Source organism: Zobellia sp. OII3 (assembly GCF_002211465.1).
Taxonomy (GTDB): domain Bacteria; phylum Bacteroidota; class Bacteroidia; order Flavobacteriales; family Flavobacteriaceae; genus Zobellia; species Zobellia galactanivorans.
Genome location: NZ_MWRZ01000012.1, coordinates 1 through 57671, shown reverse-complemented (window position 1 = coordinate 57671; position 57671 = coordinate 1). Strand labels below are relative to the sequence as shown.

45 protein-coding genes and 1 pseudogene (1 of these 46 running past the window's edge) are annotated in these 57671 nt (G+C 38.4%); 29 read left to right on the top strand and 17 right to left on the bottom strand.

The features are described from left to right. Both B4Q04_RS20255 and B4Q04_RS20250 read right to left on the bottom strand, forming a co-directional pair. Positions 1–11, bottom strand: partial view of a single-stranded DNA-binding protein gene (locus B4Q04_RS20255; RefSeq protein WP_088697891.1) — the 5' end (the start) only. Its footprint begins 325 nt before the window's first position; only the first 11 of its 336 coding nucleotides appear in the window; the start codon lies at positions 9–11; the stop codon falls past the left edge of the window. 781 nt (positions 12–792) lie between these two features. Beyond that, positions 793–1458, bottom strand: coding sequence for a response regulator (locus B4Q04_RS20250; RefSeq protein ID WP_088697890.1), 666 nt, complete (start codon positions 1456–1458; stop codon positions 793–795). A 374-nt stretch (positions 1459–1832) separates the two neighbouring features. Between B4Q04_RS20250 and B4Q04_RS20245 the strand changes: the two genes are divergently transcribed. The 4 genes from B4Q04_RS20245 to B4Q04_RS20230 are packed head-to-tail and all read left to right on the top strand — an operon-like array spanning position 1833 to position 10646. Next, positions 1833–2876 carry a malectin domain-containing carbohydrate-binding protein gene (locus tag B4Q04_RS20245; RefSeq protein WP_088697889.1) on the top strand — a complete coding sequence of 348 codons (1044 nt, stop codon included), beginning with the start codon at positions 1833–1835 and terminating at the stop codon, positions 2874–2876. 15 nt (positions 2877–2891) lie between these two features. Continuing rightward, positions 2892–6512, top strand: a complete 3621-nt coding sequence (locus tag B4Q04_RS20240; RefSeq protein ID WP_088697888.1) for an RHS repeat domain-containing protein — start codon at positions 2892–2894, stop codon at positions 6510–6512. Between the two features lie 2 nt (positions 6513–6514). Further along, entirely contained in the window at positions 6515–10432 is a 3918-nt protein-coding gene (locus tag B4Q04_RS20235; protein ID WP_088697887.1) for a DUF6443 domain-containing protein, read from the top strand. A 4-nt stretch (positions 10433–10436) separates the two neighbouring features. Further along, the gene (locus B4Q04_RS20230) at positions 10437–10646 is read left to right on the top strand and encodes a hypothetical protein (protein WP_088697886.1); all 210 of its coding nucleotides are present in this window, start codon (positions 10437–10439) and stop codon (positions 10644–10646) included. A gap of 185 nt (positions 10647–10831) precedes the next feature. Here the strand turns inward: B4Q04_RS20230 and B4Q04_RS20225 are convergent. The 5 genes from B4Q04_RS20225 to B4Q04_RS20205 form a co-directional block, all read right to left on the bottom strand. After that, positions 10832–12012 (bottom strand): IS3 family transposase gene (locus B4Q04_RS20225; protein ID WP_088697885.1). Its coding sequence is split into 2 segments (ribosomal slippage): positions 10832–11754 and positions 11754–12012, totalling 1182 coding nucleotides; the frame shifts between segments, so codons are not numbered across the junction. An 88-nt stretch (positions 12013–12100) separates the two neighbouring features. Beyond that, positions 12101–12538 carry a hypothetical protein gene (locus B4Q04_RS20220; RefSeq protein WP_123772408.1) on the bottom strand — a complete coding sequence of 146 codons (438 nt, stop codon included), beginning with the start codon at positions 12536–12538 and terminating at the stop codon, positions 12101–12103. Positions 12539–12602: 64 nt separating this feature from the next. Beyond that, a complete protein-coding gene (locus B4Q04_RS20215; RefSeq protein ID WP_088697883.1) occupies positions 12603–13808 on the bottom strand; it encodes a hypothetical protein in 1206 nt (401 codons plus the stop codon). Beyond that, entirely contained in the window at positions 13808–16012 is a 2205-nt protein-coding gene (locus tag B4Q04_RS20210) for a type II secretion system protein GspD (RefSeq protein WP_236631061.1), read from the bottom strand. The genes B4Q04_RS20215 and B4Q04_RS20210 overlap by 1 nt, the downstream gene beginning before the upstream one ends. A 45-nt stretch (positions 16013–16057) precedes the next feature. Then, positions 16058–17470, bottom strand: coding sequence for a GspE/PulE family protein (locus B4Q04_RS20205; protein WP_088697882.1), 1413 nt, complete (start codon positions 17468–17470; stop codon positions 16058–16060). Positions 17471–17512: 42 nt separating this feature from the next. On the opposite strand from B4Q04_RS20205, the gene B4Q04_RS22765 reads away from it, so the two are divergent. Next, entirely contained in the window at positions 17513–17674 is a 162-nt protein-coding gene (locus B4Q04_RS22765) for a hypothetical protein (RefSeq protein ID WP_161496093.1), read from the top strand. A gap of 277 nt (positions 17675–17951) precedes the next feature. Here the strand turns inward: B4Q04_RS22765 and B4Q04_RS20195 are convergent, their stop codons facing one another. Next, positions 17952–18368, bottom strand: coding sequence for a type IV pilin-like G/H family protein (locus B4Q04_RS20195; protein ID WP_088697880.1), 417 nt, complete (start codon positions 18366–18368; stop codon positions 17952–17954). 824 nt (positions 18369–19192) lie between these two features. Here B4Q04_RS20195 and B4Q04_RS20190 point away from each other — a divergent pair. From B4Q04_RS20190 to B4Q04_RS20160, 7 genes are all read left to right on the top strand, one after another. Next, complete coding sequence (locus tag B4Q04_RS20190; RefSeq protein ID WP_088697879.1) at positions 19193–20203, top strand: malectin domain-containing carbohydrate-binding protein; 1011 nt, start codon at positions 19193–19195, stop codon at positions 20201–20203. A gap of 28 nt (positions 20204–20231) precedes the next feature. Next, complete coding sequence (locus B4Q04_RS20185) at positions 20232–20765, top strand: OmpH family outer membrane protein (RefSeq protein ID WP_088697878.1); 534 nt, start codon at positions 20232–20234, stop codon at positions 20763–20765. Beyond that, entirely contained in the window at positions 20752–21381 is a 630-nt protein-coding gene (locus B4Q04_RS20180; RefSeq protein WP_088697877.1) for a hypothetical protein, read from the top strand. Before B4Q04_RS20185 ends, B4Q04_RS20180 begins: the two co-directional genes overlap by 14 nt. A 6-nt stretch (positions 21382–21387) precedes the next feature. Further along, positions 21388–21993 carry a hypothetical protein gene (locus B4Q04_RS20175; protein ID WP_088697876.1) on the top strand — a complete coding sequence of 202 codons (606 nt, stop codon included), beginning with the start codon at positions 21388–21390 and terminating at the stop codon, positions 21991–21993. Positions 21994–22002: 9 nt separating this feature from the next. Continuing rightward, positions 22003–27342 carry a hypothetical protein gene (locus B4Q04_RS20170; RefSeq protein WP_088697875.1) on the top strand — a complete coding sequence of 1780 codons (5340 nt, stop codon included), beginning with the start codon at positions 22003–22005 and terminating at the stop codon, positions 27340–27342. A gap of 71 nt (positions 27343–27413) precedes the next feature. After that, entirely contained in the window at positions 27414–32045 is a 4632-nt protein-coding gene (locus B4Q04_RS20165) for an RHS repeat-associated core domain-containing protein (RefSeq protein ID WP_088697874.1), read from the top strand. 8 nt (positions 32046–32053) lie between these two features. Continuing rightward, positions 32054–32545, top strand: coding sequence for a hypothetical protein (locus tag B4Q04_RS20160; RefSeq protein ID WP_088697873.1), 492 nt, complete (start codon positions 32054–32056; stop codon positions 32543–32545). A 16-nt stretch (positions 32546–32561) separates the two neighbouring features. On the opposite strand, the gene B4Q04_RS20155 is transcribed toward B4Q04_RS20160, so the two are convergent. After that, positions 32562–32891, bottom strand: coding sequence for a helix-turn-helix domain-containing protein (locus tag B4Q04_RS20155; protein WP_088697872.1), 330 nt, complete (start codon positions 32889–32891; stop codon positions 32562–32564). Between the two features lie 143 nt (positions 32892–33034). Between B4Q04_RS20155 and B4Q04_RS20150 the strand changes: the two genes are divergently transcribed. From B4Q04_RS20150 to B4Q04_RS20140, 3 genes are read left to right on the top strand one after another with little or no spacing between them, the layout of a single operon-like run. After that, positions 33035–34648 (top strand): hypothetical protein, encoded by a 1614-nt coding sequence (locus B4Q04_RS20150; RefSeq protein WP_088697871.1) that lies wholly within the window; start codon positions 33035–33037, stop codon positions 34646–34648. Between the two features lie 39 nt (positions 34649–34687). Next, positions 34688–35641, top strand: a complete 954-nt coding sequence (locus tag B4Q04_RS20145; protein WP_088697870.1) for a tyrosine-type recombinase/integrase — start codon at positions 34688–34690, stop codon at positions 35639–35641. After that, entirely contained in the window at positions 35634–36620 is a 987-nt protein-coding gene (locus tag B4Q04_RS20140) for a tyrosine-type recombinase/integrase (protein ID WP_088697869.1), read from the top strand. The genes B4Q04_RS20145 and B4Q04_RS20140 overlap by 8 nt, the downstream gene beginning before the upstream one ends. A gap of 672 nt (positions 36621–37292) precedes the next feature. On the opposite strand, the gene B4Q04_RS20130 is transcribed toward B4Q04_RS20140, so the two are convergent. After that, a complete protein-coding gene (locus B4Q04_RS20130) occupies positions 37293–37514 on the bottom strand; it encodes a hypothetical protein (protein ID WP_088697867.1) in 222 nt (73 codons plus the stop codon). Between the two features lie 46 nt (positions 37515–37560). Here B4Q04_RS20130 and B4Q04_RS20125 point away from each other — a divergent pair, with 46 nt between their 5' ends. Both B4Q04_RS20125 and B4Q04_RS20120 read left to right on the top strand, forming a co-directional pair. Continuing rightward, on the top strand, positions 37561–38424 hold the full coding sequence (locus B4Q04_RS20125) for an RHS repeat-associated core domain-containing protein (protein WP_201723427.1): 864 nt from the start codon (positions 37561–37563) through the stop codon (positions 38422–38424). A 4-nt stretch (positions 38425–38428) separates the two neighbouring features. After that, positions 38429–38752, top strand: coding sequence for a hypothetical protein (locus B4Q04_RS20120; protein ID WP_088697865.1), 324 nt, complete (start codon positions 38429–38431; stop codon positions 38750–38752). Between the two features lie 187 nt (positions 38753–38939). Here the strand turns inward: B4Q04_RS20120 and B4Q04_RS20115 are convergent. After that, positions 38940–40098 (bottom strand): annotated as a pseudogene (locus B4Q04_RS20115) (IS3 family transposase). Positions 40099–40982: 884 nt separating this feature from the next. Continuing rightward, positions 40983–41063 (bottom strand): ATP-binding protein, encoded by an 81-nt coding sequence (locus B4Q04_RS22530; RefSeq protein WP_410543979.1) that lies wholly within the window; start codon positions 41061–41063, stop codon positions 40983–40985. A gap of 171 nt (positions 41064–41234) precedes the next feature. On the opposite strand from B4Q04_RS22530, the gene B4Q04_RS20110 reads away from it, so the two are divergent. From B4Q04_RS20110 to B4Q04_RS20080, 7 genes are read left to right on the top strand one after another with little or no spacing between them, the layout of a single operon-like run. Next, positions 41235–41954 (top strand): hypothetical protein, encoded by a 720-nt coding sequence (locus B4Q04_RS20110; RefSeq protein ID WP_123772407.1) that lies wholly within the window; start codon positions 41235–41237, stop codon positions 41952–41954. Between the two features lie 29 nt (positions 41955–41983). Continuing rightward, positions 41984–42343: a hypothetical protein gene (locus tag B4Q04_RS20105; protein ID WP_123772406.1), complete on the top strand. Its 360-nt coding sequence runs from the start codon at positions 41984–41986 to the stop codon at positions 42341–42343. 48 nt (positions 42344–42391) lie between these two features. Then, positions 42392–42832, top strand: a complete 441-nt coding sequence (locus B4Q04_RS20100; protein WP_123772405.1) for a hypothetical protein — start codon at positions 42392–42394, stop codon at positions 42830–42832. Next, positions 42829–44094, top strand: coding sequence for a hypothetical protein (locus B4Q04_RS20095; protein WP_088697861.1), 1266 nt, complete (start codon positions 42829–42831; stop codon positions 44092–44094). The genes B4Q04_RS20100 and B4Q04_RS20095 overlap by 4 nt, the downstream gene beginning before the upstream one ends. Then, positions 44082–44417, top strand: coding sequence for a hypothetical protein (locus tag B4Q04_RS20090; RefSeq protein ID WP_088697860.1), 336 nt, complete (start codon positions 44082–44084; stop codon positions 44415–44417). Before B4Q04_RS20095 ends, B4Q04_RS20090 begins: the two co-directional genes overlap by 13 nt. Continuing rightward, on the top strand, positions 44407–44877 hold the full coding sequence (locus tag B4Q04_RS20085; protein ID WP_088697859.1) for a type II secretion system protein J: 471 nt from the start codon (positions 44407–44409) through the stop codon (positions 44875–44877). The genes B4Q04_RS20090 and B4Q04_RS20085 overlap by 11 nt, the downstream gene beginning before the upstream one ends. Positions 44878–44879: 2 nt before the next feature. Further along, positions 44880–46013, top strand: a complete 1134-nt coding sequence (locus B4Q04_RS20080) for a type II secretion system F family protein (protein ID WP_088697858.1) — start codon at positions 44880–44882, stop codon at positions 46011–46013. Between the two features lie 920 nt (positions 46014–46933). Here B4Q04_RS20080 and B4Q04_RS20070 read toward each other — a convergent pair. Continuing rightward, positions 46934–47143 (bottom strand): hypothetical protein, encoded by a 210-nt coding sequence (locus B4Q04_RS20070; RefSeq protein WP_123772404.1) that lies wholly within the window; start codon positions 47141–47143, stop codon positions 46934–46936. 254 nt (positions 47144–47397) lie between these two features. On the opposite strand from B4Q04_RS20070, the gene B4Q04_RS20065 reads away from it, so the two are divergent. The 4 genes from B4Q04_RS20065 to B4Q04_RS20050 all read left to right on the top strand — a co-directional run bounded on the left by B4Q04_RS20065 (position 47398) and on the right by B4Q04_RS20050 (position 51616). Next, on the top strand, positions 47398–48510 hold the full coding sequence (locus B4Q04_RS20065; RefSeq protein WP_013994519.1) for a tyrosine-type recombinase/integrase: 1113 nt from the start codon (positions 47398–47400) through the stop codon (positions 48508–48510). A gap of 214 nt (positions 48511–48724) precedes the next feature. Continuing rightward, positions 48725–49693: an ABC-three component system protein gene (locus B4Q04_RS20060; RefSeq protein WP_088697855.1), complete on the top strand. Its 969-nt coding sequence runs from the start codon at positions 48725–48727 to the stop codon at positions 49691–49693. Beyond that, positions 49680–49904: an ABC-three component system middle component 6 gene (locus B4Q04_RS20055; protein WP_088697854.1), complete on the top strand. Its 225-nt coding sequence runs from the start codon at positions 49680–49682 to the stop codon at positions 49902–49904. Before B4Q04_RS20060 ends, B4Q04_RS20055 begins: the two co-directional genes overlap by 14 nt. Continuing rightward, entirely contained in the window at positions 49895–51616 is a 1722-nt protein-coding gene (locus B4Q04_RS20050) for a DUF2326 domain-containing protein (RefSeq protein ID WP_088697853.1), read from the top strand. The genes B4Q04_RS20055 and B4Q04_RS20050 overlap by 10 nt, the downstream gene beginning before the upstream one ends. A gap of 280 nt (positions 51617–51896) precedes the next feature. On the opposite strand, the gene B4Q04_RS20045 is transcribed toward B4Q04_RS20050, so the two are convergent. Together B4Q04_RS20045 and B4Q04_RS20040 are read right to left on the bottom strand one after the other, a co-directional pair. Then, entirely contained in the window at positions 51897–53039 is a 1143-nt protein-coding gene (locus B4Q04_RS20045) for an IS91 family transposase (protein ID WP_088697852.1), read from the bottom strand. Beyond that, positions 53039–53902: a tyrosine-type recombinase/integrase gene (locus B4Q04_RS20040; RefSeq protein WP_236631060.1), complete on the bottom strand. Its 864-nt coding sequence runs from the start codon at positions 53900–53902 to the stop codon at positions 53039–53041. The genes B4Q04_RS20045 and B4Q04_RS20040 overlap by 1 nt, the downstream gene beginning before the upstream one ends. Positions 53903–54238: 336 nt before the next feature. Here B4Q04_RS20040 and B4Q04_RS20035 point away from each other — a divergent pair, with 336 nt between their 5' ends. After that, positions 54239–54958 (top strand): hypothetical protein, encoded by a 720-nt coding sequence (locus B4Q04_RS20035; RefSeq protein WP_088697851.1) that lies wholly within the window; start codon positions 54239–54241, stop codon positions 54956–54958. 278 nt (positions 54959–55236) lie between these two features. On the opposite strand, the gene B4Q04_RS20030 is transcribed toward B4Q04_RS20035, so the two are convergent. Both B4Q04_RS20030 and B4Q04_RS20025 read right to left on the bottom strand, forming a co-directional pair. Continuing rightward, positions 55237–56379 carry an IS91 family transposase gene (locus B4Q04_RS20030; protein WP_088697850.1) on the bottom strand — a complete coding sequence of 381 codons (1143 nt, stop codon included), beginning with the start codon at positions 56377–56379 and terminating at the stop codon, positions 55237–55239. Next, the gene (locus tag B4Q04_RS20025) at positions 56379–57242 is read right to left on the bottom strand and encodes a tyrosine-type recombinase/integrase (RefSeq protein WP_236631060.1); all 864 of its coding nucleotides are present in this window, start codon (positions 57240–57242) and stop codon (positions 56379–56381) included. The genes B4Q04_RS20030 and B4Q04_RS20025 overlap by 1 nt, the downstream gene beginning before the upstream one ends. Positions 57243–57671: the final 429 nt, after the last annotated feature.

The window sequence follows — 57671 nt, the reverse complement described above, 5'->3', positions numbered from 1 at the left end:
ATAGTACTCATAATAGATGATTTAAATGGTTCATATTTCCCTTTTTGGTTTCAGCTGAATTCAATTTTAAGGGGTGTTTGTTTGCTTTCTTCTGTGCACCGCACAATGGAGGGAGTGGGTTTTGTCCAGATTTTCAGGGTACAAATCGGGAGTGTCTGCAACGTAGTAAAACCGCTGGGTTTTCAAGGAGGTAGATACCCGATCTGTACCCTGAAACTTGTATAGTCTTGACAAATTCCATTAGGGCATTAGCCATTCTTTCGGGCCTATTCGTGATTTGAGCGTACCGGCAGTTAAGCGAAAGGAGGGGATGGGACCGTATTAGAATGGCTTATGGCATACCTGTTTTTCGCCGTCCCGAAAAACAAGACAGGCTCCCTCCATTATAAACCCCTTAAAATGTGCTAGTCGAAAATCCTGTTTTTAAGAATTCCCAAGTACGGACTCAAGAAGGATGCACTGGGAATTTTGTTAAGAAAACAGAATTTTGGACTTTCCGGTGAGGAGCGGACTTGATCCGTGTCTTTTGGCTTATGAACGAAGTGTTGCTTTCCAGCGCAGTGGGAAGGAAGAGGGGAGTAGGGAGCCCAAAGACAAGGGGCGGGTCCAAGACTGGTGTAGTGAAGCTTATTGCCCGAAATGTAGTATTTACGGAGTGCAGGGTGATGTGCTGAATGGGACAAAAGGTTAAGAGATACAATTAAAGAGGCAACTTATCAACTTTTGCATGTAATGTTAGAATCATTGCCACGCATTTAGTATTTTTTATGAAATGTCTATTTGTTTATTATATCAAATAAATCCTTTATTTCTGGCACTTTCCAATAATTCCATATTCCCACCATTGGGTACTCCCAGTAGTGACTTTAACTCTCTTTTCCTACGTTCAATGGAAGCAATCGAAAGTGGTATATGTTTTGGTAAATCTTTTGTTTTAAGTCCTTTAGAGAGGTATTGCAATATTTTCTTACTCCAGGTATCTATATGAATATCTTTAAAATTGGTATTACTTAATAACTTATTAATTATATTACTGTAATATGTTCGTCCGATTAAAACATTTGATACGGCTGTTACTAGAGTTCTCTCATCAATTTCAGATTTGATCAATAAACCTTCGGGCTTGAGGCTGTAAAAAATATTGGTAATACGGTGTGTGTCGTTCAATGCTGTGTGTACAATGATTTTAGTTTTGGGGAATTTTCGTCTTATAAGACACCCTAGATCTTCACCATCATGGATTCCTTTCGATTTAGCAGCTGGTAAATTAATATCGAGTAATAATAAATCGGCGAAGTTTTCATTGTTCTTCTCCATAAGTTCTAGTACTTCTTCACAATTACTAGCTCCTTGCATTGAAAGTGATAATTCATTGCTCAATGTTTCAAGGGATAGTTTATATCCTCTTACAACCATCGGGTGGTCATCAACTATAATAATGGATACAGGTAGGTTCATTTGAGTTGAGTGTTTGTACTTAACGATAGGAAAGGAAAATTGTTATATAAAGAGGTTTTTGTGTAAATAAAAAAATAGGGAATCTTAATTTTTTACTCACAAAAGCGTCTAAAAACTATTTAATTATCAATTAAATAAGAAAAAGCCTACAAAATGATGGTTTTCCCATCAAGTTTGAGTCATAAGGAGTCATATCCTTAAAGTAGTTAGTTATCGGTAGAAGTAGCCCTTTTAACGAAAATGGTTTACTAATTCACTACGGTTTAGGTGGTTCATCGATAATCATTTGCTAAAAAAGCATAATCAAACGTTCTTTTTACTCTGAAAATCAAAAGTGGTTCTGGTCCAGAGCTTCAAATTTAATATCTCTAAAAATGAAAAAATTAGGCATTTACTTATTTTTTACTTTCTTGCTGTTTTCAAATATTTCCCTTGCCCAGCAAGAAACACTTATAAAAAGAATCAATTGTGGCGGCAGTTCGGTAACAGCCGATGACGGGCTAGACTATGATGCTGATATTTCAAGTGATGACATTTCTTTTACATCCAATTCCACTACTATAGACTTTGACTATGTCGGACCGGAGCTAAACGAGCCATATAGGTCATTCCGATTAATGAGTCGTAATACAGCAAGTGAGTTCGACTATACATTTAGCAATCTTCAGAACGGAGAGTACAAGGTGGTATTACATTTTGCAGAACCTTATCATGGAGTTGCAAACAGCAATTGGAATACTCGGCGTTTTGATATTGATGTCAATAGTGGAGAATTTACAGTCGATAATTTTAATATTATGACTGCCGCGGCCTTACCTAGCAGCGACCCCATGGATGGGGCTAAGAAAATATACAAAATGGTTGCTGATAGCTTAACTGTTGCGAATGGTTCTCTAGTAATCAAATTTACCCAAGTTGCAAACGATCCTATTGTTAATGCCATTGAGCTTTTTAAGCTAGAAAACATAGATAGTGGAACAACTTCAAATTGGACTAAATCAGGTTCTAATATTTTCTATACTCTAGGTAACGTGGGTATCGGCACTGGTGCGATAACAGGGTACAGACTTGCCGTGGACGGTCCGGTCAGGGCGCGTGAAGTTCGTGTTGATACGGACAATTGGCCAGACTATGTATTTCAAAAAGAGTATACCCTACCTACTTTAGATGAGGTTGAAAAACATATTGAAGAAAAGGGACACTTGCCCAATATCCCATCTGCAAATGATGTTGAGACCAATGGAATTGAAGTTGGGGAGATGAACAGGTTGTTGCTGGAAAAGGTAGAGGAATTGACACTATATATTCTAAATCAAGATAAGCAGTTGAAATTACAGAAACAAATATCAGTAAATCAATACGATGAGTTCAGAAAATTAGAAAAACGTGTTTTAGCATTAGAAGCAAGTTTACATTAATTAGATAATATAAACATGAAAAATATAATAGTAGCGTTTATCATTGGGCTATTTTCAGTCCTATCAAGTAATGCTCAACCAGAGGCTCCTTCTGTACAATTTGCTGCCACACCCACAGTAGCGGAATTGGCAAGATACGCAGATACACCCATTAGCCATTATTCAGGCGTACCAAATATTAATTTACCATTGTATACTGTTGATACAGGAGATTATCAACTACCTATAAGTTTAAGTTATCATGCAGGGGGGATAAAGGTTAGTCAGGAAGCTAGTTGGGTAGGCTTAGGCTGGAGTCTTAATGCAGGGGGGGCAATTACTCGACAAATTCGAGGTGAAAATGATATTTACACAGATAACGGAGTGCGAAATTATTTAAACAGCTATGGCGATTATGATAAAATTCATAGTATAGGCTTTTATACTTGTAATGAAGACTTATACGATGCTTCTTGGCCTCAGGGACATTTTCCGGATGTTCCACCCTCATCAGGACTAAAAAGTTGTGGTTTTTTGCCTCCACAAGTAGGGGAGTGGGAGTTATTGTACCTTGATAAAGTATTTAATCTTAATGCCTATTGGTATCAGGACGAGTTTTATGAGCACCCCAGGGGGTTCGATAGACCTATTAAATTATCGGATACAGAACCAGATTTATTCATGTATAATTTTGGTGGGTATTCTGGCAAATTTATTGCACAATCAAAAGGAGAAAACACCCAAAATCTACTTGGTTATGGCCGTCTTTTGGATAACGTAGAAAACCTAAAAATAGAGTTGTTTAAAAATGGAAATTCTCATCCTTATTTCAGGGCAGTAACCCCCAATGGAGTAATCTATGAATTTAATAATGTAGATGAATCCAATACAGCTTATGATCTTGGTCTGAACAAAAATGTAATAGACAGTTGGTTGCTTACAAAAATTATCACTCCAAATAAAAAGGAAATCAGTTTTGAGTATTATAAAGATGAGGAATATATATTTGGACATGCTAGACCAAAGGAGACTATTGATTATTGGTATAGTCCAGTGCCGAATGGTTCAACCCCTTCTAAATGGATAGAATTTGGAGAATCTAGGTTTTCACTCGATTTGTCTACTCCAGGAGATTGTCAATTTGCATTAGGAAAAAAAGAAATTTCAAATGCAGTTGTTAGTACACAGCGGCATTTAATCAAGAGTATTACATGGGATGGAGGACGTGTTGTTTTTAATTCAGCAAATAGAGATGATTATGGTACCGGATATTCCAAGAGATTATCCAGTATTGAAATATTGGATAACGATTTATCCTTGGTTAAAAAGATAAATTTAACGCAAGGTTATTTCAACGCCGATGCAGATGCTTCTATGCTTGAAAAGCGACAATATAAACGTTTGAAATTAGTGGAACTACAGGAAATCAATGTTAAAGATATTCAAAAAAGTATTCCTTCTTATAAATTTAGATACTACTACGATAAACGGTTACCTTCCAAATTGTCCAACTCTTATGATCACTGGGGGTATTATAATGGAAAACTTAATAGATCTTCAACAATACCTGAAGTATATACTTTTGACAATGAGAAAAAAAGTTCTTATTCAGGTGCAGATAGAAGAGCTAATCTAGAGTATGCCATACTAGGAACACTTAAAGAGATTGAATATCCTACAGGTGGTATTGTAGAATACAAATATGATCTTAATAAATTCAATTCTGGAGCAGGGTTAAGTCAATATGAAAAAAAGGAAGCCAGATTGTCTATACATCACTATAAAGAATATGCTAACCCCTTTACCCCTTATATAGACACATTTGTAGCAATTCCAAATTATGAAGAATTTAGTATTAGTGAAAGTCAAGAAATGGAATCTTTAAGCTTAATGTTTGATATAAGTAAGGATTTTTACGACCGTATATATTTTTTGCAACGTAATTTCTCGATAGATTTATATAGGCTAGACGGTAATCAACAAAGTGAGGTTTTAATACAACAATTTAAATTACCAATACCTGCTAATGTTGCTTATTGGCCAGAGCAAGAATTATTTAGACATTTTGAAGAAGAATTCGATATGTCTCTACCTGTTGGTAATTATAGAATACGATTTAATATACCTTATGAATACCAAAATATCAATAATCATTATTTATCTGGAGGAATTTCATACAAATATACTGATAAATCTAAAATATCTGCTCTAGGTTACAATGCTGGAGGGCTAAGAATAAAAGAAATTATTTCGCCTAAAAATACTAGGAGATTTTTTTATAATAAAACGATTTCAGTAGATGGGGAAGAACAAAAAACATCTTCCGGAAAATTATTAAGTATACCAAGGTATTATAATAATATATCAATGGGAGATGGAACTGGATGTGCCGCTGGACGTAGCCTTCTCAGGTTTCAAACTGACAGTTACGTACCCGTTAGCGGAGGAATACAAGGAAATATTGTAGGATATTCTTCTGTAGAAGAAGAATTTATTGATGTAGAAAACGGTAATAGTTTCAGAAATGTTTACAATTATGAGTTAGATCAAAATACACCAACACAAGTATATGCCCCTGTATTTCCAAGTTCTTTAAATGGTAAATTAAAATCGGTTGAAAAATACGATTCCAAAGAAAATTTAGTAGAAACAACTATTAATACATATGGTAATTATATTATAGATAAGGTCCAGGGCTTACAAGTTTACGACGCTATGACTATATCCGATCCCAATAATTATCATTTAAACAACAGATATCTAATTCCTTTGGATATTACCATATTACAACAACAAGAACATCGGGTATACGGTTCTTCTAGGTACAATGAAACCGCAATCGTCAATATTTCTAATTATGGATATAACAATCATGAAAATATAGATACTTCTCAACAAGGAAATTTCGATTATTTACAATTAACGAGTCACAGGTTACCTATTAGGGTTGAAAAACTAATTGAGGAAGGAAAAAAAATAATCACCAAAAATTTTTTCCCTGAAGAAATGTTAAAATATGAAACCAATTCTATGTCACACGAACAAATTGGTTTACTGAACGAGTTGATAAGTCGCAATATGATTAGTACACCAGTACAAACAATGATTTATCATGTAAGTGATAATGAGGAAAAGTTAATATCATCAACAAGGCTGGAATTTCAAGAATTAGATAGCGGGATTATTGTCCCAAAGTTTTATAAAATCGCTGTGGCTAACGAAGATTTTAGAACCATTAAAGAATACATTGATTACGACAGTAAAGGCAATATTCTAGAAACTAAAGACTTTGAAAAAGGTATTACCAATTCATACATATGGGCGTACAATAGCACGTATCCTGTTGCAATGGTTTCTAATGCAAGTTTCCAGGCCTTGGCTCAGGCTTTAGGGGTAACACCGTCTAAACTTAGAAATTTTGAGACTTCAGGGTTACAACTAAGTGATTTAAACAACTTGAGAACAGCACCTATATTGAGTGAAGCTCTAGTACAGACCTATACATATAATGAACTTATTGGCATAGAAACTATGACCGACGAGAGAGGTAGAACAACTACTTATCATTATGATGGATTGAATAGACTTTCTCATATAACAAATGATGAAGGAAAATTGGTGTCAAAAAACAAATATTATTATAAAAATCAACAATAATTATGAAGCATTTGTATTTACTATTATTTGTGCTTATGGTGCACTCTCTGGGTGCGCAAGTAGATATTATTGGTGATAGGTATATAACTAATAATACAACAACTAGCTATACAATAGAAAGATCGAGTTTTACCGATATAGCCAATATTCGTTGGGAAGTTTTTGAAGGAGGAACCATTACCAACTATCAATTTGATAATCAAAATAACCCAGTTGGGATTACAGTTCTATGGGATGAGAGTCTAGGAGCACAGCCTCCGGTAAAATATGGTATTATATCTGTTTCTATACAGACAGATTTAAATTCGCCCCCTACTGATACTAAAGTCGCTTACGTAAGTTTTGGTATTAATCCAGATTTGGTTTTCCCTATTTTGCATGACAATCAGAACTACACGAAACAAACGGTTTATAATACGGATTTAGGAGAGAGTGGAAATAAAACTAATAATATTACCTATTATGATGGTATCGGCAGACCAATACAAAATATTGCCCTTCAAGCAGGAGGGAATTGGGAAAATGTAGTAACACCAATACTTTATGATGGTCTAGGTAGACAGGTGAAAAAATACTTGCCTTACGCAATACATTCTAGTTCAAATGTTAGGGTCAATGGAATTGAAGAAGTTCATAATTTTTATAATACAGATAAATATGGTTATACGGAAAATCCATACCAAGAATTTGTATTCGAAAATTCGGGACTAAACAGAGTTTTAGAACAAGGGGCTCCTGGTAGAGATTGGCGTATTAAAAAAAAGATACATCCCTATGAGCAAGCTCCAAGCAACCATAGTATTAAGTACGAGTATACAAATAATAAGCCAAATGATAATGTTCGTTTGTTCGAAGTAAGCTTTACCAATAATAGTAGAACTGCACCAAATTTGAATAATAATGGTTTTTATACAGAAGAAGTCCTACATAAGACAATAACAAAAGATGAAAATTGGAAGGAAGGTAAAGATCACACTATAGAAGAATTTAAAAATAAACAAGGGCAAGTAGTTCTAAAAAGAAGATATAACGAAGAAGAAGCTCATGATACTTATTATGTTTATGATTATCTAGGTAACTTAACGTATGTAATTCCTCCTAAAGTAACCACGGAAAATGTAAGTGCCGCTGAACTCAAAGAATTATGCTACCAATATATATATGACCATCGTAACCGTTTGGTGCAAAAACAGTTGCCCGGTAAGGACAAGGAATATATCGTTTATAATAAATTGGATCAACCTGTGCTGACCCAAGATGCCAACCAACGAGAAAATAACGAATGGTTGTTTACAAAGTACGATGCTTTTGGCCGGGTAGTATATACTGGTATTTATACAGATGCAATCAATACGGATAGGGGACCCGTGCAAGCAGATTTAGATAAATATTATACAGATAACGCAAATGCCTTACTATATGAAAAACGAGATAATGCAAATACGGCAAACCATCAGTATACAAATACAAGCTACCCTACAACTAACATAGAAGTTTTTACGGTAAACTATTATGATAGTTACGGATTTTCTTTTGCAGCAAGTACCAACCCGGGAACAGTATTTCAAAAAGAAATATCGGCTCAAACTAAAGGTTTGGCAACCGGAAGTAAAATTAAAGTTTTAACAACGGACTCATGGATCAACACAATTACTTATTACGATAAAAAGGCCAGACCCATCTATACGTATAGTAATAATGAATATCTAGAGACTATTGATATTGTTGAATCCCAGCTAGACTTTGTAGGAAAGCCAAAAAAGATTAAAACCACACATATTCGGGATGGTAATAGCATTGTTTCGATAGACAATTTTAGCTACGATCAAGTAGGGAGGTTGTTAGCCCAAACCCAGTGTCTAGGAGACAATACAATGGGGGATAGCTGTCCGGAGGACAATAGCATTATGGATATTATTGTATGGGACAATCAAGGGAATATTACTGAAGACCAAGAAGCCAGCGAAAGTATTACGGTGAGAAACACGGTAATTTTACCAGGCTCCAACGGTAGTACGTTACTCCGTGTGGTAAGCGGTAGCGTTCAGGAATTGATAGCTTATAACAGCTATGATGAACTAGGGCAATTGGCAAACAAGAAGGTAGGGGGTGCACCAGAAAGCGCTTATACCAATACTCCTGGACTACAAGAAGTGAACTACAAATATAACGTAAGAGGATGGTTAACAAACATCAATGATATTTCTGATGCTACTCCAGATAAATTATTTAACTTTAAAATCGGATATACCGATGGGGATATGCCCCTGTATAACGGTAATATTTCTAATACGCAATGGCGCACCGATAATTTGGACAATACTCTAAAGACATATCAATACAACTACGACCCCCTCAACAGGATCATAAGCGCTACGGACGATACGGGAAATTATAACTTATCTAACGTAACATATGATAAGAACGGAAATATCCTTACCCTTGATAGAACAGGTCATACCAATACCGGTGCAACCACCTTCGGGAATATGGACGACCTTTCCTATGCTTATGAAGGAAATAAATTATTGAAGGTAACCGATGGCATAAGCGGTACTGCTGGGCAAGGTGGATTCAGGGACGGCACTAATACCAATGACGACTTCGAATATGATGATAGCGGTAGCTTGATAGTCGACCGAAATAAAGGTATAACGGACATCGAATACAATCATATGAGCCTACCTACAAAGGTTACGATAAACGGGTCTGGTGGTACTGGCACAATCGATTACGTTTATGATGCGACAGGCATGAAACAACGAAAAATCGTAAGCACGGGAACTACAACCGACTATGCCGGCAACTACGTCTATGAGAACGGTGATCTACAGATGTTTAGCCACGATGAAGGATATGCAATGCCGAAGGACGTAGACGACTATTCACAGGGCTTTGAATACGTGTACAATTATGTCGACCACTTGGGGAACGTCAGGTTGAGCTATACCGATGCCGACGGGAACGGTTCGATAGACCCCGCCAACGAGATCGTCGAGGAGAACAACTTTTACCCCTTTGGATTGAAACACAAGGGCTACAACGAAGTGGTATCGCCGCTCGGGAATTCCACGGCCAAGAAGTTCAAGTACCAAGGGCAGGAGCTCAACAACAGCCTCGGTTACGATATGTACGAGTTCGAACTGAGGCACTACGATCCTGCGATCGGTAGGTTCGTTACGACCGATCCGTACGAACAATTTGATTCTCCATATGTTGCAATGGGAAATAATCCAGTAGTTTCTTTTGATCCCGATGGTGGGTATTGTTACGATGCCAATGGTAATCAGATAGCTTGCCCAACCGATGCCGGAGACTTCTACGATGATTATAATGAAAGTGAAACAAGCCACATTACGATTTTGGACGAAGTTGAAGTCGACAATAGCGGGAGTGAAACGCAGACTGCATCAATATCAGAGATAGAAAGCTTCTCACCCATTGGTAGGTTAAGAGGAACAGAAAAGATGGTCGCCGAAATTGAAATGAATATTTTCGGCAGTAGGAATGTTCAAGGTGTACTTGGACAATATACAGTAGATGCCCAAGGAAATATATTGACTGGTCCTATAAGTGCAGGAAACGGTGCGATAGGCTTAATAGGAGGGTTCTACAATCCAAAGAATTTATTAAAGGTTGCCACAATTTTAGATAAGGGTGGGTTAACCAAAATAGGTAGAGCATTGCAAAAACATGCAAGTAGGCCTGGTTCAAAATTCCCAAGTGTAACTGGAAACGTTTCAAACATAAATGCACAAGGAGAAAAAGTTCTTAATAGTATTTTAACCAACCCATCTTCCACCACCACCGTAAGGCACCATGGAAGATTCGGTGAAATTTTAGAAATAAAAGCTCCAAACGGGCAAGGTGCACGTTTTAGTAAAGATGGAAATACATTTATAGGATTAATAGAAAATTAATAGGATGCAAAATTTTGAGATATTAATAACGAGTGTTCCGGATAGGGAAAATTTAGTAGCAGAAATATGGTTAGAGAAGAACTTAGTATGTGAAATAAGTAATGATAATGAAACTTTAGAAATAGAATTTTTTAAAGAAATAGGGAAAAAGTTTGATTACTCAAAGCTTCTGGAGGCATTAAAGGAGGCTAAATCAAAACTTTTAGCAGAATAGAAAAGCATTTTTGAAAAAAGAATTAACCGTCCATCGGGGCGGTTTTTTTATGCCTTGAAGTAAGGCGAATCTTTATAGAGGCCGGTATCGATATTACGTGCGATAAGTGCCAGTACTTCCTGTCTTGAAGGATATTGATGTCCATAGCTGGACTTGCAACAAAAAAGTGGACATTTAGTTAAGAGTTATGCTGCTATTTTTTGATTAGACATTTCGGTTTCAAATTCTTCTATTGTTTTATATCCCAAAGTGGAGTGTATCCTTCTTCTATTGTACCAGGTCTCGATCCATTGAAAGATGGAAAGTTCGGCTTCAGATCTGTGGTCATAGCTGTGTTTGTAAACCCATTCCACTTTCAAGCTTTTAAAGAAACTTTCGGCCACTGCATTGTCCCAACAATTACCCTTCCTGCTCATACTTTGTTTTACGGTCCCTTCATGACTTTTAATGATATTGGTGAATATATCACTGGCATATTGTGACCCCCTGTCCGAATGGAATATGAGTTCTTTGGTAATAGACCTTTGCTTGACCGCCATGTTCCAAGCTGGATTAATGGTGTTATCTGTACTTAGGTCATCGCTCATCGACCATCCTACGACCTTTCTGTTGAACAGGTCGATTATTACAGTTAAATACATCCAGCCTTTTTTGGTTCGAATATAAGTCATGTCGGACACCCAAACCTGGTTCTCTCGGGATACCGTAAAATCCTGGTTTAGGATATTAGGGGCTATTGGATAATCATGGGCCGAATCTGTCGTGAATCTGAACTTGCGTTTTCTTCTGGCAAATAGGTTATTGGCCCTCATTATCCTGGCCACCCTGGGCCTAGAGACACGATGCCCTTTTTTCAGCAGTTCCACTTTGATCCTGGGTGCCCCATAACTCTCAAAACTATCTTTGACAATATCACGGATAGCCAATGATATGGCCTCGTTCTCGCACCACCTCTTGGATGGTCCCCTGACCAACCAATTATAATACCCGCTTTTACTTACATTGAACATTTTGCACATCCTCCCAACTGGAAATTTGAATTTATGGTGTTTTATGAACCTAAATTTTTCCTGTCGCCCTAGGAGAAGATGGCTATTGCCTTTTTTAGGATATCGCGTTCAATCTCGGTATCCCTTAATTTTTTCTTCAACTCCGCAATCTCCTTCTGTTCATCGGTCAATTTTGTGTTTCCCTTTCCGGGAAAACTGTTTTTCCCATAATCCTGGGATTCCCTTCGCCATCGGCTCAGTACCGAAGTGGGGATGTCCAGTTCCCTACATATCTCCACAACACTGCCACGGGCATAGCTCAGTTCCACGGCTTTTTCCTTAAACTCTACACTGTAATTCCTTTTTTCTCTTGACATGTTTCAAAGTTAATTTAAACAGCCAACACACTCTTATCTTATCGTCCAGTTAAATATAGTAAGTCCAAAGAATACTGTATTTGTCTATTTATTCCATCTGCTGCACAAAAATCGTAGCTTGTAAATAGGATTTAGTCTTATGGTATTCTTTTTTCTTTTCAAAATTAAGATGAACAATATCTCCAAAATTGCCTTTTTGCTCTATGGTATAAAGTGTTTTGAGAATTCCCGTGTAGTTACCTTGAAGTTTGAGGCTGTACGTGTTCAATTGGCTTTTGTCGGTTTTTTGAATGTGGGGTTGGTTAAAGTCCATAACCTTTACCCTATTCTTTGCCGCTTCTTGGTTGAGCACTTTAAGGAAGTTGTTCCCCAAGGAAGTGTTTCCCAAGTTCATTTTTATCAAGAGAGAATCGTAATAGCGCTCCTTTTGGGACAAAAGAGAAATCCGTTTTGGAATATCCTTGTCAGATTCTACCACCAAATATTGCCGAAGATATGTAGAGCGGGTAGTTAGCGTTTTTTCCAAAGCCAACTTGTAGCAGGCAAGTAACATTATAACAATCCCGGAGAAAAGGAGCTTATTTTTAAGATTAATTTTCATAGATACCAATTTTGACCGAAAAATTAGATTTTCCCCCGTTCAGGTAATCGTAGTCCATGGTTTCTACCCTTGTGGTCCATTCATATTTTTCTAAATGGACTAACCATTCCGAAAAGTCGTTATGGTTTTCAGAAACACCGTAAACGAGTATGTTTTTGTAGTCTAGTTGTATAGGTTTAGTGTCTCTAACAGGTTTTAATAAAGGCTGATACACTATTTTGGACATAAGTACGGTGGAAGGCACTCCTTTGGCAAGTTGGTCTAGATAATATGTAGATTTAGAGTTGGAGGATGTACTAAAAATTTCCTCACGCTCCTGTTTTTGTTGAACGGCCTGTTCCAGACGTTGCAGTTCTTGTCTCTGGGAAACACTAACTTCTATATTTGCTATTTGCTTTTCCAAAGCATTTTGATAATGGCTGAAAATCAAAAAATTAACGGATAACAGAACAAGAAAAAAAATAATGGATAATTTGGAAATTTTTTCAAAGATACGTCTGTTTCCAGATTCCGAACTGAGTACTTCAATGAAATCTCTAAAGTTGGAAATTGAAGGAGTAGCCTCTAAATGACGAAGTATTTGGGCAAAGGCTAACAAATGTTCGGATTTAAGTTCAATACCGTTTACATTGTAGATTTTGACATTCTCTAACGGTGAAATATCAATCTGAGAGATGAACCGATTTTCTAAACTCAGGACAGCATTTGAGATTCCGATTTTTTCTTGTTGAAAATAGGTTAAGATAGATGAAATAGAGGAGATTCCCAGACTAAATCCTGTAATGACAAAGCCGGAAGCGTTTAATGTTTCCAGGATTCCATGTACATACTCTTTTTTCGATATAGAAACGATAGGCTCATTTCTCTCTTGAATTATCTCGAAATAAAACGCATCCATGCTCAAATTAGGAAAAGTGTGATTAACTATTGCTTCTGGGCTAACAGAATCTAAAGTTTCAACTTGCTTGGTAAGAACACTAGACGTATTTAAGATTAAGAAAAGTGGACTATTCTTCTTTGTATAGTTCTTTAGGCTTTTCAGTTCTATGGACTTTTCAGCATGAACAATTAATAATTCTCCTTTACTTTTTTTTAAAACCAATAGGGCATAGGTTTCCTTTCCTTCGGATTCATAAACTTCCAAGGCTGACAAGGTAGAACCTTCGTATAGATATGTGCCTATTTCATTCAGCATCAGTAAATCACCGTTGGTTTAATTAATATGGTTAATTTTTGTTTGCTATCCTCACGTTTACGCTTGCTGAAAAGCCATTTGATTACGGGAATCCTAGCCAAAAGTGGTACTCCGTTACCCGAATCATTTTTTATCTTTTCTTCGAGGCCTCCGAGGATGGCCAAATCTTGATTCTGCATGCGAATAATTGAACTGAATTCTCTAGAGGTCAATCCCGGTGGGGCATCGTCCTCTATACGTTCCCCGCTAAAATCCGATTGGATGACATTGATGTCTAGTGTCACCTGACCGTTACCTGATACCAAAGGTTTTATGCTTACGGCAAGTTCGGCGTCAATAGGCTCATAATTTCGGATTTCTGAGGTGGTCGGTATCTGTGATCCAAAGAAGTTTTGGTTCGTCACCACATAATAAGTTGTCTCTCCTATCGACAGGTGCGCCCGATGACCATTTAGTGTAGACAGTTTTGGTGTTGACCGTATTTTCAAGTTTCCATTCTCCTCCATTGCCTTGATATTGGCAAAAAATTCCGGAACCACTTGGCCAATATTAAATGAACCGAAACCGTCAAAGCCTCCGATTATTTTGTTCACGGTATTGGCGCCTAAATTTACATCAGCTTCGGGAAACAATTTCCCCTGAGTATTAATAGTGGTTTCGCCAATTCCCCAGCTAATGCCCGTTTCAACAGTTGCGGATTTCTTTACCTCAATAAGCATGACCTCTATAAGTACGACGGGTACTGGTTTATCAATTTCCTTGATAAATTTTTTGAAGCGATTTATTTTTGCTGATGGGCCACTAACCAAGAAGCTGTTCAGTTCAAAATCTACGCGAATATCAAGATCGTTCTTTATTTCATCTGGGAGGATATTGATTAAAGCTTCCGCCCCATCCTGATAATTTTCAAAACTTCCCGCGTTGGTATTGATGTTTCTACGGTTGTTCGCTCCCTGTTGCCCTTGAAGCCCGCTCGTACTAGAATTTCCATAATAATTTACGTTACCACTATTGGTACGCCCGGCGGATCGGGATCGCATGCCGGATGAGTATTGTGAAGGATCTGTGAGCAGTTCCACGGAACGGTACATCATTTGCACGACTTTCACTTCTCTAACACTTAACTGGTCCGAAGTACCGAAAAAATAAATTTCGTTTTCTTTTTTGTAGGTGAAGTTGGCAGCGATTCCCGTTTGTTTCTGAGCCTGGGTGTTTGGTCTAAAATTCTGATTGCTATTGGTAATAGGTGGTTGTACGTCTGCGGTATTCGCTTCTTGACTTTCGAATATCAGCTCCAACATAGTGTCAAAGGTAATTTCCTGTGCATTGAAAGTAACCGTACCGGCCTCTTCCAAAGGTGTGGCCGTATAAGTATCCAAATTCAGATCAAAGCTTAAATCACTGATAATCGAAGCTATCGGGGTTTTCTTGAAATCTACATTGATAATTTTGTTAATAGTATCTAAGACCTCATATCCTGTAATTTTTGCCCCGATTCTAGTTCTAGGCTTGCCATTTTTAGCTATATCATTATCAAAGGAATTAAAAAGATAAAATCCGTCCTTAGATTTTGAATATTCTATACTGTTTACCTCTGCCAGTTTTTCCATGGCCGCATCAAATGGTACATTCGAGAGATACAGGGTTAGGGATTTATTTCCCATTCCGTTGGCGTAAAGAAGATTTTTCCCTGAAACATCCATTATTCTTCGAAATACTTTTTCCAAAGGATCGTTTTTTAAGTCCAATGATATCAGCCCGTTTGCAGAATTATAGGTAGCTGTAATTTCTTTTTCTATAATTTCTGGTATAGGGGGCGTGAATTTTTTGATTGAGAAGATATTTCCAGTAAAACTGATATCTAGATTATACTCTTTGCAGAGAAAAATTAATAAATCGGATACAGTTACATTAGAGAAATTGTTTACAATAGTTAGGTTGCCAATTTCAGGCGAAACGGTAAGGTTTAATTGATGCACTTTTGAAATGGCAATCAAAAAGTTGGATAATGTTATGTTGTTTACGTTAATTTCTAACCTCAAATTTTCGTTAAGTTCCGAGTTTTCCAACGCGAGCACTTCCAAATTGTTTCTAATGCTCTGAATTCTTTGAGTCTCCTGAGCGATAACATTCATATTCACCACAAATAAAAAAAAGAACAGCCATTTCCTAAATGGAAATAGCGTTTTCGGCTTGATGCTCATTGGTTTTATATTTTGGAATTTGGAGGTCATTTTGGTCAGGGGTATTTATTCAATAAGAAGAGGGTAGGCCTCATCTATGGAGGTGATACCTTTTTGTATTAACATTGCGGCATTTTGACTTAAGCTAATGATTCCTTTTTCCCGCAGGTAATCATCAATTGTCAAATGGTTTTCCTTTATGGCAGTGGTCAATTTTTTATCCACGGGTAATATCTCGTATACCGCTTTTCTACCTTGATAACCCGTATGGTGGCATGAATTACAACCCTTGGCCGTAAAATGACTATTCAAGGTTAGGGGAATTTGAAAATTTTCAGGAAAGAGCGTCTTATCAATCTTTTCTTCTACCTTACAATGCGAACAAAGCACACGTACCAGACGTTGCGCAACGCTCATATTTAGGGTTGTGGCTATCAAGTAGGGTGGTACTCCCATATCTACTAGTCTTGAAATAGTGCCCCAAGCCGAATTGGTGTGTATTGTAGACAATACGAGATGCCCTGTTTGGGCGGCACGGATGGCAATATTTGCCGTATCCACATCTCGGATTTCTCCAATCATAATAATATTGGGATCCTGACGTAGAAAAGTTTTGAGGGTTCGCATAAAATCCAGCCCGATGTTTTCCCTGAGTTGTACCTGATTGATACCGTCCAAAGTGTATTCAATAGGATCCTCCAGGGTCAGGATATTATCTTCCTCGGTATTTAGTTCTTTCAAAGTGGCATAAAGGGTGGTGGTTTTTCCAGAGCCTGTTGGGCCTGAAATTAAAATAATGCCGCTAGGCTTTCGTAGTCCTTCCCGATACGTTATTAGTTCCCTCTTTGGAAAACCTAGTTTTTCTAGGTTCATCATTGTTGCATCCTTACTCAAAATTCTGAGTACCAATTTCTCACCGTGGAGAGTAGGGAGGGAGGATACCCGAATATCGAATTCGCTACCGCTGCTCTGCATGGTGATTCGTCCGTCTTGGGGAAGGCGTTTTTCCGCAATATCAAGGTCCGCCTTTATCTTTATTTTATTTATGATTGTTGGGTATTCTTCCAAAGGAATCGTAAATTGCTCTATTAGTTTACCGTCCAATCGGTAGCGTACTCGACATCGTTTTTCGTAAGGTTCAAAATGAATGTCACTACTGCCTATTTCTTTGGCGTTCACCAATATCTTCTCTAAAAAGTCCGTTGTGTAGTGTAATTTTCCTCTAGTACTTGAGGTCTTTTGCCTGTAGTTGCTGGTCAATAGTTGCTGCAGTTCATCACTTTCACATTTTTTTAGCTCTACAGGTGTGTCCAATACAATTCGGAGTTCGGACAATAACTTTTCTAAGATTGCATTGTCGGTTTTAAGAACTAATACCTCGTTGTTCTGTTCAATAGGTACAATGCGGTAATGGAACGCCTGTTCTGCAGTGATTTTTTGCAAAATGTAGGCCGAGATGTTGTTGTTTTCTATTTGCATTACAGGAGGTATAAAGAAGGAGTGGTGGGGAAAAAGTTGATTATGAATACGCCCGAAAGATACAATCCCATTAGCCCGGCTAAGGGAACTGTTTTTAAGGCCCAAGTCTTTTTGAAGATCAGGAACAGTATTAAGGAAAAAAGAATAGCTCCTACAAAAATGAAGACAAACGTCATGGTCGGAAATCCGAGTGCCAAGGCGTAAAAGAAAAGAACGTCACCAAGCCCAAAGCTTACGTTGAGGAACTTTTTCCGCATGATATACCTCGTGTATAGAATCAAAATCAGCAAGACTCCGCTAACCAGTAGAATATTAGTTAGAATAAACAGTAGAAATTGTTCTATGGGGTTATTTTGTAGATGAATAATAGCCAAGACTATCCCGAGGATTGGGAATAAAAACCATAATACGGTTCGTTCTTTAAAGTCTTGAAAAGTGATGGCCGTACAGCAAAAAATCACTATAAGTTTTAGAAAGAACATTAATCTTTTACGATTTGTTTGGGGTTTCCGTTTTCGTCGATTTCCCAAATGTTAAGAATTCCATCACCATCAAAATCTGTAATGGCTTCAGCTCTAGCTTTGAAAGTAGCGTCATCCGCACTTACAATTATGTAGGAATAATTAGCAGTTCCATTTTCTTTAACTGTTCTGGGAACTTCAAAATCCAGTTCATTCAAGTCGGGTGTAAATCTACTATGCATATAGCGGTGAGTAGTTTGTGCATTGTAGATGGCCTCTAATTGTGTCTGGGCCTCTATACTTTTTGCTTTTGAAATTAGAGGCATGAGATTGGGCAGAGCTAACAAGAGCAGTATGCCGATAATCGCGAGAACGATTAAGGTTTCCTGTAGGTTTAAGGCAGGTATCCTCTGTATCGTAAATCGGTTGTGTTTCATAAGTTCAGCTAAGATTTGGTTAGCATTATAACAGATAAATCATAGCATTATTATATTGGATATGTCAAAATATGATGGGAGATATTGTAGAAGTAAGCAAATATTATAGGTAGAAATAGGAGGGCAATTCGACATTTGCCTTCAATAGGGTAAACTTACACTTCATATTTTATATAGGTCACTATTTTACAATCTGCTAAGCTCAACCAAAGATTCTAGGGCGATTATATAAACTTCTCCAATTGAATCAAAATGGAGGAAGACTGTATAGGAATGAATTTGTTTCTACTTGGATAATAGTTATTTGCAGATGAGTAAAGTGATTATTACCCGGGGAGAAATATCATTTAAGAAACGGGGAGAGTTTCGTGTTGCCCCAATTTAAACAGTATGTAGAATATAGGAAAAGACTTTTTTTTCGTGACAGGATAGCATGATGGTATAGCCGTATTCATTGACTTAATAATTATAAACTCGTTGTTATTCCCAAATAGAATTAAAGGATTATAAATACCTATCGAGAATATATAAATACCTTATCAATCATAGGAAAAAGACTACAAAATGATGGTTTTTCCATCAAAAACTTACGAGGATGTTCGGGAGTATAAGTTTGTTGTTCACCGAAAAAATTAAGCTATTTGTCGAAATAATTATTAAAAATCCGCAATTCATCGAACAGGTTTTATTAAAAAAAATAAAGAAGAGTTATTTGGAAATATAAATCTTTCCTATCCGGAATCTGGAATAGGCTAAAAAGGTTTTTAGAAATTATAAGTTTTAATGATCACTTTAATTAAACTCAAACCTAAAAATAATAAATAATGAACCTTTCCAAAACTACCTTACCCTTTTTGACGGTACTAATATGCTCCCTTCAAGCATTTGCCCAAACAGATTACGTTAAACGAATTAATTGCGGTCTAAGTACGGAGGTTTCAGGTGGTCCCGCAACAATTGGTGCGGATGAGTTTATCGCGGAAGGCGTATCAACGGGATTTACGCGCAACGGGGGAAGAACACATAACGGTACGGGCTCGTTTACCTTGGGAGAACCTTTTAAAAGTATGCGCTTAACTGATGACCCGTCTTTAATGTACAATTTTGACGTAGATGCTGGTACTTATGATATTACAATTTATTTTGCGGAACCCCATCACGGGGTGAACAACACCAATTACTATGAAAGGGTTTTTGATGTTTCGGTAAATGGTGTTCTGGAGTTGGACAATCTGAATATAATGACCGCTGCGTCGGATGACCCTAACGACCCTAGTACGGTTAGTACGGGTGCCAATAAAGTCTATGAATGGAACGGAAGGGTTACGACGACCAGTGATACCGAGGATATCACGTTGTTGTTTGAAGCGGTCAGTAATGACCCCATAATCAGTGCTATAGCGATTGTTGGCGTCGATAATTCCTCCGGGAACGGAGGTCCTGGTGGTCAATGGTCAAAATCAGGTTCAAACTTATCATACACCCAGGGCAATGTGGGCATCGGCACTAGTGCGATAACGGGATACAAGCTTGCCGTGGACGGTCCGGTCAGGGCACGTGAAGTTCGTGTTGACGCGGACAATTGGCCTGACTATGTATTTCAAAAAGAGTATACTCTACCTACTTTAGAAGAGGTCAAAAGACATATTGAGGAAAAGGGGCACTTACCCAATATCCCATCTGCAAAAGAGATAGAATCCAATGGTCTTGAAGTAGGGGAAATGAACCGGCTTCTGTTGGAAAAAATTGAAGAACTCACCTTATATATTATCAAACAAAGCGAAAATCAAAACCAATTGGAGTCCAGAATAGAAAATCTGGAAAACCAAGATTGAACTAACCTATCAAAACCCAATTTTACACATGTATAAATTATCCTTACCAATCGCAATCATTGCAATGCTTACTAGCATAGCTTCTTTTTTCTATTTCGAATCATCGAATGAGCAAGTTTATGTTGACGTTAACAAACTTATAGAAGGTTATTCACGAACAGAGGTCGAACGTGAAGCATTTACAAAAAAAACTAATGTATTAAAAGCAAATGTTGACAGTTTGGTGACCAATTGGCAAACTGAACTAAAAAAATATGAAAAAGAGCGTTCTAACATGTCGAAAAAAGAGCTCGAGCTTAAAAAGGAATTGCTTGCCAATAAACAGCAACAACTAAATAATTACCAACAAGCAATTCAAAAACAGATACAAGAGGAAGACCAAAAAATGACCCAAACAGTTGTTAATGACATCAACGGGTTTGTAAAAGAGTATGGGAAGAGCCACGGTTATCCTATCATTTTTGGTGCTGGAGGTAACGGTAATATTATGTATGCAGAAGATGCTTCCGATTTGACGGAAGAGGTTTTAACTGAATTAAACTCGCAGTATGCTGGAAAATAGTTTCTTCAGAATTTTGAATAAAACAGCTTTGTGGTGTGGAGTTCTGATTTTTTTCGGCTCATGTTCTCAAAAAGCATTTGAAAACAGAGCGAAACTTATGGCTTATGTTAACAATCCTGAAAACGGATATACTAAGGAAAAGTCGATTAATGGTATTGACTTTTCAATCACGTATCGACCAACGGACATGTTAGTAAGTCAACAACTTTCCGATAATTTATCGGAAAAATTGATTGATAGCCTAAGGGCAAAGTATCAAGACCAAATTTACTTCAATGTCACTTTATCAAAAAATAAACAAGAAATCCTTAGTAGTGTAAATAATAGCAGAAATGATTTTGGTGCAATGGTAAATCAATTGGCCTTTGGAATGGGCAATAAGGCTCATCTATTCACTCGCTCAAAGGACACAATAGAACTCTTAGATTATATCTATCCAAGAATGTATGGTATGGGAGGAGCTACAAATATTTTATTTGTTTACCCTAGGAAAGAAGTATTGGACAGTGGGGCTTTTTTTTACTTTACAATAGAGGATATAGGTTTCTCTACAGGTGAGGTAGGGTTTAAAGTGGCTACCAAACCATTGGTAAACGAGCCAAGGATTAATTTTTAATAAAAGATGAAATTAAAATTGCGTACAATATCATTTATAGTATGTCTTCTTTTCTTTTCTGTACTCAATGCACAGAAAACGAAAGCCACATTGATTTTCAAAGACGGAACAAAGAAAGATGGATGTGCCAAGTTGTCAGGTTCTCAGTCACTTAAATTCCGAAGTAACGAAAAAGAGAGAACTACCAAATATCATTTTTCGAAATTAGAAAGAGTTTTCATCTATGACACTAAAGAACCGTCTATTTATGTTTATAGGGAAGTTCCGAACAAAAAAAAATCCATGGTTCTTCAAGAAGTAGTTACAGGAAAAGTGACTTTGTATAGTATGGTAGATAGAGGTTATAGGCCAATGTATACAGGAGGTAATCTAGGGTCCGGAGGTTATATCGGCGGAAATTTCTACGAAATTAAAAACCTCTACTTAGAAACTCAAGATGAAAATGGATTAACCCATTTAGGGTCAAATCAATTATTCACAAAAAACTTTAAGAAAGCAGCATCGGATTTTTTTAAAAACTGTAATCTTTTAGTAGAAAAAATAAAGAACACGGAATTTAGAAAAAAAGATATAAAAGAAATCGTCATATTTTATAATAACAAGTGCAAATAATAAGATAATATGAACAAGACCAAACTATCGCACAAAATAGTCGCCATATTCTTGACCTTGATATTTCTGCCAAGTATGTTGCCCACGAACTATATTTTCGCATCCAATAACGGGCCAAATGCACCAGAGGCGGCATCGTTTGAACCAGTAGATGCTACTGATATGGTGAATTTAGTGAGCGGTGATGTTAGTTATGTACTTCCGTTAATTAATATGGATGGATTTCCTCTTTCATTATCTTATCATGCTGGTATTCCGTTGGATATGGAATCAAGTTGGGCCGGATTGGGTTGGAATGTAAATGCGGGAGCAATCAGTAGAAGTGTTAGTGGTACACCAGATGATTGGAATGGAGGAGAATCACTAGACTTTATATCTTATGAAGATAATGAGGAGTTCTATAATATCAATGTGGGGGTTGGGATTTCACAAGCTGCTGAAGTTGGTGTTGGAGTGTCTTGGGGTTCTAACAAAAGCCTTTCAGGCTCAGTATATGCTGGTTTTATGGGGGTTAATGCGAGTATAGCCACTGACGGTGCATACAGTGCTGGGGTAGGGTTAAATGTTGGGGGAGGAAACTTTGGAGGATCTCTATCCATTGGTGTATCAGGAAATGTTAATGGGGGTGGTGCTTCCTTTGGCTTTGGTTTAGGAGCAGGACATAGTAGTGGTGCGAGAGCTAGTCTTGGTTATAGCCTTTCTGGTTCTGGAGGATCTTTTTCTTTTTCAGGAGGATATGGAAATAGATCTTCTGGCAACAAAGGATTAGCTGGTGCTGGAGGTGGGTTATCTCTTGCGAATTATTCTTCGGGAGATTATGACATAAGTAGTAAAGGCTTTTTTGTACCAGTTCAAATTTGGATTTTCAACTTATCATTTGGTTATAGAAAAGTCAATTATAAGTTAAATAAAGGTTATCCAAAATTAGGTTATGGAGGACTTTATGCAAAGAATGCATTTCAACCTACTATGGATTCGGATATGCAGCAGGACAGTTTTAATGATTTACAGCATAGATATAGATATTCTGATTTATATGAGGAAGCTATACCACAAACGGAAGAAGAATTTATTGAGGATTATGCGCAAGAAAGAGAAAAGGTGAATTTTTCTTTTGCTAGCTACGATTCTTATTCGGTGAACGCCAGTGGCATGTCAGGTTTAATACAGCCAAAAATATTTCAAAATTCAACGCTGTTCGGCCTTGGGTACGCAGGACCTGATACCGATGATTCTAACCGCAACATGCGTGTTTATTATCACCATGTAGATGAAGGTTCGGAATCTAAAACCTTTGGTACTTCCATTTATAATAATAGCTCAGATATTGAATTTTATTTCAATGGGCAGTTTACCGAGAACATTAGTATTCCAAACACAGGTTTGTCTAGCAACTCATCAGGAAGTTTTGAAAACTATATAACGTCCACAACTACAAATAATACAAGGCAACGTTCAGGAAACTTCGTAGAAGTATTTACGAATGACCAATTGGCCAACGACCATTTGTTAAGAACACTGAAACCGGACAATGCAGATTATGCTAATTGGCCTGCCGATGGTATTGGTGCCTATAGAATAACGGCACCTGATGGGAAAATCTATCATTATTCTCTGCCGGTATATCATTATGAAAGGGTAGAGCGAAATCTTATTAAAGATAATACCGAAAAGAACGTAAATGAAAAAAGACAGTATTCCCCCTATGCTACGCATTGGTTGTTGACTGCTATAACCGGTCCTGATTATGTAGATAGAAACAATAATAGTCAAGCAGATGAAGAGGATTATGGTTATTGGGTGCGTATGGATTATGGGAAATGGTCGGATGGGTTTGTCTGGCGTTCCCCATATAAGGGGAAAAAATACAATACAAACTTAGTAGGAGAAATTGAGGAAAAAGATTTTGGGAATTATCAATATGGAAGAAAACAATTGTATTATTTGGACAAAATCGTGAACAGGTCACATACGGCATATTTTGTGAAAGACATTAGATATGATAGCTCTGGAGCCTACGGTATTAATGATTATGATGATGCCAATAACGAAGAGTATAGATATATTTTTGATGGAGCAATTTCCGTTGACAATGATACCAATTCAGGACCATCTACCGAATGGGTTAAAGAAGACATTCATTACAAAAGGGAGTATCAATTAATGCTAGATAAAATAGTAGTCGTACAAAATAAGGATTCGATTAGCAGTAAAAATATTAATCCAAATTTAGTATTGAACAATGGCAATTGTCTTCCCGGTTATGATGATGATACTGATGCCTGGAACCCAAGGTTTCATCAGTTTGGAGGATTTGCTAGGGCTTATGGACCTGACCATAGGTATGCTTTACACCAAGAAAAAAATGTTTATGACGTAACGGATTTTATAAATTTTGACTACTCAAAAGCTCTTAGGGTCATAGATATGAAATATACCTATGATTTGGCAGCGAATACCCCGAGTTCTCTGACTTGTTCGTACATCAATGAAGGTGGGGGCAAACTGACCTTAACGGAGGTGAACTTTAGGGGCAAGAAGAATTTTAGTTATATGCCTCCTTATAAGTTTACCTATAAAAATGAAATGGAATACCCAGTAAATTTACGGTTCAATAAATCGAGTTCTACAGATTATCTTACTGGACAGGCAAAAGACGGTTGGGGCTATATAGATGAAAAGCAAGTGGCAGAATATTATAATTCTTCGGATTACCAAAAATACGGTCCGGATAATTGGAGTTTATCTGAAATTACAACTCCCACCGGCGGAAAGATTAAACTTGCGTATGAAGAGGATGACTATGAGTCGGAAGCCTTTTCAAGAAAATTATTTCAAGAAGATTTACAGTTTGCTGTGCAATATGAAAGGTATCAAAACTGCGGGTATGAAGGCGAGAATTTTATTGGTCCGTGTGACGTCACTGTATTTGTAAAGAACCTAAATGGGTTAAACCAAGAACGACTAGTTAATTTCAGTGATTATTTTGAGATTGGTGATCGGGTTTATATGGATTTATGGATATGTAAGGTTGAGGATAAACAGTGGGGAGGGGGAGATGATAGGGCGTCATTAAGTTTGCCAGGTAGCAATAAAAGTGTTTCAGAGGATTATGATAAATGGGCCCAAAACGGAAAGCATTTTTCCGATGTAATTGTTGAAGATATTTTGTCAGATAATACACTCGTATTGTCATATCAAATTAATCATAATATTGGTTGGCAATTCTTTTTGCATGGAGATGTAAACGCTTCACCAATTAGCTCACCTAATTCAGGACTTACATACTTTGGAAAAAAAGATAACATTGGATCTCCCAGGTATAAGAATTCTCTTAGAGGGGAGTGTATTAAGGAAAGTGGGGGCAAAACCACTCATACGATGTCCTATAAGTTATTAGCTAACAAAATTCCAAAAAATCTTAAAGGAGGAGGTCTCAGGGCAAGGAGTATTACGGTTTCTGATGATAATGGTAGAGAGTATAAAACAAATTACTACTACAATAAACCTGGTACCTCAAGAGATAAGAACGATTTAAACTATGTGTCATCGGGCATAACATCTTTTGCACCTGAAAATGGGATTAAGTTCATCCCATACCAATCGGAGCTACCGAGTCCCGGAGTAATGTACGAATACGTAACAATGGTTCCAGAAACTACGAATGGTAATGAATTAGGTTATACTAGATATCGATTTCATACCCTTGACCCAGTATTTGATCTGTTCGATCCAAATATTGAATTGAGTTATAAATCTGAGAAAATTAATCCTATTACTGGAGAAGTTGAAGAAGAGGACATAACCATATTCGAATCAGAGGTTATTGATCCTGGTGATGGGGATTACTTTAATTCATCGGATAAAACCTATGCAAAATATATTAATCTAAAAGTGAATACATCTTTGGTAGGCCAGTTCAGGTCTATCGAAACGTTCAATAGGGAAAATCATTTGATGTCGAAAACTCAAAAATTCTATAAAAGCGGTGAAGAGGCAAAGGCCATCTCCGGTAGGGGTGCCGTTCGTGAATCTTTTAACAGTATGAAATCCGTTTATTCCACAAACGGAAACGATGAAAGTCCCCAGTTGAAGAATAGACTTATATCAATATCCTCAAAAGAGGATTTCAATAGTGTACTTACCGAAGTACGGACTACCACCGGCGGCTTTACCACTTCTGAAAAATATAGTAATGCAGATCCGCAGACGGGAATCTTTAGAACCACAGAAATGACAAAAGCAAATGGTACTAGGTACAGAAAAACACACCTCCCTGCCTATACCCAATATGAGAAAATGGGAAGTAAAGTAGATAATATCAGGAATCAACATATGCTGACCCAAAAAGCAATGACCACTACCGATGTTTTTCTTAACAATAACTGGAGAACCACTGCAGCGTCTATAAATACATGGAGCCAAAACACACTTTATGATAATTCAAGTTTAGTGGAATCCGATAACATTTGGCGTAAATACCAAACATTTTTGTGGAAAGACAATGTAGCGAATGATGGAAGCTTTGGAGCACTGGTCACTGAGGATAATTTCGACTGGGGATATGGTGTAACACAATCCAATACCCAATGGCAGAAAATTTCGGAAACAACTCGCTACAACCATTGGTCGTCGCCTTTAGAAATGATAGATATCAATGCAAACTACCTTTCTACGAAAATGGGTGATGATAATAAAAAGGTGTATGCCGTAGGTAATGCTTCCTATAGTGAAATTTTCTATTCTGGAGCAGAGGATTGGGATTCCGATAAAGGCACCTTTGGAGGTCATGTGGGTATCGGTGATGCCGTTGAAGAAACGAGTAGTAATAACATTCATACCGGTAAAAAATCTCTTAGAATTGGAACTGGTCAAACTGCGTTCAATGTAACTGTGAAAGAAGGCAAAAGTGACCGTTATAAGATTTCTTTGTGGGCGAAATTTGGATTACACGAAAACATAAAGGTGAAGGTAGGGTCTTCAACTCCGTATATAGAGTTTAGCACTAATGAGACGGTCAGAGCCGGAGATTGGATTCAGTTAAATTACTATTTTCAAGTTGATGGACAAAAAGAAGTAAGTATCATAAACGAAAGTGGTACGGCCTATGTAGACGACTTCAGATTACACCCCGTATCTTCTTCCATGACTTCATATGTCTATAATGAATGGGATGAACTCACCTATGTTCTTGGCGCGAATAATCTAGGTACACAATATGAATATGATGATGCGGGACGACTATGGAAGACTTATAAAGAAGTCGAAGATTTTAATGGGGCAGGAACAGGTGGCTTTAAGAGAGTAAGTAAGCATGATTACAGTTATGAAGAAGAAACCGAGCCATAGAGCTATAAATCTCACCTGTTTTTCTTAAGAACGTAAATCGAATTTACAATGACCTGTAAAAATAACAATCTATGAAATCTAAATTAAACATTATTCTACTGGGGTTTTTATTTGGTTTGATTTCGGTTCAAGGCCAAATTCAAATTACTACCACAGAAAGGAATGCCCTCCAAGATTTGTATAATGCCACGAACGGCCCTAATTGGTTAAGCGAAAATGATAACGACCCCAATAACGATTGGGACTTTACGCAAAACAGTGTTGTCGGTTGGTATGGTCTTGAATATAATGGGGGGCATTTAACGGGGCTTTATCTTGATGATAATAATCTTTCTGGAGCCATTCCTCATAGCATGGGTTCATTATCTTATTTAGATCATTTGTACTTGTCTGGAAATAATATTTCTAGCTTGCCTACTAGTATCGGATCACTTGTAAATTTAAGGTATCTTGAGCTTTCTGATAATTTGTTAAACTCAATACCATCTTCAATAGGCAATCTAATAGGTTTAAGAGAGCTTTTTTTATCAAAAAATAGGTTGACTACCTTTCCTTTGGGGTTGAACAATCTTACAAATTTGAGAGAACTACATCTTCATGATAATCAAATATCTGGAATTATGCCCAATCTCTCCAATTTAAATGATTTATGGTCTTTACTAATTTATGGGAACAAATTGCATTTTGGAGATTTTGAAAATCAATATGGGATATACTCGGGCTTAAATGTTTTTGGCTATACCCCTCAATCTAAGATAGATGGTGTTTCTTGGCGTACCGTTCAAAGTCCTGAAAGTATTACTTTGACTACTACTGTTAGTGGTTCACAGAACCATTATAAATGGTTCAAAGATGGAATTGAAATAAGTGGACATACGGACAGTCCAACATTAACAATTTCAAACTCCCACGAATATGATTCAGGATATTATACATGTGAAGTAACTAGCGATATCGTCACAGGATTAACTCTGGTTCGGAAAGATATGTACTTATATGTCCAGCCAGACCCTTACAAAGAAAATAGGAACACAATTACAACAACTACTTATGATATAAGCGAGATTTCAAAAACGTCATCCAAGTTGTATTTTAATGAAATAGGAAAAATTCAACAGACCCAAAGTTGGAATAGAGAGTATAATTCTATATGGGCTTCCGAATTAATGTATGATTATTTTGGTAGACCCGCTCTATCCAGCTTGTCAGCACCAATTTCGAATGGATCCATATTTCAATATAAGGAGGGGTTTATCAGAAATGATGATGGTTCTGTTCTAACACTCGACGATTTAGAAATCAACCCTTCCAATCCTCCAAATATTGGTGGTATAATAAATACACTAGGCTGGTATTATAGTAATAATAATTATCGGGAAAATTTACAAGATATTACCGAGCATCCGTTTTCAAGAAATGTTTATAGTACTTTAATTCCAGGTAAAATTTTAACCTCAGTAGGAGGTAATAGGATTGATTCTAATGGTGATGATGAGATTTTTTGGTATAGTGATGCTTTTCTGAAATCTTATACCTTTACTGTTCAAGCTTCACAAGAACTTTCACAATCACTGGCTTTCGATGACCAAAAATATAATTCAATTCAGGTTTTAAAGACTGTTTCGCGTGATGTACATGGAAATGAAAATGTTGTTTTTACAGATACGGACGGAAAAGTTTTGGCTACAGCTCGTAGCGGAGGTTCTCAAAGTCGTACTATGACCGTTTCTATAGGCGAGCAAGGCTACGTAGACATCCATGTCCCACAAGGAGATAATATGGGTTTTACCGTAAATTTACCAGGTGGCGTCACTTACCGTGTTTACAACTTGATTACTGAAGGTATTTCCAATGATTCGCCTTTAGCTTCAAATGGGTTCTATCGGGTAGCGGTCAACGACCCTGATAATTATTCGGGAGGGGTCACTGTTACCTACAAAGAAAACTATTATGATTATACATTGAACTATTACGATGAAGCGAACAGGTTGGTCAAGAGTACACAACCTTTAGGAAGGGAGCTTGAGACAATTTATGATTATAACACTTTAGGACAATTGGTCTATTCCAAAAGCCCGGATGAGGGCGAATCTTGGTTCAAATATCGCGCTGATGGTCAAATACGATTTTCACAGAACAGTATTCAGGAGGCCATAAATGAAGTTTCCTATACGAATTATGATGAATTGGGTAGGCCTATAAAAAGTGGAATTTTATCAGGAGCTAACTTTAGTACTTTAAATGCCGACGAAGCACTTCCAACCACAACTAATCATGAGGATGACCTTGTAACAGAATATGATACCGTATTGGATACTTCCCAATGTACCACGGACATTTGTACAATCATTGAAACTTTAGGCGGGCAACGGTTTATTAACGGCAATGTGAGCAAAACGGAGAGTACATATTCATCTACCTATTACAGTTATGATGTTTACGGAAGGGTAGAATGGTTGGTTCAGTATATAGATGGGCTTGGGGTAAAGACTATTAATTATCAATACCATCCCATTTCCGGTCTTGTGGAAGAGGTATTATATCAAAAGGATAAACAAGATCAATTTATTCATAGATATACATATGATGGAATTGATCGTTTAGAAATGGTAGAGACATCAAGTGATGGACAAAATTTTACCAAACAGGCAATATATGAGTATTACGAAACAGGATCTGTAAAACGAATTGAATTGGCCCCCAATACACAAGGAGTCCCTTTGCAGGGTATTGATTATATTTATAATTTAAACGGACAATTAAAAGCTATTAACCACCCAAGTTTGAATGCGTCCTACGATCCAGATGGTATAGCGGATATTTTTGGAATGCAACTAGATTATCACAATACGGACTTTTGGAGAGATGTACCGGGTATTGAAACACCTATGTACGGTGCCAACCAATACAATGGTAATATTAAGGGGGTAAGATGGAATAGTGATCAGCCTAGCCAAACATCTCAAGCTTATTCTTATGAATACAATAGGAACAACTGGTTAACAGGTGCGGATTACGGAGAATATTCGGAAGAGTCTGGTTCTGGTGCATTGCCACCGTCTTATACTGATACGGCGGTTTATGCTAACGGTACAACAACTCTTAGGGAATATTCTGAAAACATTACGTTAAACCCGGGTTTTCATGCTCATGAAGGTAGTGATTATACGGCACGTGTAATCCCAAATGATGGGTTCAACAATTTGTCAAATAGTGACTATGATGTTAGCAATATCAATTATGATTCTAACGGAAACATCCTTTCCTTAAAGCGAAATAAAGATGGGGCCCCTGGTAATAATGGTATGGACGATTTATCCTATGTCTATAAAGCAGGTACCAACCAACTTGATCATGTTACGGATTCAGAAGGTAACGGCGGAAGCAACGATATTGACAATCAAAATTCAGGTAATTATGTTTATAATGCCATTGGCCAGCTTGTATACGAAGATTCTGAAAAAATTGATTACTTTTATAACGCTAGTGGCCTCGTAAGGGAAGTTCAAAAAGATGGGCAGCCATTAGTTAAGTTCTTTTACAATGATCGTAATCATCGGGTCAAAAAGGAGGTTTACAGCAGCGGGGTGCTTCAAAAGACATCGTACTACGTACGCGATATAGGTGGTCAAGTGATGGCCATCCATGAGGATAACATTTTGTTAGAGCAACCTGTCTACGGGTTGGGACGCATTGGTGTGTACAAACCGCAGGATAATAGTAGCTTTTATGAACTAACAGATCATTTAGGAAATGTTAGGGCAGTAGTGGGTAGGTCAGGTAATGGAACACCTATTGGGTTGTTGGCCAAGACAGATTATTATCCTGGCGGGATGCAAATGCCAGGGCGCAACATCGTGGGGGATTATCGTTACGGATATCAGGGGCAGTACTCCGAAAAAGATGATGAAACAGGCTTAAATGCTTTCCAGCTTCGGATGTACGATTCGAGGATAATGCGCTGGATAAGCCCCGACCCTTACGGCGAGTTCAACTCTCCGTACATGGCGATGGGAAATAATTGGGCGAACGTAACAGACCCTGATGGTGGATGCACCACATGTCCCGATAATGCCAATGAAGGGGATACTTATAACCATCCGGATTATGATAATCCACTTACCTTTGATGGTGCCAATTGGATAGATACAGGAGGAAATTTAGCACTAGATGGTGTGACCGGAACGCCCAATATGGCTAGAGATATAGGCGACTTCGTAGGCCCTGCAATAGGGGAGTTGTCCGGTATATCAAAATTCATGGCTGAACTGGAGTCCAATGTTGCGGTTAATGATACGAGACGTGTTCAGGTTGGAGAAATAAATTGGTGGATTGACCCTGATGGTTACATTGTGTCCGGCGGGTACGCTATTCAGGGAGGCTCTGGAGCTTTGGGCTATGCATCTTCGGGTGGTGGTATATTAAAAGGACTGCAATATCTTAAAAATCCGGGCGCTCTAAAGCATATTTTCAGAACTGCCCCCGGTCATGTCAATCCACAAACAATTGGATCACAAGAAAGATATTTGAGACTATTTAACAATGTTGTGAATCCGAAAAATCTAACACAAACTACCAATGCTGCGAAAGTAAAGGCTAGAGTGGAAACATATCACAAAACTTTTAATGGCAGAAAACAAGTTTGGGTCGAAGCGATTGGCGGTAAGATAACTAATGCAGGTGTAAATGCGATACCAAGATAAAATTAGAGATGAATCTAAAAGATTATAATATAGAGAGCCTTGTAGGGCAATATGAAAATAGAATAAGCCATAATGAGGATTCTTCTATCGAAGATTATTTAAATCTAATCCTTCTCTACTGGAATATATCGTTCGATTATGGTCTAGAATCATACTGCATTACCAATGACATATTCTCTAGTGAAGAAATATCTGATTTTCCTTCTAAAGTCGATAGATTATTTAGCGAGGCCTCGAAGACGTACCCCAATAATAAAGAGTTGCTTTTTTGGCAAATGTACATAGAGGAACAAAATAGCTATTCCAATTGCAAATACAAAGATGAAATGTTGAACCTGATTTATGGCCATAGATTTCTTCTGCCCTATTTTTATTTAAAAGTTCAATGTGAAACGATAATAGAAAGAGAACTCAAAGAGTTGAAGCAAGTATTGTTACAGGAAAAAGACAGCTACAAAAAAGACTATGTTTTATCTTATTTGGAGGATGTATTGATTTAAAAAATCTGAAAATCGGTTATATAGCCTTCAACTTAGCGGCCTTCACAAGGTTGTCGATAAGGTAGAAGATATGTTGCTTGTCCTCTTCGGGCAGATGCTCGATATCATTGATACGTTTCAGAACATCCTTATCATAAGTAGATAGTTGCCCTTCGCCTATCAAGTAGTCCACCGAGACATCGAACACATTGGCGATCTTCAATAGAATATCTACCGAGGGCGTGTTCTCGTTGCGCTCGTAGTTGCCTATCATGACCCTTGATGAGCCTATCTTCTTGGCCAGTTCTTCCTGCGACCAGCTTTTTGCCTTGCGCAGATCCATTATCTTGCTCCCGATGTTCAACATATCTATCAAAAGAATAGCGTTAATTGCTATTCTTTACAAATATAGCCATAAGATTTTATCATAAGATGCATGTGTTTGTTGTTTCAATGTCATAATTATCACACATTTGCCATAGATGTTTATCATTTAAAGATTTATCAACAATGGCCATAAAACTTCAAACCGACAGCACAGACCAGCTGATCTACGAGAACGATCTGCTACAATTAACGGTCTTGGGCGGTATAAAACTGGAAGGTCTGGACAGGATGCGAAGCACCTTAAAAGTACAGTTACAGGAAAGTAGCAGACCACCAGTAAGGCACAACCTAGATCTGTACAACGATACCCAACTGGAAAAGTTCATCAGAAAATGTGCGGAACGCTTTGAGATAGGAACATCAATTATATCAGCTTCCCTATCAGAACTTACGGAAGAACTGGAAAAATACAGACTTCAAGAAATCAAAGCAAAAGAGGAAAACCTAAAACCAAAATTTAAGAAACTCAATCTGGGAGAAATCCAAGAAGCCGAAACCTTTTTAAAACAAAAGGATCTGCTGACCAAAACCAATGAACTTATTGGAAAGTCTGGAGTAATCGGCGAAGAAGTAAACCGATTGTTAATGTACATAATCTTCACAAGCAGAAAACGGCAGCAGCCGCTGCATGTAATCGGTCTTGGCAGTAGCGGAACAGGAAAAACACATTTACAGGAAAAGGTAGGCGAACTCATTCCAGAAGAAGACAGGCTGAGCCTGACCAGTTTATCCGAGAACTCGTTTTATTACTTCCAACGGCACGAACTTAAAAACAAGGTCATACTTATCGAAGATCTGGACGGAGCGGAAAACGCACTCTATCCATTACGAGAATTACAAACCAAAAAACGTATCGTAAAAACCATAGCCAGTAAGAATACAAAAGGCGAAACCCAGACCAAATATTTAGTGGTTGAAGGTCCTGTTTGTGTTGCAGGTTGTACCACCAAAGAACACATTTACGAAGATAATGCCAACCGTAGTTTTTTAATCTACCTCGATGAAAGCACAAAACAGGATGAAAAAATAATGGCTTATCAACGTCAATTATCTGCTGGCGAAATCAATACCTACGAGCAAAAGGAAATACAGGAATTTTTACAGAATACACAACGTGTTTTAAAACCGATAACCATTAGAAACCCTTTTGCCAATAAACTCAATCTTCCCCGATCCGTATTTAAACCACGAAGAACCAACAACCATTATCTGCAATTTATAGAAGCGATTACATTTTACCATCAATACCAGCGGTCGGTAAGCACCGACAAGCAGACAGGGGAAATCTACATTGAAGTAACGCTCGAAGATATTGAAAATGCCAACAATCTTTTAAAAGAGGTTTTACTACGTAAAAGCGATGAACTCACAGGAAGTTGCAGAAACTATCTTGAAAACCTAAAAAGCTATTTGCAGACCAAAAAGAAAAAGGACTTTACAGCATTGGAAATCCGCAGACAGTTACGGCTGCCCAAGACCACCCAATGGCGTTACCACAAGCAGTTGGGCGATAGCTACCTTATCAGAAAAGTGAAAAACAAAGACAGTCAGTCCAACCGTTTTGAACTGACCGACGAAAAGGAATATCAAGAACTGGAAACGCAGATACAAACTGTACTTGATGACTGTTTGGACAAGATGAAAATAATTGCCAGTGGCGGCTCGCCACGTTCCACTGTTCCGAAGCGTTCCAAAACCAAAACGGAACGGTCAATCGACACAAAAAGAGCAAGTTAAACCAACTGTTCCAACATTCCCTAAAAAGGTATAAGTGCCATGAGAAAATTAATCCTAAAAAACGAGAGATTCCAATATATAGAAAAGAGTTTTAGGGAATGGCTCGACGTTCTGGGCTATGCGGAAAGTACGTTCTACAACTTGCCAAACCATATACGGGAACTGTTCTACTACCTCGAACAGAACAATATTAATAACATCAATCAACTGGACAATCAAATCATAAAGGAGCATTACAATAATCTGAAATTGCGAAGTAACGACAGAAAAGGCGGAGCATTGAGCAACGGAAGTCTGAACAAACAATTGCAGGCACTCTACAAGTTTACCGAGTATCTGCGCCAAAGTGGTAGAATGGTGTTGCCTACTTTAAACATCGATTGGGAGAACGACGATACCAAGCATATCGAGACATTGACCACAGAGGAAATACAGCAGCTTTACAAAGCCACACAGCTTTATCCCAAAAATATAAAGTACACCAAGCCAGCATACTTTTTTGAAGCCATCGCATTACGGGATTGCGCTATGTTGACCATATTTTACGGTTGTGGACTGAGAAGAAACGAAGGCTATCATTTACGAGTTGACGATGTAAATTTTGATAAACGGATACTGCACGTCAGGAAAGGCAAGGCCAATAAAGAGCGATTAGTGCCATTCAACAGAACCAACTCGAAATACCTACAAGATTACGTTTATGATAGTAGGATCAACCTGATCAAGGACAAACGGGAAAGCGCCTTTTTTATCAATGAACGGGGCGGACAGTTGGGTGCACAGTCTATGGCCTTGCGCCTGAAAATATTGCAACAGCGAAGCGATGATATGCGGTTACAGGAAAAGAATGTCCGTTTGCACGTACTACGCCACAGCATTGCGACCCACTTGTTACAGAACGGAATGCCGTTGGAGAACATCAGTAGGTTTTTGGGCCATAACTCACTCGAAAGTACACAAGTCTATACACACCTGATCAACGAAGATGGCTAAAATACAACTCGGAAAAACAAAAGATAGCCGTACACGCAGAAAGGCCGTGAACGAAAATGAAGAACTGCAATTACTACAACGGTTACAGAATGAAAAAGACCAACCCGAATTCATCAAATACCTGTTGCAAAAAGGCTACAGTATAAAAAGCAGCGAACGCTATTTAAAGGATATTGACCGTTTTAGAAAATGGCTCGAAAAAGAGAATATTACGGAAGAAGCCATAGGCTACAATGACATTACCCATTACATACAGAGCAAAAAAAGGAATGTAAAACAGATAACCGTACAGACCCATTTGGCAAGCCTGAAACAATACTATAACTATCTGCAAGAACTTGGTCTTGTAAAGGAAAACCCAATACTGAACGTGCAGATAAAAGGCATCAAGCGAAGGATCCTGCACAACATATTGAGCAAACGGGAACTCGAAAAAATATACTTCGATTACAAAAATCTCGAAAGTGAAAGCCTATCCAAAAAGCGGAATGAAATTATTGTAAGCCTATTGGTGTATCAAGGGTTGAACACCAATGAAATCAAGAACCTGAAAACTAACGATATCAAACTTCGTGAAGGCAGAATCTTCATTGGCGCAAACCGCAGAAGCAACGAACGGACATTAAAACTGGAAGCCCATCAAATCCTCGATATTATGGAATACCGGTTAAAAACGAGGGAGACCATTTTAAAAGAGACCAAAAAGCAAACCGACCAATTTTTTATCAGTACGGGCAACAGTCTCAACCTTCAGAACGTGATGCAGAAACTCATGCAACAGTTGCACAGGCAAAATAGAAGTGTTGAAAATGCCAAACAGATACGGGCATCGGTAATTACACATTGGTTGAAGAACCACAATCTACGGGAAGCACAATATTTTGCAGGGCATCGTTATGTAAGTTCCACCGAAGCATATCTGATGAACGACCTTGAAGATCTGCAAGAGGATATCGATAAATACCATCCCATCGGATAAGTCCCCAGGGCAAAAAACCCAGTCAGCTCGTGCCTCGCCCTCCCCCTGTCTTTTTTGCCCTTCCGCTCGCCACCGCCCATGCAGGTTTTTATGCGCCAACGCCAAAAGCGGCACATTGCAGCTTGTTCGCGTACTCGCAACTACAAAGAGCCGCCCCCGCAAAAAGCCGTGCATAAAAACCTGCCCCAAGCTAAGTTACATAATAGTAGTTATGGTAGCGGCCGCACAAGGCCGGCGCACCACCAAAGCCGTAAGCCATAACTGCTATTATGCAAAATAGCCGCCCTTCCAACGCTGGGCCCGAACCCAAGGAAAAACCCCAAACCAGTAACAAAAAAAACTCACTCTTGCGGGACGCTCAATCGCCGCTTGGCTATCATTCCGATAAAATTGGCAAGTCCAAGTACCGCCAGCCCCTCTTACCAATTTTATCGGAACGTTCCCGCTGTAAACAAATTCCCGAGCTTTGGGAAAATGCCCCGAAGTCCGTCCGATCGGAAAAGCCATCATCCCCAAAATCTTACCAAAACTAATACTACGAAGTGCGAGGCTTACGAAGGTGTGCGCTGGCAGCTTGGGGCGCAGCGGGAGTATTTTACATAGTTTACATTATAACTTACGGACAAAAGGAAGATGAAAACCTAAAAAGGCGAACCCGTATTATAATGCAAATTATGTAACAATACCGAGGCCGAGGGAGAAGGGCAGGTACAGGGGTTTTTGAGGCACGAGAATACTGGACCTGCCCTGTGCGGAACTACTATGCAGGACATCGAATTTGTAGGAAAAGTAGCAATAAAGAATATCTGGAATCGTTATATTTACCTTGCCCAAAAGGGCGATACGTTCTTTTACATAGATTTTTGAAACGATGCGCCAAGGAAAATAAAACATATCGCCGAAAAAAAGTTTGTTAGATTAGTTTTCATTCGGGATGCCGATGCCGGGGCGCAACATCGTGGGCGACTACAGGTACGGGTACCAGGGGCAGGAGAAAGATCCCGAAACGGGCAAGGAGGCCTTCGAGCTCAGGCTGTGGGACTCGCGCATCGGTAGGTGGCTCACCACCGATCCTTACGGGCAGCACGCCAGTCCCTACATGGGAATGGGCAACAGTCCTATCGCGAGGATAGACCCCGACGGAGGCTACGACAGCTGGCTTGGCGCATTCTTCGGATGGGTCGGAGGCGGCTTCAAGGGAAATATCGGCGGTGACAGCGACAGGGGGTATTTCGTCGCTACACTGGATGAATCCGGGGAACTCGGCAACGGCATCTCCTTCAATTACGGCACCGACGGCATAGGCAGGCAAAGGCAAGCCTTGGTCGACCAACTGCAGTTCGAGAACATGATTAATGACATTGGCGGTACGGTGACCTATACCGACAGCAGGTTGGAGGCCCTTTCGAGCCATGCCCAGTTCACTATGCCATCCGCCAGGTTTAATGGGCTTTTTAATGTTTTCTCTAAGACACCGGATCAAGTTTTATTAAACAAAATCCCTACGACAATAAATGATGCCGGACAGGCAAGGCATGTTATAGGCCACGGGCTCAGAACACCTATAAAGCAGAATTCTGCCGCTAGTCTTTTGACGGAATCAGCGGACAAACTTTTAAAAACCGTTCATAGTAAAGGTTATAAGTCCATTGAAAGAATAAACGATTCTAGGACAAGGGTCGTTTTCGATGAAATTATAGGCTTACATAAAACTCAACCCGGAACCGTAGGAACCCCTACAAATACTGCAATATTACATTATGGCAAAAAAGGGGCTCATTTTGTTCCTGCAACACCCAGATAAAGTTATGGTATTAGAGAATAGAATTACATTGTCCGCACACAGAGGTTTTTTTGGATTAATCTCAAAGGAGGTACGAGGAATCACTATTGATTGGGATGATGATTTGGAATACCTGAAACTGAAGGTATATATTGAAATGGGGGCGTCACAAGAAGTTTGTGAGGATATGGATATAGCTTACACCGATATAATAGCGGATTTTGATTTTAAAAGAGTGTACGATATCGAGTGTGTCTTTACTGATGAAGAAATATCTAAATTGACGGAATATAGAATGTGGTATTTTATCAGGAAAGAAGATAATAATTCCTATAACGTTTTGGGCTGATTACACAGAAACTTTTACGAGGCTGTCGATAAAAAGAAGATAAGTTATTTGATTCGTTAAGGGTGCGATCTAAATCTTTCAGCACACTTCATACCTTTTTGGCTAACACGCAGAATAATAAAAGTACCCGGATAGTGCCGCGGCGAAATGTGGACTTGCAACAAAAAAGTGGACAATTAGATAAGAGTCATGCTGCTATTTTTTGATTATACATTTCCAATTCAAATTCCTTTATGGTTTTATACCCCAAAGTGGAGTGCATCCTTCTTCTGTTGTACCAAGTTTCTATCCATTGAAAAACAGATAGCTCGGCTTCCGATCTAAGGCCATAGCTATGTTTATAGACCCATTCTACCTTTAAGCTCTTAAAAAATGATTCAGCCACTGCATTGTCCCAACAATTACCTTTTCTGCTCATACTCTGTTTTATAAGGCCGTTGTGATTTTTCAGCATATCGGTAAATCCATGACTGGCATATTGAGAACCCCTATCGGAATGGAATATCAGTTCTTTAGTACTGTCATTTGATCTGACGGCCATATTCCAAGCAGGTATTATTGTATCGTCAGTACTTAAGGTTTCGCCCATTGACCACCCACGACCTTTCTATGGAACAGATCGATGATTACAGTCAGATACACCCACCCCTGTTTAGTTTCTATATAAGTAATATCGGACACCCAGGCCTGGTTCTTTCTAAAGACCGTAAAGTTCTGGTTCAAAATATTACGGGCCAATGGATAGTTGTGTTCGCTGTCCGTTGTAATCTTGAACCCGCGCTTTCTTCTGGCAAACAGATTATTGGCCCTCATTATCCTGGTGACCAGTGGTCTGGAAACTCGATATCCCTTTTTTGAGAGCTCCTCTTTGATCCCTGGTGCCCCATAACTCCCAAAACTATCTTTGAAAATATCACGGATAGTTGCCATTATGACTTCATTCTGCGACCACCTCTTGGACGGCCAATGGTAATACCCGTTTTTGCTAACCTTGAACATTTTGCACATCCTCCCAACAGGAAATTTAGGTCTATGGTGTTTTAGGAACCTATATTTTTCCTGTCGCCCTAAGGGAAGATGGCTATCGCCTTTTTTTTATGATATCACTCCATGTCCCTCAACTTTTTCCTTAGCTCGGCAATCTTCTGTTGTTCATCGGTAAGTTTCAGGTTCCCCTTGCCGGGAAAACTGTTCGGGCCGAATTCCCTGGCCTCCCCGCGCCAACGGCCCAGAACGGAAGGGTTCAGCCCCAGTTCTCTGCTTACCTCCGCAGCATTGCCCGTGGTATTACTTAGCTCGACGGATTTTTGTTTGAATTCTGGTGTGTACTCTCTTTTTTCTGACATCTTTCAAACTTAACTGAAACAGCCAATATGTTCTTGTATTACTGTCCGGTTAAATGTTGTAAGTCCATGAAAATATAGGTATAATTGTGTTGACTCCAGAAAAAGAAAAATTAACATTAAATACGTGTGATAAAGTGTTGGCTTCTATAAGAGAAGTTAACGATGCTTTAAACATTTTCCGTGATAGTATTTCACGAAAAAGATAAAATATGAAATTTTCAAACTTAGATTTGAAAAAAAAGAAATAGGTAATCCTTGTCTATATCTATTCGAGGATTTAAATATGTTTTCAAGCCACCTCCTCTAGCGAATAATTAGATAAATTGCTTTTAAGCAAACCCTTTTTTAGTATTAAAATTTTGTAAGAGACCATAAAGAGTGTATAATATGCACTCTTTGTCTTTTTCAGGAAATTCATTAATAGCTTTAAGTCTATTAAGCATAATAGGGTCCTTAAATAAATCTGCATTTTCGTACTCGCCTAATATGGATGTGCCGGTCAAAGTGATTCCCTGCTGGCGCGAGCAAAACCGATCGCTAGTGCGAGCGTCACCCCCTGCTGGCGCGAGCAAAATTGACCGTTAGTGCGAGCGTCTCGCTCGTACCGTTATAAATAAGTAATAATAAATTGAAATAGCCACAACGGAGCGTTGTGGTTTTTTATGCGTACGCCTTTTTGGCCTTTGCATCCCTTAAGAAAGCATCCAATAAAGCGAGCAAATGGTCTGCGTTGAAACGCTAAAAAAATCTTTTTTAGGTATTCATTTATACAACATGAAGTGGATAAGCCGGTCAAAGAGAAACACGTGCGCCGGATGAAAGTGAGCATAGCAAACTAAGTGCTCAAAATCGATTCGTTTGTAATTAAATTTACTGTTTATTCATTATTTTTTTCTCGTGGATTCTCCTTTGATGTTGATTCTGTTTGCGGTGTATACCAGTCTATCCAAAATTGCATCCGCAATAGTCCAAACGGTATTCCGTTACGGTCATCTACTGGTTCAAGTACATTTTCGATAGCTGAAAGGTGTTTACCGTCTATTTTTCGTTAAAACGTTAGAAAATTCTTCATTTCGTTTCACAACAATACAACACTTGCACAATCTGATCGTTTTCTATTTGTAAGAAATCTACTTATGCGACATATTATATATTTCCTATTTTTAATAGGACTAGTTGTTTCCTGTGCACCTTTGCGAGAAATAAATAATCCTGAAAAGCATATACCTTACCTGGGAGACATAGGTAAGTATAGCAAATCCATAATTCATTCCAGCTTCGACAAAATTGGAAATCCTATAATATCAAAACCGATTGGGTTAGCGGTAATGGAAGTTCCTTTTACCAAATCGAAATTCAAGTCTTACAATGCTATAAAAAAAGGTATGGGCGAGAAGTCTGCACTGGCTTATATTGATTCTATTCCTATTAAGCCAAAATATCTTACCATAGAGATTACAGATAGAATAGGAATGCGTACAGCGTTGAACACCGACAAAAACAAAGAGGTTTTATCCTATCTGGAACAAGATGAGGATTACAGACTAGTTTATCAAGTTTCAATGGTAGCAAGTGAAGAGCAGTCAAGATTGTTGATGGAAGCTGATGCTATTTTCCTGATAGAAGATTGGAATGGGCATATGACGGTGGAAGCAATCCATAATAAAATTAAAATTCAGATAAGGCTTTCCCAGAGCGAAATATTCGATTATAAGGTCTTGGGCTTCTGTTGGAGCGAAAACCGTTACGGCCAGAAAAGAATAGAGGCCTTGAGATTAAGTAGTGAAAGCTGCCCGAAAAACACCGAACGTAAAGCCTATCAACTTAGTGAGACCAAATCATATATTAAGTTATGAAATCTATATTGAATATATCTATTATTTTTTTGGCTCTTTTAGTTCTCTCCTCCTGCCAGGATATTCTAGAAGTCCCAGACATTTCCAACAAAAACATTGAACTCTTAGCTCCTAAGGATAGTACAACAGTACTCCACAATAACGTGAGTTTTACTTGGACGGAAATTTTGGAAGCGGATACCTATTCCGTGCAGATTGCCACTCCAAACTTTAATAATGCCGCTCAAATTGAATTTGATACAATCCTAAGGGTCGATAGTACGTTTATAAGAACAGGGATAATACAAAACTTGCCTGATAGTGATTACGAATGGCGTGTAAAAGCTTTGAACAGTGGGTATGAGACGAACTACTCTTCCAGCGTGTTTACCGTAAAGTCATCCAATTAAAAAGATAATTCCTACCCAATAGTGATAAAAAAACATAAAACCTATCTTTTGTTGTCCCTCGTACTTATCGTATGGGGTATATTGGGTTTTAAGGTAGTCAATACAATCAGTCCGTCAGTTGAAGAAAAGCCTACTTGGACTGCTTCGGAAAAATTCTTTCCAAAACCTGCAACGGAGAGGGATACCTTTAGCATTCTTGCCGATTATAGAGATCCGTTTTTAGGTACTATACCAAAGAGAAAAGCATCGAAAAAGCCTAAAATAGTAAAATCCAAAAAGAAAGAAATTCCTGAAAGACAGATATCGTACTCTGGCTTTATCACGGAAAGCACTTCGGGCAATAAGATTTTTTTTGTTTCCATTGACAATCAACAATACATGATGTCTATTAGCGATACTCGGAATGAAGTGAAGTTAACTGCAGGAAACAAGGAAATGGTTAAGGTGCGATATGGAGGAGTGACCAAAACCATATTATTGACCGAATGAGATGGGATAAAAAAATACGGGCAGGGGCATTACAGTTTGTTCTTTTTATAGGAGCTATCATTGCGGTGCTACTTATTATGTTCGTTTTGATTTCCCATACCCAGAATCTTTTTAATAAAAAAACAGCACTCACCGTTGATTTGATCCAAGCAGCGGACTATGCAATTGATTATTCCCTAGCGAACGATTTTGTCGTCGGAAAGAACATTGAAATACCCTATCAAGAAGGTAGTCCGATTTCCTTAGAAATAAGGAAAGATTTTTGGGGAATTTTCGAAAAAATAACTTCTACTTCAAAACAGAATAGTATTGAATTTTCGAAGAGCGCTTTGGTTGGCGGCAATTGGAGCGAGATGTCTGCCTTGTACCTAAAGGATAAACAACGGCCACTAATTGTGGCCGGAAAGACAAAAATAACGGGAGATGCGTATTTACCCCAACAAGGCATTCGGATGGGAAATATTTCGGGAAACTCTTACTCCCATCAACAATTACTTTACGGGACCAAGAGGAACAGTCAAGACGAATTGCCAAAGTTAAAATCTTCTGTTTTAAATCAGATTATTCAGCTTACGAATAACAGTTTTGGAGAAGTAAAGGAGGAGATTCGATTAAAAAGGAATTTGGAGTTGCGCAATTCTTTTCAATCTCCTACGATTTTCATTCGTGAAGGCACGGTTCATCTGGAAATGGTAGCACTGTCTGGAAATATTGTAATCTCCGCTACCGATAGAATTATCGTGGAACCTTCGGCTCAACTGCGTGATGTACTTTTAATCGCTCCCGAAATTTTAATAAAAGATAGTGTGCAAGGATATTTTCAAGCCTTTGCAAACAAGAACATCCATGTTGGTAAAAACTGCAATTTAGGATATCCAACGGCGTTGGTCGTTCGTAATCCTGCTCAAAGCAATAAAAAAAATTCAGACCAAAAGCCAAAACTCGCAATCGATGCTCATTCGGAGATTAAAGGAGCTTTGATTTATCTCGAAAATATAAAGGATCAATCCTATGTGCCATCAATTAAAATTGGGGAAAATGTAATTGTGCAAGGTGAAATCTATTGCGAAAAGAACTTGGAACTTAAAGGCTCGGTTTATGGTAATGTTACTACAGATGGCTTTATCGCTATGGAGAATGGAAGTATTTATCAAAACCATATTTACAATGGGATAATAGATGGTTCTAGTTTAGTTCCTGGATATGCTGGTTTACTATATGAAACCGCCCCATCTAAAAAGGTGATGAAATGGTTGTATTGAAGCGCATACAATCATCAACCCTCATGGAAACCTTGGTGGCCACGGTTTTGATTGTGGTCATTTTCATGATTTCCAGTATGCTGATGAACTCCCTATTTGCGAGCAGTATCAAGCAGAGTAACACTAAAATTTCAGAACGTTTACATGAACTGGAATATCAATATCAAAACCGTAGGATAGTATTGCCCTACTACGAAGAATTGGATGCTTGGGAGATTTCGGTTGTTCCAAAGAAAAAAGAGCGTACGAACATTATAATTTATAGGGGAATACATACCATTTCAAATAAGACTATAGAACGATTTAACATTGATGATAAATAGATTTCAGAAGATATCTGCCTTTACCTTAAACGAAATGATAGTGGTCTTACTAATCACCACGATTGTGGTGGGAATGGCCTTTTCGGTGCTTAACCTAGTTCAAAGACAAATGGCAGGAATACAATATAATTATGGGAACACCACCGAATTAAATCTTTTGCGTCAATCCCTATGGATCGATTTCCACCGGTTTGACCATATCCGTTACAACGAAAAAAATCAAGTACTAGTTTTTGAGAACGAAATGGGTGTAGTCAGATACGAATTTGAAGAAGGTAAAATAATCAAGGAAAAAGATACCTTCAATTTGAAGTTCGAGTATAATACCTTTTATTTTGAAGACGAAGAGCAATCCAGTGGGGATATCGATGCCATTAGTTTGAAAACGACAATGGAATATGGAGGACAACGGTTATTTGTATTTAAAAAAAACTCTGCCACAATTTATATGAATCGATAAGGATGGGATTTAAACTGGAACATACTGTATTGAAAGAATCCAAATCAACCAAACCGGATGGATTGTCTAAATTGCTTCAAAAAGAAGTTACATTATTCGGTTCATTTTTCGGGAACAAGAAAAAGGAGGATTTTTATGCAGAATTGAGCGTACTACTAAATGCAGGAATAAATCTTCGAGAGGGATTGGCGTTATTAAAGGAAAACCAAAAAAAAGAGAAACTGCGCTCTTTTTTTTGCAGTATGGAAGATGCTTTGATTTCTGGAAAAAGCTTTTATGAAATCCTCCAAGATAAAAAAGAATTCACCGAATATGAATACTATTCCATTAAAATCGGGGAGGAGACCGGGAACCTCACAAGAATTACGGAAGAGCTGGGGAAATTCTATGCTAGAAAGAATGAGCAACGAAGAAGTCTCATGAATGCCTTGACTTATCCCATTATTATTTTAATTACGGCCGTTTTGGTGGTTGTCTTCATGCTCCGTATGGTAGTACCCATGTTCGAGGATATCTTCAAGCAGAATAAAGTGGAGCTCCCTGCCATAACTAAAATGATAATCAATGCCTCTAATTTTATCAGAGATTACGGGTGGTTGGTTCTACTACTTCTATTCTCAATAATTATACTACGAAAAACATTCTCAAAAAAGAGGTGGTTTAAGCGAAACAAGGACTATTTACTATTAAGAATTCCGTACGTCGGGCAATTTATAAAAACGGTTTATCTAGCTCAATTTACACAGGCAGTTTCTTTATTAACTTCTTCCAAGGTCCCTATGTTGAACAGTATCCAAATGGTAAAAAAAATGATTGGTTTTGTTCCGTTGCAGGAGGCTTTAACTACAGTTGAGAATGGTGTCTTAAAGGGACTCAGTTTAAATGAAAGTTTGAAGGGTAATAAAATTTTCGATAACAAAATGATTTCTCTGATAAAAGTAGCAGAGGAAACCAATCAGACGGAGTACATTTTTGAGCGCCTTAACGAGCTGTATAGTGTTGAAGTCCAACAAAAGTCCAAATTACTTTCTACGCTTATGGAGCCATTGATTATTGTTGTAGTTGGAATTTTTGTGGGCGTTATTTTGGTTTCCATGTATCTGCCGATGTTTAAATTGAGTAGTGTTTTAGGGTAGACCTTTGTTTAATAAAGTTTTAGAAAACTAAGCAATTCTATCTAAGGGAAGCTTACATTTTATATCTCAAAGTGGAGTGTATTCTTCTTCTGTTGTACCAAGCTTCTATCCATTGAAAGACTGATAGCTTGGCTTCCGAAGCCATGTTTTCAATCAATCAAATAAAATCAAATAGGATTAAATAAAATTTTTGAACACCTAAAATAGCAATTCTTTACTAGGTGTTGGTAGAATTTATGTCAAAGAATAAGCTTAGTAAGTTCCCTATTCATGGTATTTAAAATCATTTCCTTAGATTTGTTACACAGAAAGCTTAGAACGCTCTCGTTAATGTCTTAATTGATGTCCTTTTTCGGATGTTTATGTGTAAATAACTGGTTTAAAAGGGTTTATATTCAGGTTTTTAAGCCTGTCATCCCGACTTTTTAACATATTAAATGTGTTATACGAAAGGTAATTGTATTTAAATCATACGGTTACCTTTTTTTATGCCTTGTTTTGATACAATTGCCATCCTGTTAATCGTGAGTTCACCGTGAGTTTTCCGCCAAATCGTGAGTCAATCGTGAGTTCGTTTTTTTCGTATTTTGGTATTGTTGTCCGCCCTTGGTGGACGTGTAGTTTGACTTTCGTATAGAGTTTTTGTTTCAGTTAAAAAGCCTATACGATGCGAACGAACCTAACATTCTCCATTTCCTTTTTTTTACGAAAAAAGAAGAACAGTCCCGAACAAGCCCTTTTTGTATGTCAGGATCACCGTCATCGCCCGGTCGAAGGAAATCAGCCTGAAATAGGACCTTCCCCTTGAAAAGTGGAACCCGTCCGCCGGAAAGATGCAGGACAGCGGAGCCTAGGGCCAATTGGTCAACTGAAAGATAGAGACCACCAGGGCAAGGCTCCATAAGGTCCACGAGGACCTGCTAAAGGAGGTACGTATCGTTACCGCCGATACGGTCAAGGAGCGTTACCTTGGCAGCGATGTAACCCATAATACCTTGGCGGGACTTTTGGACTACCACGACCAGAAGATGAAAAAGGTCTTGAAATGCGGCACGATTATATAGTTCACTTACCATGGCTCCGTTTCCCATTGTCCAAAGGAAGAAGATCCGGCCCGGGACGCTTTGCATAACCAGGCTCGTAGGCTCGCTCTTTTTATAAAATCTTTGCCCGGCCCGCACCTTGATAGGCCAGGGACCAAAGGGAGCCGCTAAAGGCACTATGGGAAGTATAGGGTAATATAATAGACGTTATTAATTTTAAAAGCGATGAAGACCTATGCCGTGGACATGGTCTTGTGTAATTATTTGGAATTGAATATATTGTAGTTCTATAATTGCTGATAGGGTATCATTGATAATACACGATACTGGGAAGAAATCGTATGATTACTGTGAAGCTGACATTATTTACTGCAGATGGGGAAGAGCGCATCGCCATTGACTTTGCCAATGAAGATTCCGTACGATTACATCTGGGAAAACTTCCCGATGTAAAGTGGTGTTCGCTACAGCGGACTTTTTATATAGGGCACTCGGGACAAAATAAAAGAAAAATATTCAAGCATTTAAGGAAAATAAATTGCTATGTGGACTATAGTGGTCTGAAAAGTAAGGCACCGATAAAAATCATTGAAAAGCCCATTTGTTTACCGGAATTGGACGGGCCTCAGTTGGAGGATATCCATAAGTTCAAAAAATGGTTGCGGCAGAGGAGACTGAGCGAAAATACCATCAATACCTATATTGAAGTAACAACTTTTTTTGTTAGGTACGCTAAATTAAAGAATACCGACGACATGGGTAAGCGGCTGATCGAATCTTTCAATTATGACTTCATAGTAAGGCGCAACAAATCTATTTCCTATCAGAACCAATGTATTAGCGGCATAAAGAAATACCTTTTTTATTTAGGTAAAAGGGTCGATGAATTTCACTTGGAAAGGCCACAAAAGGAGCGAAAACTACCTGTAGTGCTAAGTATGGAAGAGATAAAGCGGCTTTTCGAAGTAATTACAAATATTAAACATAGAACTTTATTAAGCCTTATTTATTCTGGCGGATTGCGGGTAGGGGAGGCCATTAACTTAAAAATCAGGGATATCGATAGTAAACGGATGCTAATTCATATCAAGGGGGGCAAAGGGAAGAAGGATCGGTATACTTTGCTTTCCGAATCTTTTTTGCGGCTATTAAGGGACTACTATAAGATTTATAGGCCCAAGGAGTATTTGTTCGAAGGGCAGGGCGCTGCAAAATATTCTAGTGCCAGTGCACAGAGAATACTTAAACATGCGGTTGAAAAAGCGAGAATAAACAAAAGGATTACGTTACATACTTTAAGGCACAGTTTTGCGACCCATTTGTTGGAAAATGGTACCGACATCAGGTATATACAAGAACTGCTTGGACACAACAGTCCCAAAACCACGATGATCTACACCCATGTATCGAACAATAGTTTAAGTAGAATAAAAAATCCTTACGACAATATTTAAATTAAGAATTAAATTGCATTCTTATATAGTAAATAAAAAGTGAAAAATAATAGTGATAAATTAAACCGTAACTTCCGCATATCACGCCAGATTGGTAGGATATAAGACGGAATGTTCCGCATATAAACAAGTTGTAGCCAATGCAGAAAAACATTACGCATAATTAAATAATAGCATAAATTAATAATTATCTTTGAGCAAATCTTAAACCTGAATGAATAGAAGCAAATATTTTGAATACATAGATGAGAAAATTCATATACTTGCTCATCGAATACAGACAAAAGGAAAACTAAACATCCTTAATCTTCACTTGCATTCAGAGAATTTCTATCTTCATTTTTTTAATTTATTATATGGTTATGAGCTAATTAATTTAAATAGCAACACTCAGAATGTTGAAGCTATTGATTTGATAGACCATAAAAACAAAATAATTTTCCAAGTATCATCTACTAGTACTAAACAAAAAATAGAAACTACTTTAGCAAAAGATATTTTCAAAAAATATAAGGGTTATAGGTTTAAGTTTATTTCAATTTCAGTAGATGCAACAGATTTAAAAACTAAAACATTTTCAAACCCTCATTCAGTAATTTTTGACCCTAAGAATGATATCTTCGATATAAAGACGATTTTAAATGATATCCTCACAAAAACAATAAAAAGTCAAAGAGAACTCTATGAATTCATAAAAGATGAATTAGGAGGAGAAATTGATATAATAAAATTAGATAGTAATTTAGCAACTATAATAAATATCTTATCCCTCGAAAAATGGGATGATTCACATATTGACGACAATTCTAATAGTTTTGAAATAGAAAGGAAAATTCAATTTAATGAACTTGATGAAGCAAGAGAAGTAATTGAAGAATTTTGTGTCTATTATAAAAAAGTAGATGAAAAGTACACAGAATTTGATTTATTAGGTGCAAATAAAAGTAACTCAGTTCTAAATTCAATAAAAAAGGAATATAGAAAACTAAAAAAAACAGATAACAAAGATGATATCTTTTTTAACACTATAGAAAACATTAAAAACAAAATTCTGATTAGCAATAATCTAAACAACATACCTATTGATGAAATTGAATTGTGTATTGACATTTTAGTTGTCGATGCATTTATCAGATGTAAAATTTTCGAAAACCCTAAAGATTACAAATATGTTACTACCTGATAATATTCATCCAGAAAATAGCATATATTTTAATGCTTCGCTAGTTTTAGAAACTCTGCAAGAGTTTGGCAAACTAGATATGCTTGATTTATATCAAAACGTAACTAAAAATAAAAAAATGTCATTTCCAGTTTATATATTATGTCTAGATTGGCTTTATATAATTAATGTAGCTGAAATAAATCAAGGAGACGTAAAATTATGTTCTTAAAATCACTTCAAATAATTAATGGTAAGAAATCCTCTGTAATTCGTGAGATTCCATTCCGCAGTGGAATAAATTTAATTGTAGACGAAAGTGAAGAAAGTATTACAGGTAATAATATTGGAAAAACAACTGTTTTAAAACTAATTGACTTCTGTTTCGGAGCTAACAAGAATAATGTATGGCAAGACCCAGAAAACCCAAAAGAAGTATATGCTCTAGTAAAAAACTTTCTAATTGACAATGAAGTTCTAGTTGTACTTACTCTATCAAATTCATTAGATTCAAAAGAAGAAAATGAAGTTGTAATAGAGCGCAACTTTCTTAGTGCACAGAAAACAGTTATTAGACGTATTAATGGTCAACAATATATAGATGAAGAATTTGAAAATGCGCTAAAAGAATTATTTTTCCCAAATTTAGTAGCAGAAAAACCAAGTTTTCGACAAATCATTTCGCATAACATTCGATATAAGGATTTAAGTATTAATAACACCTTAAAGACATTGGATAAATTTACTTCCGATGCCGAATACGAAACGCTATACTTATATCTTCTAGGTTGTGAGTTTAATGAAGGAAATCAAAAACAAGGAATACTTCAAAATATACGACAAGAAGATAATTTTAAAAAACGGTTAGAGAAATTTCAAACAAAATCAGCATATGAGACTACATTATCTCTCATTGAAAACGATATTGAGGAATTAAATGTTAAAAAGTCTAAGCTAAACCTAAACGAAAATTTTGAATCAGATTTGAACAAATTAAATGAAATCAAATATGAAATCAACAAATTAAGTTCCGAGATAAGTAAAATAAATATTAGAAAGGAATTAATAATTGAGGCAAAAAATGATTTAGAAGCACATAAGTCAGAAATTGACCTTCCACAACTTGAACAAATTTATAATCAAGCAACAGATATATTAGGAGAATTACAAAAATCTTTTGAAAATATGGTAAACTACCATAATCAAATGATTACAGAAAAAGCAAAGTTTATCAATAATGAACTACCTAATTTAGAGCAAAAACTTGAGCAAAAACACAAACAACTAGAAGTCTTATTAAGCAAAGAATCAAAATTATCTAAATTGATTGCTAAAAGCGATTCATTTGAAGAATTAGAACTTTTGATTAGTGAATTAACTGAGAAATACAGAATAAAAGGAGAATATGAAAATACAATTCAACAACTTCAAGAAGTTGAAGACAATCTGAACTCTTATAACAGTGAACTAAAAGAAATTGATGAAGCGCTGTTTTCCGATGAATTTGAAGAAAAGGTAAAAACTCAATTAAACAAATTCAACAAATATTTCTCATCAGTTTCTGAATACCTTTATGACGAGAAATACGCATTAAAGTATGAGAAAGTAACAAATAGAAAAGGACAGCGATTATATAAATTTTCTGCTTTCAATACAAATTTTAGTTCAGGCAAAAAACAAGGAGAGATTTCTTGTTTTGATATCGCCTATATTCTTTTTGCTAGAAATGAAGAAATACCAAGTATGGATTTTCTATTGAATGATAAGAAAGAACTAATGCACGACAATCAATTAGTTAAAATAGCTCAGTTTGTAAATGAAAATAATATTCAATTTGTTGCGTCAATATTAAAGGACAAATTACCTGTTGAATTAAATAATCCTGACAACTTTATATTGGAACTATCAGAAGATAACAAACTCTTCCGTATTGAAAATAAATAAAAGCACTGGCTACAATAACTAAGCATTCGTGCGGTCGGTACGACCGAGCATGAATGTGGTGTTGAACTACACCGGGTCTTTGTCCGCGTTGTTCCCTATGGGTATTGATATGTATCGGGAGGGGAATTTGAAGTGGCACCTGTGTGGATACCTTTACGGTCAGTGTGTTTTTTGACTCCGTTCGGATGTTTTCTACTATCCTAAGCCTTGAATTTCTATTGCCGATGAGCACTTTTTATCAGAAACGGTCACTTTGGGCCATAGGTTTCCCCTACGGCCATTACGCCGTTCCGGCCCGGGGGTTTCTATCCTGTTCTTTTATCTTGGCGATCCAATGTCCGGGCGGCCCTCTGCCGTCGAACATAAAGACCGTTACCAAAATGCCTTCATTACAGCTGGGACACCTTCGGTGCAAGATCGGCGGTGATTCTTGTTTTGGTGGTGGCTGCCCCATTTCCGCCATGAGCAGCGGTAGTACCGTTTTCTTTTTCGTACTACTTAAAATACCATAGTGGCGTATACGTACAAAACCCTTGGGCAGGACGTGCAGACTAAAGCGCCGTATGAATTCCGCATCACTTAGACCAAGTAGCTGCTTTGCGCCCCCTTTTTTATAATCCTTGGCGGTAAAAATTACCTTGCCGTTGGCAATTGATCGTATCCTGTGATTGCCGATCGCTATCTTATGGGTATAGCGCCCCAAGTATTCCACAACATATTCAGGGTTTGCAAAAGGGCGTTTGGCATACACTACCCAATCTTTGGCGAAGAGTCTATCATAAAATGACCGGGGCTGGTCAAACTCCTTTCCGATGTTTTCCACAAAACGTGCCCTGAAGACCTTGCTCATTGCCTTTACGGGAAAAAGGTACTTGCCCTTGTTCTTGGCATACTTCCATTTTCCATTGGCGGTAAGGCCGCCTCCGGGAACGATACAATGTAAATGCGGGTGCAAACTTAGGTTCTGGCCCCAAGTATGCAGTATGGCGACCATGCCCGTACCGGCTCCAAGGAACTTGGGGTCGGCACCAAAATCCCGTAAAACGCTCCATGCGGTCTTGAATAATATAGTGTATACCTGTTTCGGGGCGTAAAGGCAGAGTTGGTTCAGCGTGTCCGGCAGGGTGAACACCACATGGAAATAGGGCACGTTCAGCAGTTCCTTTTCCCTTGCCCGTATCCATTGTTCGCGTTTGTGCCCTTGGCACTTCGGGCAATGACGATTGCGGCAGCTGTTGTAACTTAGGTGTAGCCGATCGCACCGCGGGTCGTTGCAACGGTCTATATGACCGCCAAGTGCGGCGGTTCTACATTTGCGCAGGGCATGCAGGGTACGCAGTTGCCAAGAGTTGCCGGTATACCGTGTCAACAGTTCCTCGTTACGTTCCAATACATCGGCCACTTGATATAGGGGCCGTGCCATTACCGTGGGCCGTATAACTTTTCCAAGGGACTGAAAACAGCCGTTTTGCCGATCCGCGATACGTGCAGGTACACCATGGTGGTCTGTATGTCCACATGGCCCAAAAGGTCCTTTAGGCTCATGATGTCCATACCCATTTCCAATAAATGCGTGGCATAGGTATGGCGCAGGCTATGTGTGGTTACTTCTTTTAGGATACCGCTATGTTGCCGCGCCTGTTTCACCACCCATTGCACCCCATTGGGCGACAGACCCACGGACTTGCCCGATTTATCATTGCCATTAAAAAGCCATTGTATGGGATGTTCCGAGTCTAGATAGCTTTGTATACCACGTATCAGTAGATCACAAAGCGGTACGTAGCGGTCCTTGCGGCCCTTGCCCTGACGGATATGGAGCTGTTTCCTATCCATATCGATATCCTTGATATACAGGTTGCGAAGCTCGGCATTGCGAAGTCCACAGCCGTAGAGCAGGGCCAATAACAAACGGTGTTTGTGTAGCTTGGGTGTTCTTAAAAGTAGTTTTACTTCTTCCCTGTTCAGTACTACCGGTAGTTTCTTCGGCCGTTCTATCGAGGGCAGGGCTACCCGGTGCCCGGGCAGATCATAGATGCGGTACAGATAGCGGAGGCCATAAACGGTATGCTTGAAGAAGCTGTCCGATGGGGTTTTGTGCCGTCTTTTTTGGTAGTGCAAATAATCCAGCACCTGCTCCCTGTCCAATGACAAGGGACTACGGCCAAAATGCAGGGCCATATGGGAAAGACAGCGCGCGTAATTGGTAAGGGTACTTCGGCTCTTGCCGGACAGTTCGACCGAACGTTCCAGCTTACGGTAGTTAATAGCGAACTCAGGGACCATTTTACAGGCCCGTTCGATCAGGGTACTACTTTTTTTTCATAATTTACATCTTGAGGATTGAACAATACTTAAAGGTAGTGAACGGTTTTTTCTTGAAGCTACCTTTAGGTTTAGTTCAACATTATATATAAAAAATAGCGCAAGTCTTTGCTAACACTAAGGTTTGAGCGTTTTTGGAAAGTCGCCAAATTTTCAAATTTGACGATTACCCCAAAATAAAATTAATAGTAAAATTTAAAAATTCGGCTTGTGTGTAATCCAAAAAGTTGTCGCTTATTTTCAGCGCTACTTTTCATATACGAGACGTTCTACGCAATTTAAACAACCATTAAGAATATGAATAAAACAAGAGAAAACTTTATTTTAAAATTGTATTCGGCAACCTTAACAGCAGTTTTAGCTTTTGCCATTTTATCAGCGTTTAAAACTGAACAAAAAAATAAAAAATTCGATGAAATTACAGTTGAAAGAATTAATATAATAGAACCTAATGGAGATTTAAAAATGGTCATCAGCAACCAATCAAAACAACATTCTGGAATGTTTAACGGAGAAATGTTATTTGGAGAACGGGAAAGACCAGCTGGAATTATTTTTTTCAACGAAGAGCAAGACGAAGTTGGCGGAATACTATTTCAAGGAAACAAAAAAGACGGCTCGTCTTGGATTTTATCTGTTGACCAATATAAGACCGACCAAATTATGCAAATGCGTTACTTAAAAAACAATGAAGGAAAATCGAGATATGGTATCCAATTTTGGGATAAAGACGAAAATTATACGATGCCTATAATTGCTAAAAAAATTGATTCTTTACAGAAAAAAGGTCTTTCAATGCAAGAAGCTATCAAAGTAATCAAAAAAGCAAAAGTTGGAGGACTAATTACAGCCGAAAGAATGTTTATCGGCAAAACGTCTAACGAAAACGCTGGGATTTTTATTCAGGACCAAAAAGGAATCGACCGATTAAAAATATATGTGGACAATCAAAACAATCCAAAAATAGAAGTGCTAGACGAAAAAGGAAATACAATAAAAAATTTGGCTTCGGAATAAAAACTGCGTAGAATAACTAAGCATTCGTGCGGTCGGTACGACCGAGCATGAATGTGGTGTTGAACTACACCGGGTCTTTGTCCGCGTTGTTCCCTATGGGTATTGATATGTATCGGGAGGGGAATTTGAAGTGGCACCTGTGTGGATACCTTTACGGTCAGTGTGTTTTTTGACTCCGTTCGGATGTTTTCTACTATCCTAAGCCTTGAATTTCTATTGCCGATGAGCACTTTTTATCAGAAACGGTCACTTTGGGCCATAGGTTTCCCCTACGGCCATTACGCCGTTCCGGCCCGGGGGTTTCTATCCTGTTCTTTTATCTTGGCGATCCAATGTCCGGGCGGCCCTCTGCCGTCGAACATAAAGACCGTTACCAAAATGCCTTCATTACAGCTGGGACACCTTCGGTGCAAGATCGGCGGTGATTCTTGTTTTGGTGGTGGCTGCCCCATTTCCGCCATGAGCAGCGGTAGTACCGTTTTCTTTTTCGTACTACTTAAAATACCATAGTGGCGTATACGTACAAAACCCTTGGGCAGGACGTGCAGACTAAAGCGCCGTATGAATTCCGCATCATTTAGACCAAGTAGCTGCTTTGCGCCCCCTTTTTTATAATCCTTGGCGGTAAAAATTACCTTGCCGTTGGCAATTGATCGTATCCTGTGATTGCCGATCGCTATCTTATGGGTATAGCGCCCCAAGTATTCCACAACATATTCAGGGTTTGCAAAAGGGCGTTTGGCATACACTACCCAATCTTTGGCGAAGAGTCTATCATAAAATGACCGGGGCTGGTCAAACTCCTTTCCGATGTTTTCCACAAAACGTGCCCTGAAGACCTTGCTCATTGCCTTTACGGGAAAAAGGTACTTGCCCTTGTTCTTGGCATACTTCCATTTTCCATTGGCGGTAAGGCCGCCTCCGGGAACGATACAATGTAAATGCGGGTGCAAACTTAGGTTCTGGCCCCAAGTATGCAGTATGGCGACCATGCCCGTACCGGCTCCAAGGAACTTGGGGTCGGCACCAAAATCCCGTAAAACGCTCCATGCGGTCTTGAATAATATAGTGTATACCTGTTTCGGGGCGTAAAGGCAGAGTTGGTTCAGCGTGTCCGGCAGGGTGAACACCACATGGAAATAGGGCACGTTCAGCAGTTCCTTTTCCCTTGCCCGTATCCATTGTTCGCGTTTGTGCCCTTGGCACTTCGGGCAATGACGATTGCGGCAGCTGTTGTAACTTAGGTGTAGCCGATCGCACCGCGGGTCGTTGCAACGGTCTATATGACCGCCAAGTGCGGCGGTTCTACATTTGCGCAGGGCATGCAGGGTACGCAGTTGCCAAGAGTTGCCGGTATACCGTGTCAACAGTTCCTCGTTACGTTCCAATACATCGGCCACTTGATATAGGGGCCGTGCCATTACCGTGGGCCGTATAACTTTTCCAAGGGACTGAAAACAGCCGTTTTGCCGATCCGCGATACGTGCAGGTACACCATGGTGGTCTGTATGTCCACATGGCCCAAAAGGTCCTTTAGGCTCATGATGTCCATACCCATTTCCAATAAATGCGTGGCATAGGTATGGCGCAGGCTATGTGTGGTTACTTCTTTTAGGATACCGCTATGTTGCCGCGCCTGTTTCACCACCCATTGCACCCCATTGGGCGACAGACCCACGGACTTGCCCGATTTATCATTGCCATTAAAAAGCCATTGTATGGGATGTTCCGAGTCTAGATAGCTTTGTATACCACGTATCAGTAGATCACAAAGCGGTACGTAGCGGTCCTTGCGGCCCTTGCCCTGACGGATATGGAGCTGTTTCCTATCCATATCGATATCCTTGATATACAGGTTGCGAAGCTCGGCATTGCGAAGTCCACAGCCGTAGAGCAGGGCCAATAACAAACGGTGTTTGTGTAGCTTGGGTGTTCTTAAAAGTAGTTTTACTTCTTCCCTGTTCAGTACTACCGGTAGTTTCTTCGGCCGTTCTATCGAGGGCAGGGCTACCCGGTGCCCGGGCAGATCATAGATGCGGTACAGATAGCGGAGGCCATAAACGGTATGCTTGAAGAAGCTGTCCGATGGGGTTTTGTGCCGTCTTTTTTGGTAGTGCAAATAATCCAGCACCTGCTCCCTGTCCAATGACAAGGGACTACGGCCAAAATGCAGGGCCATATGGGAAAGACAGCGCGCGTAATTGGTAAGGGTACTTCGGCTCTTGCCGGACAGTTCGACCGAACGTTCCAGCTTACGGTAGTTAATAGCGAACTCAGGGACCATTTTACAGGCCCGTTCGATCAGGGTACTACTTTTTTTTCATAATTTACATCTTGAGGATTGAACAATACTTAAAGGTAGTGAACGGTTTTTTCTTGAAGCTACCTTTAGGTTTAGTTCAACAACGTATATAGCTCATAGCTAATTAGTTGTTCAATCGAAGTTAAGGCATATTTGGAAAGTCGCCAAATTTTTAAATTTGACGATTACCAATGAAAAAAATAAATAGTAAAATTTAAAAATCTGGCTTGTGCTGCATCCGAAAATAATTTTCTAATTTGCACGCTACGAGCCATATACAAGATCGTCAGACTGTCTCAATACTTAAAGATAGCTTTACCTCGCAAGGTTCGATATTCCTTATCTTTAAGTATGGAGTATCAACAGAAACAATCCCGTACCCAGCTTACCCTCTACACCACTTGTCTGGAC

Excerpts from the sequence above, each read along its gene's own strand:
- B4Q04_RS20250 (WP_088697890.1), bottom strand. The coding sequence starts at position 1,458 with ATGAACCTACCTGTATCCATTATTATAGTTGATGACCACCCGATGGTT.
- B4Q04_RS20245 (WP_088697889.1), top strand. The coding sequence starts at position 1,833 with ATGAAAAAATTAGGCATTTACTTATTTTTTACTTTCTTGCTGTTTTCA.
- B4Q04_RS20240 (WP_088697888.1), top strand. The coding sequence starts at position 2,892 with ATGAAAAATATAATAGTAGCGTTTATCATTGGGCTATTTTCAGTCCTA.
- B4Q04_RS20235 (WP_088697887.1), top strand. The coding sequence starts at position 6,515 with ATGAAGCATTTGTATTTACTATTATTTGTGCTTATGGTGCACTCTCTG.
- B4Q04_RS20230 (WP_088697886.1), top strand. The coding sequence starts at position 10,437 with ATGCAAAATTTTGAGATATTAATAACGAGTGTTCCGGATAGGGAAAAT.
- B4Q04_RS20215 (WP_088697883.1), bottom strand. The coding sequence starts at position 13,808 with ATGCTGAATGAAATAGGCACATATCTATACGAAGGTTCTACCTTGTCA.
- B4Q04_RS20210 (WP_236631061.1), bottom strand. The coding sequence starts at position 16,012 with ATGAGCATCAAGCCGAAAACGCTATTTCCATTTAGGAAATGGCTGTTC.
- B4Q04_RS20205 (WP_088697882.1), bottom strand. The coding sequence starts at position 17,470 with ATGCAAATAGAAAACAACAACATCTCGGCCTACATTTTGCAAAAAATC.
- B4Q04_RS22765 (WP_161496093.1), top strand. The coding sequence starts at position 17,513 with ATGAATACGCCCGAAAGATACAATCCCATTAGCCCGGCTAAGGGAACT.
- B4Q04_RS20195 (WP_088697880.1), bottom strand. The coding sequence starts at position 18,368 with ATGAAACACAACCGATTTACGATACAGAGGATACCTGCCTTAAACCTA.
- B4Q04_RS20190 (WP_088697879.1), top strand. The coding sequence starts at position 19,193 with ATGAACCTTTCCAAAACTACCTTACCCTTTTTGACGGTACTAATATGC.
- B4Q04_RS20185 (WP_088697878.1), top strand. The coding sequence starts at position 20,232 with ATGTATAAATTATCCTTACCAATCGCAATCATTGCAATGCTTACTAGC.
- B4Q04_RS20180 (WP_088697877.1), top strand. The coding sequence starts at position 20,752 with ATGCTGGAAAATAGTTTCTTCAGAATTTTGAATAAAACAGCTTTGTGG.
- B4Q04_RS20175 (WP_088697876.1), top strand. The coding sequence starts at position 21,388 with ATGAAATTAAAATTGCGTACAATATCATTTATAGTATGTCTTCTTTTC.
- B4Q04_RS20170 (WP_088697875.1), top strand. The coding sequence starts at position 22,003 with ATGAACAAGACCAAACTATCGCACAAAATAGTCGCCATATTCTTGACC.
- B4Q04_RS20165 (WP_088697874.1), top strand. The coding sequence starts at position 27,414 with ATGAAATCTAAATTAAACATTATTCTACTGGGGTTTTTATTTGGTTTG.
- B4Q04_RS20160 (WP_088697873.1), top strand. The coding sequence starts at position 32,054 with ATGAATCTAAAAGATTATAATATAGAGAGCCTTGTAGGGCAATATGAA.
- B4Q04_RS20155 (WP_088697872.1), bottom strand. The coding sequence starts at position 32,891 with ATGTTGAACATCGGGAGCAAGATAATGGATCTGCGCAAGGCAAAAAGC.
- B4Q04_RS20150 (WP_088697871.1), top strand. The coding sequence starts at position 33,035 with ATGGCCATAAAACTTCAAACCGACAGCACAGACCAGCTGATCTACGAG.
- B4Q04_RS20145 (WP_088697870.1), top strand. The coding sequence starts at position 34,688 with ATGAGAAAATTAATCCTAAAAAACGAGAGATTCCAATATATAGAAAAG.
- B4Q04_RS20140 (WP_088697869.1), top strand. The coding sequence starts at position 35,634 with ATGGCTAAAATACAACTCGGAAAAACAAAAGATAGCCGTACACGCAGA.
- B4Q04_RS20130 (WP_088697867.1), bottom strand. The coding sequence starts at position 37,514 with ATGTTTTATTTTCCTTGGCGCATCGTTTCAAAAATCTATGTAAAAGAA.
- B4Q04_RS20125 (WP_201723427.1), top strand. The coding sequence starts at position 37,561 with ATGCCGGGGCGCAACATCGTGGGCGACTACAGGTACGGGTACCAGGGG.
- B4Q04_RS20120 (WP_088697865.1), top strand. The coding sequence starts at position 38,429 with ATGGTATTAGAGAATAGAATTACATTGTCCGCACACAGAGGTTTTTTT.
- B4Q04_RS20110 (WP_123772407.1), top strand. The coding sequence starts at position 41,235 with ATGCGACATATTATATATTTCCTATTTTTAATAGGACTAGTTGTTTCC.
- B4Q04_RS20095 (WP_088697861.1), top strand. The coding sequence starts at position 42,829 with ATGAGATGGGATAAAAAAATACGGGCAGGGGCATTACAGTTTGTTCTT.
- B4Q04_RS20090 (WP_088697860.1), top strand. The coding sequence starts at position 44,082 with ATGGTTGTATTGAAGCGCATACAATCATCAACCCTCATGGAAACCTTG.
- B4Q04_RS20085 (WP_088697859.1), top strand. The coding sequence starts at position 44,407 with ATGATAAATAGATTTCAGAAGATATCTGCCTTTACCTTAAACGAAATG.
- B4Q04_RS20080 (WP_088697858.1), top strand. The coding sequence starts at position 44,880 with ATGGGATTTAAACTGGAACATACTGTATTGAAAGAATCCAAATCAACC.
- B4Q04_RS20070 (WP_123772404.1), bottom strand. The coding sequence starts at position 47,143 with ATGCAAAGCGTCCCGGGCCGGATCTTCTTCCTTTGGACAATGGGAAAC.
- B4Q04_RS20065 (WP_013994519.1), top strand. The coding sequence starts at position 47,398 with ATGATTACTGTGAAGCTGACATTATTTACTGCAGATGGGGAAGAGCGC.
- B4Q04_RS20060 (WP_088697855.1), top strand. The coding sequence starts at position 48,725 with ATGAATAGAAGCAAATATTTTGAATACATAGATGAGAAAATTCATATA.
- B4Q04_RS20055 (WP_088697854.1), top strand. The coding sequence starts at position 49,680 with ATGTTACTACCTGATAATATTCATCCAGAAAATAGCATATATTTTAAT.
- B4Q04_RS20050 (WP_088697853.1), top strand. The coding sequence starts at position 49,895 with ATGTTCTTAAAATCACTTCAAATAATTAATGGTAAGAAATCCTCTGTA.
- B4Q04_RS20045 (WP_088697852.1), bottom strand. The coding sequence starts at position 53,039 with ATGGCACGGCCCCTATATCAAGTGGCCGATGTATTGGAACGTAACGAG.
- B4Q04_RS20040 (WP_236631060.1), bottom strand. The coding sequence starts at position 53,902 with ATGGTCCCTGAGTTCGCTATTAACTACCGTAAGCTGGAACGTTCGGTC.
- B4Q04_RS20035 (WP_088697851.1), top strand. The coding sequence starts at position 54,239 with ATGAATAAAACAAGAGAAAACTTTATTTTAAAATTGTATTCGGCAACC.
- B4Q04_RS20030 (WP_088697850.1), bottom strand. The coding sequence starts at position 56,379 with ATGGCACGGCCCCTATATCAAGTGGCCGATGTATTGGAACGTAACGAG.
- B4Q04_RS20025 (WP_236631060.1), bottom strand. The coding sequence starts at position 57,242 with ATGGTCCCTGAGTTCGCTATTAACTACCGTAAGCTGGAACGTTCGGTC.